The sequence below is a fragment of the Sphingomonas sp. AOB5 genome, assembly GCF_029433115.1.
Classification (GTDB): domain Bacteria; phylum Pseudomonadota; class Alphaproteobacteria; order Sphingomonadales; family Sphingomonadaceae; genus Sphingomonas.
In genome coordinates, this window is sequence record NZ_JARNTV010000012.1 from 1 (window position 1) to 55,523 (window position 55,523).

Annotated in this window: 56 protein-coding genes and 1 pseudogene (1 of these 57 running past the window's edge); 35 read left to right on the forward strand and 22 right to left on the reverse strand. The window is 65.9% G+C overall.

Going from position 1 to position 55,523, the window contains the following annotated elements; all coding sequences use genetic code 11:
* The 3 genes and pseudogenes from P1X14_RS07510 to P1X14_RS07520 form a co-directional block, all read left to right on the forward strand.
* Positions 1 to 105, forward strand: a pseudogene (locus P1X14_RS07510) (M23 family peptidase); the annotation flags it as partial.
* Positions 106 to 109: 4 nt separating this feature from the next.
* Complete coding sequence (locus P1X14_RS07515) at positions 110 to 1,534, forward strand: tetratricopeptide repeat-containing sulfotransferase family protein (RefSeq protein ID WP_277314713.1); 1,425 nt, start codon at positions 110 to 112, stop codon at positions 1,532 to 1,534.
* A gap of 44 nt (positions 1,535 to 1,578) precedes the next feature.
* On the forward strand, positions 1,579 to 3,579 hold the full coding sequence (locus P1X14_RS07520) for a tetratricopeptide repeat-containing sulfotransferase family protein (protein ID WP_277314714.1): 2,001 nt from the start codon (positions 1,579 to 1,581) through the stop codon (positions 3,577 to 3,579).
* 32 nt (positions 3,580 to 3,611) lie between these two features.
* Here the strand turns inward: P1X14_RS07520 and P1X14_RS07525 are convergent, their stop codons facing one another.
* The 4 genes from P1X14_RS07525 to P1X14_RS07540 form a co-directional block, all read right to left on the reverse strand.
* A complete protein-coding gene (locus P1X14_RS07525) occupies positions 3,612 to 3,851 on the reverse strand; it encodes a hypothetical protein (protein ID WP_277314715.1) in 240 nt (79 codons plus the stop codon).
* 66 nt (positions 3,852 to 3,917) lie between these two features.
* Positions 3,918 to 5,438: a putative 2OG-Fe(II) oxygenase gene (locus P1X14_RS07530; RefSeq protein WP_277314716.1), complete on the reverse strand. Its 1,521-nt coding sequence runs from the start codon at positions 5,436 to 5,438 to the stop codon at positions 3,918 to 3,920.
* A complete protein-coding gene (locus P1X14_RS07535) occupies positions 5,435 to 6,628 on the reverse strand; it encodes an aspartyl/asparaginyl beta-hydroxylase domain-containing protein (protein ID WP_277314717.1) in 1,194 nt (397 codons plus the stop codon). The genes P1X14_RS07530 and P1X14_RS07535 overlap by 4 nt, the downstream gene beginning before the upstream one ends.
* Positions 6,629 to 6,700: 72 nt before the next feature.
* Positions 6,701 to 9,682, reverse strand: coding sequence for a TonB-dependent receptor (locus P1X14_RS07540; RefSeq protein ID WP_277314718.1), 2,982 nt, complete (start codon positions 9,680 to 9,682; stop codon positions 6,701 to 6,703).
* 303 nt (positions 9,683 to 9,985) lie between these two features.
* Between P1X14_RS07540 and P1X14_RS07545 the strand changes: the two genes are divergently transcribed.
* Positions 9,986 to 10,459: a hypothetical protein gene (locus tag P1X14_RS07545; RefSeq protein WP_277314719.1), complete on the forward strand. Its 474-nt coding sequence runs from the start codon at positions 9,986 to 9,988 to the stop codon at positions 10,457 to 10,459.
* Positions 10,460 to 10,576: 117 nt separating this feature from the next.
* Here P1X14_RS07545 and P1X14_RS07550 read toward each other — a convergent pair whose 3' ends face one another.
* Both P1X14_RS07550 and clpB read right to left on the reverse strand, forming a co-directional pair.
* Positions 10,577 to 12,394, reverse strand: a complete 1,818-nt coding sequence (locus tag P1X14_RS07550) for a sulfotransferase (protein WP_277314720.1) — start codon at positions 12,392 to 12,394, stop codon at positions 10,577 to 10,579.
* 101 nt (positions 12,395 to 12,495) lie between these two features.
* Complete coding sequence (gene clpB, locus P1X14_RS07555; protein WP_277314721.1) at positions 12,496 to 15,072, reverse strand: ATP-dependent chaperone ClpB; 2,577 nt, start codon at positions 15,070 to 15,072, stop codon at positions 12,496 to 12,498.
* A gap of 264 nt (positions 15,073 to 15,336) precedes the next feature.
* Between clpB and P1X14_RS07560 the strand changes: the two genes are divergently transcribed.
* From P1X14_RS07560 to P1X14_RS07570, 3 genes are all read left to right on the forward strand, one after another.
* On the forward strand, positions 15,337 to 17,643 hold the full coding sequence (locus tag P1X14_RS07560; protein ID WP_277314722.1) for a TonB-dependent receptor: 2,307 nt from the start codon (positions 15,337 to 15,339) through the stop codon (positions 17,641 to 17,643).
* Positions 17,644 to 17,751: 108 nt separating this feature from the next.
* The gene (locus tag P1X14_RS07565; protein WP_277314723.1) at positions 17,752 to 18,306 is read left to right on the forward strand and encodes a hypothetical protein; all 555 of its coding nucleotides are present in this window, start codon (positions 17,752 to 17,754) and stop codon (positions 18,304 to 18,306) included.
* Positions 18,303 to 20,432 carry an acylase gene (locus P1X14_RS07570; protein ID WP_277314724.1) on the forward strand — a complete coding sequence of 710 codons (2,130 nt, stop codon included), beginning with the start codon at positions 18,303 to 18,305 and terminating at the stop codon, positions 20,430 to 20,432. The genes P1X14_RS07565 and P1X14_RS07570 overlap by 4 nt, the downstream gene beginning before the upstream one ends.
* Before the next feature lie 156 nt (positions 20,433 to 20,588).
* Here P1X14_RS07570 and P1X14_RS07575 read toward each other — a convergent pair whose 3' ends face one another.
* Complete coding sequence (locus P1X14_RS07575; protein WP_277314725.1) at positions 20,589 to 22,229, reverse strand: M20/M25/M40 family metallo-hydrolase; 1,641 nt, start codon at positions 22,227 to 22,229, stop codon at positions 20,589 to 20,591.
* 186 nt (positions 22,230 to 22,415) lie between these two features.
* Between P1X14_RS07575 and P1X14_RS07580 the strand changes: the two genes are divergently transcribed.
* Both P1X14_RS07580 and P1X14_RS07585 read left to right on the forward strand, forming a co-directional pair.
* A complete protein-coding gene (locus P1X14_RS07580; protein ID WP_277314726.1) occupies positions 22,416 to 25,295 on the forward strand; it encodes a pitrilysin family protein in 2,880 nt (959 codons plus the stop codon).
* Positions 25,296 to 25,314: 19 nt separating this feature from the next.
* A complete protein-coding gene (locus P1X14_RS07585; protein WP_277314727.1) occupies positions 25,315 to 25,617 on the forward strand; it encodes a hypothetical protein in 303 nt (100 codons plus the stop codon).
* A gap of 91 nt (positions 25,618 to 25,708) precedes the next feature.
* On the opposite strand, the gene P1X14_RS07590 is transcribed toward P1X14_RS07585, so the two are convergent.
* From P1X14_RS07590 to P1X14_RS07610, 5 genes are all read right to left on the reverse strand, one after another.
* The gene (locus tag P1X14_RS07590) at positions 25,709 to 26,776 is read right to left on the reverse strand and encodes a 5-(carboxyamino)imidazole ribonucleotide synthase (RefSeq protein WP_277314728.1); all 1,068 of its coding nucleotides are present in this window, start codon (positions 26,774 to 26,776) and stop codon (positions 25,709 to 25,711) included.
* 9 nt (positions 26,777 to 26,785) lie between these two features.
* Positions 26,786 to 27,268, reverse strand: coding sequence for a 5-(carboxyamino)imidazole ribonucleotide mutase (gene purE / locus P1X14_RS07595; protein WP_277314729.1), 483 nt, complete (start codon positions 27,266 to 27,268; stop codon positions 26,786 to 26,788).
* Between the two features lie 53 nt (positions 27,269 to 27,321).
* Entirely contained in the window at positions 27,322 to 28,008 is a 687-nt protein-coding gene (gpmA, locus tag P1X14_RS07600; RefSeq protein ID WP_277314730.1) for a 2,3-diphosphoglycerate-dependent phosphoglycerate mutase, read from the reverse strand.
* Positions 28,009 to 28,080: 72 nt separating this feature from the next.
* The gene (locus P1X14_RS07605) at positions 28,081 to 28,539 is read right to left on the reverse strand and encodes a GNAT family N-acetyltransferase (protein ID WP_277314731.1); all 459 of its coding nucleotides are present in this window, start codon (positions 28,537 to 28,539) and stop codon (positions 28,081 to 28,083) included.
* Positions 28,540 to 28,698: 159 nt separating this feature from the next.
* Entirely contained in the window at positions 28,699 to 29,157 is a 459-nt protein-coding gene (locus P1X14_RS07610) for a GNAT family N-acetyltransferase (RefSeq protein ID WP_277314732.1), read from the reverse strand.
* A gap of 124 nt (positions 29,158 to 29,281) precedes the next feature.
* Here P1X14_RS07610 and P1X14_RS07615 point away from each other — a divergent pair, with 124 nt between their 5' ends.
* Both P1X14_RS07615 and P1X14_RS07620 read left to right on the forward strand, forming a co-directional pair.
* On the forward strand, positions 29,282 to 29,761 hold the full coding sequence (locus P1X14_RS07615) for a TIR domain-containing protein (protein WP_277314733.1): 480 nt from the start codon (positions 29,282 to 29,284) through the stop codon (positions 29,759 to 29,761).
* Positions 29,758 to 31,680: a leucine-rich repeat domain-containing protein gene (locus P1X14_RS07620; RefSeq protein WP_277314734.1), complete on the forward strand. Its 1,923-nt coding sequence runs from the start codon at positions 29,758 to 29,760 to the stop codon at positions 31,678 to 31,680. The genes P1X14_RS07615 and P1X14_RS07620 overlap by 4 nt, the downstream gene beginning before the upstream one ends.
* Here P1X14_RS07620 and P1X14_RS07625 read toward each other — a convergent pair.
* A complete protein-coding gene (locus P1X14_RS07625; protein ID WP_277314735.1) occupies positions 31,677 to 32,795 on the reverse strand; it encodes a M14-type cytosolic carboxypeptidase in 1,119 nt (372 codons plus the stop codon). The genes P1X14_RS07620 and P1X14_RS07625 overlap by 4 nt on opposite strands.
* The gene (locus P1X14_RS07630; protein WP_277314736.1) at positions 32,792 to 33,400 is read right to left on the reverse strand and encodes a DUF4136 domain-containing protein; all 609 of its coding nucleotides are present in this window, start codon (positions 33,398 to 33,400) and stop codon (positions 32,792 to 32,794) included. The genes P1X14_RS07625 and P1X14_RS07630 overlap by 4 nt, the downstream gene beginning before the upstream one ends.
* Before the next feature lie 154 nt (positions 33,401 to 33,554).
* Here P1X14_RS07630 and ykgO point away from each other — a divergent pair, with 154 nt between their 5' ends.
* Positions 33,555 to 33,680 carry a type B 50S ribosomal protein L36 gene (gene ykgO / locus P1X14_RS07635; RefSeq protein WP_277314737.1) on the forward strand — a complete coding sequence of 42 codons (126 nt, stop codon included), beginning with the start codon at positions 33,555 to 33,557 and terminating at the stop codon, positions 33,678 to 33,680.
* Positions 33,681 to 33,687: 7 nt separating this feature from the next.
* Entirely contained in the window at positions 33,688 to 34,305 is a 618-nt protein-coding gene (locus P1X14_RS07640) for an HAD family phosphatase (protein WP_277314738.1), read from the forward strand.
* A gap of 105 nt (positions 34,306 to 34,410) precedes the next feature.
* On the opposite strand, the gene pyk is transcribed toward P1X14_RS07640, so the two are convergent.
* On the reverse strand, positions 34,411 to 35,883 hold the full coding sequence (pyk, locus tag P1X14_RS07645; RefSeq protein ID WP_277314739.1) for a pyruvate kinase: 1,473 nt from the start codon (positions 35,881 to 35,883) through the stop codon (positions 34,411 to 34,413).
* A gap of 86 nt (positions 35,884 to 35,969) precedes the next feature.
* Here pyk and P1X14_RS07650 point away from each other — a divergent pair, with 86 nt between their 5' ends.
* Complete coding sequence (locus P1X14_RS07650) at positions 35,970 to 36,341, forward strand: DUF1244 domain-containing protein (RefSeq protein WP_277314740.1); 372 nt, start codon at positions 35,970 to 35,972, stop codon at positions 36,339 to 36,341.
* On the opposite strand, the gene P1X14_RS07655 is transcribed toward P1X14_RS07650, so the two are convergent.
* A complete protein-coding gene (locus P1X14_RS07655; RefSeq protein WP_277314741.1) occupies positions 36,338 to 36,691 on the reverse strand; it encodes a hypothetical protein in 354 nt (117 codons plus the stop codon). The two genes, P1X14_RS07650 and P1X14_RS07655, sit on opposite strands and share 4 nt — an antisense overlap.
* Before the next feature lie 129 nt (positions 36,692 to 36,820).
* Between P1X14_RS07655 and P1X14_RS07660 the strand changes: the two genes are divergently transcribed.
* From P1X14_RS07660 to ruvC, 5 genes are all read left to right on the forward strand, one after another.
* A complete protein-coding gene (locus P1X14_RS07660) occupies positions 36,821 to 38,152 on the forward strand; it encodes an amidohydrolase family protein (RefSeq protein WP_277314742.1) in 1,332 nt (443 codons plus the stop codon).
* Between the two features lie 67 nt (positions 38,153 to 38,219).
* Complete coding sequence (locus P1X14_RS07665) at positions 38,220 to 38,459, forward strand: DUF2312 domain-containing protein (RefSeq protein ID WP_169556356.1); 240 nt, start codon at positions 38,220 to 38,222, stop codon at positions 38,457 to 38,459.
* Positions 38,460 to 38,481: 22 nt separating this feature from the next.
* Entirely contained in the window at positions 38,482 to 38,808 is a 327-nt protein-coding gene (locus tag P1X14_RS07670) for a heavy metal-binding domain-containing protein (protein ID WP_277314743.1), read from the forward strand.
* A 19-nt stretch (positions 38,809 to 38,827) separates the two neighbouring features.
* Positions 38,828 to 39,571 carry a YebC/PmpR family DNA-binding transcriptional regulator gene (locus P1X14_RS07675; RefSeq protein WP_277314744.1) on the forward strand — a complete coding sequence of 248 codons (744 nt, stop codon included), beginning with the start codon at positions 38,828 to 38,830 and terminating at the stop codon, positions 39,569 to 39,571.
* Positions 39,572 to 39,680: 109 nt separating this feature from the next.
* Positions 39,681 to 40,169, forward strand: coding sequence for a crossover junction endodeoxyribonuclease RuvC (gene ruvC / locus P1X14_RS07680; protein WP_277314745.1), 489 nt, complete (start codon positions 39,681 to 39,683; stop codon positions 40,167 to 40,169).
* A gap of 4 nt (positions 40,170 to 40,173) precedes the next feature.
* Here the strand turns inward: ruvC and P1X14_RS07685 are convergent, their stop codons facing one another.
* Positions 40,174 to 40,587: a hypothetical protein gene (locus P1X14_RS07685; protein WP_277314746.1), complete on the reverse strand. Its 414-nt coding sequence runs from the start codon at positions 40,585 to 40,587 to the stop codon at positions 40,174 to 40,176.
* Between the two features lie 61 nt (positions 40,588 to 40,648).
* Positions 40,649 to 41,098 (reverse strand): hypothetical protein, encoded by a 450-nt coding sequence (locus P1X14_RS07690; RefSeq protein WP_277314747.1) that lies wholly within the window; start codon positions 41,096 to 41,098, stop codon positions 40,649 to 40,651.
* 94 nt (positions 41,099 to 41,192) lie between these two features.
* On the opposite strand from P1X14_RS07690, the gene ruvA reads away from it, so the two are divergent.
* The 14 genes from ruvA to P1X14_RS07760 all read left to right on the forward strand — a co-directional run bounded on the left by ruvA (position 41,193) and on the right by P1X14_RS07760 (position 49,884).
* On the forward strand, positions 41,193 to 41,789 hold the full coding sequence (gene ruvA / locus P1X14_RS07695) for a Holliday junction branch migration protein RuvA (protein ID WP_277314748.1): 597 nt from the start codon (positions 41,193 to 41,195) through the stop codon (positions 41,787 to 41,789).
* Positions 41,790 to 41,870: 81 nt separating this feature from the next.
* Complete coding sequence (locus tag P1X14_RS07700; RefSeq protein WP_277314749.1) at positions 41,871 to 42,173, forward strand: GIY-YIG nuclease family protein; 303 nt, start codon at positions 41,871 to 41,873, stop codon at positions 42,171 to 42,173.
* A gap of 58 nt (positions 42,174 to 42,231) precedes the next feature.
* Complete coding sequence (gene ruvB / locus P1X14_RS07705; protein WP_277314750.1) at positions 42,232 to 43,254, forward strand: Holliday junction branch migration DNA helicase RuvB; 1,023 nt, start codon at positions 42,232 to 42,234, stop codon at positions 43,252 to 43,254.
* A 55-nt stretch (positions 43,255 to 43,309) separates the two neighbouring features.
* Positions 43,310 to 43,756: a YbgC/FadM family acyl-CoA thioesterase gene (locus P1X14_RS07710; RefSeq protein ID WP_277314751.1), complete on the forward strand. Its 447-nt coding sequence runs from the start codon at positions 43,310 to 43,312 to the stop codon at positions 43,754 to 43,756.
* Positions 43,757 to 43,763: 7 nt separating this feature from the next.
* Positions 43,764 to 44,450: a protein TolQ gene (tolQ, locus tag P1X14_RS07715; protein WP_277314752.1), complete on the forward strand. Its 687-nt coding sequence runs from the start codon at positions 43,764 to 43,766 to the stop codon at positions 44,448 to 44,450.
* Between the two features lie 6 nt (positions 44,451 to 44,456).
* A complete protein-coding gene (tolR, locus tag P1X14_RS07720; protein ID WP_277314753.1) occupies positions 44,457 to 44,981 on the forward strand; it encodes a protein TolR in 525 nt (174 codons plus the stop codon).
* Entirely contained in the window at positions 44,950 to 45,795 is an 846-nt protein-coding gene (locus P1X14_RS07725; protein WP_277314754.1) for a hypothetical protein, read from the forward strand. Before tolR ends, P1X14_RS07725 begins: the two co-directional genes overlap by 32 nt.
* Before the next feature lie 14 nt (positions 45,796 to 45,809).
* Complete coding sequence (gene tolB / locus P1X14_RS07730) at positions 45,810 to 47,186, forward strand: Tol-Pal system beta propeller repeat protein TolB (protein ID WP_277314755.1); 1,377 nt, start codon at positions 45,810 to 45,812, stop codon at positions 47,184 to 47,186.
* Positions 47,187 to 47,256: 70 nt separating this feature from the next.
* Positions 47,257 to 47,763, forward strand: coding sequence for a peptidoglycan-associated lipoprotein Pal (gene pal, locus P1X14_RS07735; protein WP_277314756.1), 507 nt, complete (start codon positions 47,257 to 47,259; stop codon positions 47,761 to 47,763).
* A gap of 141 nt (positions 47,764 to 47,904) precedes the next feature.
* Positions 47,905 to 48,804 (forward strand): SPFH domain-containing protein, encoded by a 900-nt coding sequence (locus P1X14_RS07740; protein WP_277314757.1) that lies wholly within the window; start codon positions 47,905 to 47,907, stop codon positions 48,802 to 48,804.
* A gap of 10 nt (positions 48,805 to 48,814) precedes the next feature.
* Positions 48,815 to 49,030 carry a toxin-antitoxin system HicB family antitoxin gene (locus P1X14_RS07745; RefSeq protein WP_277314758.1) on the forward strand — a complete coding sequence of 72 codons (216 nt, stop codon included), beginning with the start codon at positions 48,815 to 48,817 and terminating at the stop codon, positions 49,028 to 49,030.
* A gap of 1 nt (position 49,031) precedes the next feature.
* A complete protein-coding gene (locus P1X14_RS07750) occupies positions 49,032 to 49,244 on the forward strand; it encodes a PF20097 family protein (RefSeq protein ID WP_277314759.1) in 213 nt (70 codons plus the stop codon).
* A 27-nt stretch (positions 49,245 to 49,271) separates the two neighbouring features.
* Positions 49,272 to 49,520: a hypothetical protein gene (locus P1X14_RS07755; RefSeq protein ID WP_277314760.1), complete on the forward strand. Its 249-nt coding sequence runs from the start codon at positions 49,272 to 49,274 to the stop codon at positions 49,518 to 49,520.
* Between the two features lie 97 nt (positions 49,521 to 49,617).
* On the forward strand, positions 49,618 to 49,884 hold the full coding sequence (locus P1X14_RS07760; RefSeq protein WP_277314761.1) for a hypothetical protein: 267 nt from the start codon (positions 49,618 to 49,620) through the stop codon (positions 49,882 to 49,884).
* Here the strand turns inward: P1X14_RS07760 and P1X14_RS07765 are convergent.
* From P1X14_RS07765 to P1X14_RS07775, 3 genes are all read right to left on the reverse strand, one after another.
* Positions 49,881 to 50,726 carry a S1/P1 nuclease gene (locus P1X14_RS07765; protein ID WP_277314762.1) on the reverse strand — a complete coding sequence of 282 codons (846 nt, stop codon included), beginning with the start codon at positions 50,724 to 50,726 and terminating at the stop codon, positions 49,881 to 49,883. The genes P1X14_RS07760 and P1X14_RS07765 overlap by 4 nt on opposite strands.
* A 71-nt stretch (positions 50,727 to 50,797) precedes the next feature.
* Entirely contained in the window at positions 50,798 to 51,745 is a 948-nt protein-coding gene (locus P1X14_RS07770; protein WP_277314763.1) for an isoaspartyl peptidase/L-asparaginase, read from the reverse strand.
* A 35-nt stretch (positions 51,746 to 51,780) separates the two neighbouring features.
* On the reverse strand, positions 51,781 to 52,956 hold the full coding sequence (locus P1X14_RS07775; RefSeq protein ID WP_277314764.1) for an acyltransferase family protein: 1,176 nt from the start codon (positions 52,954 to 52,956) through the stop codon (positions 51,781 to 51,783).
* A gap of 89 nt (positions 52,957 to 53,045) precedes the next feature.
* On the opposite strand from P1X14_RS07775, the gene P1X14_RS07780 reads away from it, so the two are divergent.
* Positions 53,046 to 53,876: a LytTR family DNA-binding domain-containing protein gene (locus P1X14_RS07780; RefSeq protein WP_277314765.1), complete on the forward strand. Its 831-nt coding sequence runs from the start codon at positions 53,046 to 53,048 to the stop codon at positions 53,874 to 53,876.
* On the opposite strand, the gene P1X14_RS07785 is transcribed toward P1X14_RS07780, so the two are convergent.
* Positions 53,823 to 55,031 carry an acyltransferase family protein gene (locus tag P1X14_RS07785; protein ID WP_277314766.1) on the reverse strand — a complete coding sequence of 403 codons (1,209 nt, stop codon included), beginning with the start codon at positions 55,029 to 55,031 and terminating at the stop codon, positions 53,823 to 53,825. The two genes, P1X14_RS07780 and P1X14_RS07785, sit on opposite strands and share 54 nt — an antisense overlap.
* 127 nt (positions 55,032 to 55,158) lie before the next feature.
* Here P1X14_RS07785 and P1X14_RS07790 point away from each other — a divergent pair, with 127 nt between their 5' ends.
* On the forward strand, positions 55,159 to 55,523 hold the 5' portion of the coding sequence (locus tag P1X14_RS07790) for an EAL domain-containing protein (protein WP_277314767.1). Its footprint extends 922 nt past the window's final position; 365 of the gene's 1,287 nt are visible here — the first part of the coding sequence; it begins with the start codon at positions 55,159 to 55,161; the stop codon falls past the right edge of the window.

The window sequence follows — 55,523 nt, forward strand, 5'->3', positions numbered from 1 at the left end:
GCCACCGGGCGCGCCACCGGCCCGCACCTCCACTGGGGCATGAAGTGGCGCGACGCGCGGATCGATCCGCTGCTGCTCGCAGGGCCCATGCCCGCCGCGGACTGAGCGGATGCAGGACGCGGACGCACTGCTGCGGCGTGCCTCCTCCCTGTTCCGCGCGGGCAGCTATGACGAAGCCGCGCGTGCCTATCGCGACCTGCTCGATGTCCGGCCCGATCTGCCAGACAGCTGGTTCAACCGGGCCATCGCCGAGCGGCGCACACGGCAATTCGACGATGCGCTGGCGTCCTTCGCCCGCGCGTTGACCTTGGGCATCACCGGGCCGGAGGAAGTGCATCTTCAGCGCGCGCTGATCTTCTCGGACGATCTCGGACGCAGCGGCGATGCGCGAGCCGAACTCGAACAGGCGCTGGCGCTCGATCCCGACTATGTCCCGGCTTTGCTCAATCTCGGCAATCTGCACGAGGATCTGGGCGATCGCGACGCTGCATGCGCGGCCTATGCGCGTGCCTGTGCCGCCGATCCGGCGGACGCGCTGGCGCTGGCGCGGCTGATCGGGGCGTCTCAGCCGGGTGCGGACGATCCGCTGCTCGCCCGCGCGCGTGCCGCGATCGCCGATCCGCGCGCGCATGACGAGGATCGCGCCGATCTGGGGTTCGCGCTGGGCGCGGCGCTCGACCGGGTGGGTGCTTATGATGCGGCGTTCGCGGCCTATCGCGAAGCCAATCGCGCGAGCCGTATTATGCTCGCCGCGCAGGGCGTGCGCTATCGCCCCGAAGCAGTCGAAGCGTTCGTCGCGCGGGCGTTGGAGAGCTTTCCCTGGCCTGCGACGGACGAAGATGCCGCGCCGGTCTTCATCTGCGGCATGTTCCGTTCGGGCTCGACGCTGGCAGAGCGAATCCTTGCGCGGCACAGTGGCATATCGGCGGGCGGCGAACTCGATACCTTGCCTGCGCTGATCGGCCGCGCGGCAATCGCCTATCCGGGGCCTGCGCCTTCGGCATCGTTGCTCGCACAGATGGCCGTAGCCTATCTGGCCGAAGCCGAACCGCGCCGCGCGCCCGGCACGCTGCTGACCGACAAGCGGCCCGACAATTTCCTGCATATCGGCCTGATCAAGTCGCTGTTTCCCAAGGCGAAGGTCGTGCACAGCGTGCGCAACCGGATCGACAACATCCTGTCGGTCTGGTACCTCCATGCCGGCGCCGCGATCCCCTATGCGACCGATCTGGCGGAGATCGCGCATTATCACGATCAGCAGGTGCGGCTGATGGCGCACTGGAAATCGCTGTGGCCGGGCGACATTCACGAACTCGATTATGACGCGCTGGTCGCCGATCCGCGTCCGGAGATCGGCAAGCTGCTGGCGTTCCTCGGGCTCGATTGGGAAGACGCCGTGCTGGAGCCGCATCGCGGCGCGGGTGCGGTGCAGACCGCGAGCGTGTGGCAGGTGCGCCAGCCGCTCTACCGCGAGTCCTCGGGGCGCTGGCGCAACTATCGGGCATATCTGAGCAATCTACTTGACGGCGGCTGAGCGGGCGGCTTTCCGGTTGGCATGATGCGAGCGGGCGGGACACGATGAGCAACAGCAACCCGGGCGCGCAGGTGCTCGCGCTGGCCAAGGCGGGCAATCTGGCAGAGGCGATCCGCGTCGGCGAAGCGGCACTGCTGCTGGCCGGTGCGCCCGATCCGGGGCTGACCATGTTCGTCGGCGTGCTGAGCTGCCGCCATGGCGACATGCCGCGCGGCATCGCCCATCTGCGCAGCGCGCTGGCGCTTGCACCGGGCCAGCCTGCAGTCGCCACCGAACTGGCCCGCGCGCTGCTCGCGACCGGTGCATTCGAGGATGCGATGCAAGTCGCCCAGCCGCTGGCGTCGCTCGGCAGCCCGCTGGGCCGCGAGATGCTGCGGATCTGCGCACAGGCGCTGCTGCGCGGGCAGGACCCGGCACAGGCGGAGACTGCGTTCGCCGATCTGACCGGCGCCGATCCGGTCGATTTCGAGGCCTGGCATGGCCTTGGCGTGGCCCGTCTCGCACTGGAACGCGCCGCTGACGCGCTGCCTGCGTTGCAACGTGCAGCCCAGCTTCAGCCCAATGCCGCGACCCACTGGACCGACCTGGCCCGTGTCCATGTGCTGTTGAAGGACGGCCCCGCCGCGGTCGACGCGGCACGCCGTGCAGTTGCGCTGGCGCCGGGCGACACCGCCGCACAGCTCGAACTGGGCCGTGCGCTGCTGGCCGCCGACAATCGCGACGAAGCATTGCCCGCGCTTGCCGCGGCCGGGCAGTCGGTGGGCGACAGACCGGCGATCCTCTGCGAGATCGCCGATCTTCAGTTCGATGCGCGCGCGATGGACGATGCCGAGCGCAGCTATCGCGCCGCGCTGGCGTTGCGGCCCGATCTGGAGCGTGCGTGGCACGGCCTGAGCAAGCTGCTCGAGCGGCTCAACCGCACCACCGAGCTGATGACGCTGGTGATGGATGCGGAGCATGCCGGGATCGCGCCGGACGCGACCGCGCTGTTCCGCGCGCGCGGTCTGCGCAACGAGAAGCGGTATGAGGAGGCGCTCGCCGCCGCCCGGTCGGCGCCGGCCGATGTCGATGCGCCGGAGCGCGCGCAACTGATCGGCGATCTGGCCGACCGGCTCGGCGATACCGATACGGCGTTTGCTGCCTTCTCCGAAGCCAAGGCGCTGCTCGCTGCCAATGCCGAGGCCTGGCACGAACAGGCCAACGAGTATCGCGATCGCTATGCCCGGCTCGACCGGATGCTGACGCCCGAATGGTATGGCCGCTGGCCGCAGCCCGCGCCGCCCGTCACCCGGCGCTCGCCCTTGTTCATCTTCGGCTTCCCGCGTTCGGGTACCACGCTGATCGACACGATGATGAGCGGGCATCCCGACACGGTGGTGCTGGAGGAAGAGCCGGTGATCGATCGCGTCGCAGAAGCGATGGGGCCGATGGAACGGCTGCCCGGGCTGGGCGATGCCGATATCGCCGATCTGCGTGCGCTCTATTTCCGCGAAGTCGCGCGCCATGCCGATGTCGATGGTCGGCTGATCGTCGACAAGAACCCGCTGGGGCTCGGCGCGACGATGCTGCTCCACCGGCTGTTCCCCGACGCGAAGTTCGTCTTTGCCGAGCGGCATCCGTGCGACGTGGTGCTGAGCTGTTTCATCACCAGCTCACAGATGAATGCGAAGATGGCGAGCTTCTTCGATTTCGTCAGCACCGCCGAGCTATATGACCATGTCCTGTCCTTCTGGACGCGGTGCTGCGAAGTGCTGCCGATCGATGTGCAGCAGGTCCGCTACGAGCGGCTGATCGCCGATCCCGAGACCGAGTTGCGCGGGCTTGCCGACTTCGCGGGGCTGGAATGGCATCCGCAGCTGCTCGATCACGAGGCCAATGCCGTGGCGCGATCCTATATCGGCTCGCCCAGCTATGCGCAGGTCGCGCAGCCGATCTACACCCGCGCGCGGGGGCGCTGGCTGCGGTACAGGGAGCATATGGCGCCGGTGCTGCCCATCCTCGCGCCCTGGATCGAGCGGATGGGGTATCAGATCGACGACGAATGAGGCTGACGGAGCGGGTCAGGCCCGCCCGCAGCTCAGTTCTTGGACTGGAAGGTCTGGACGCGCTCGGTGGTCTGGCGCGTGTCGCGGCGCAGATCTTCCCACTGCGACGCGGTAAGGCACACGCGGCGCGAACCGAGACGGCTGCCGATCACGTCCTCGGTCCGGCAGATCATGCGGTTGGGATCGCGGGCGTCCTTGGCGGGCTTGCCGTCCTGCGCGATGGCGGGGGTCGACATGGAAGTAAGCGCGAGACTGATGATCGTGGTGATCATGGTGCATTTTCCCAAAGGTGAAGGGGGCGGCCTTACGGTCTTATGACAGTAAGACTGCCTTGCCGGCTAACCGATGTCAAACGCGATCGTGAGCCGCTCACCCTCGGAAAAGGGGAGGGTGCCGTGCCACAGGGTCGAGGGGAAAAGGACCAGCCTGCCCGGCTTCGGCTCGACCAGCTTCATAGCCTCCAGACCGGTGCCGAGCGAGGCCTGCGGAGCGCCCAGCGTCAGCCATCCTGACCCGTCGCCTTCGCTCGCGCCGCGCATCGAATCGGGCAGGTCGACATAGAAAGCCGAGCTGAGCCAGCCCTCGGTATGGACATGCGGATCGTGGAATCCCTGTCCTTGCAGCCGCACCGACCAGGAGCCGATAAAGCGCGGGTGCCGCGGGATGCGGCCGAGCAGCGGATGGCGCGGATCGGGCGGCGGCAGTTTCGCGATATAGTCGGCCACGGCCCCCTTCAGCGCGGCGCGGATCGTGGCCAGTTCGGGATCGATCCGCGACAGCAACGGCCCGTCGGTCTGGGTGCCGCCGCGCACCGACTGGTCGGCGGGCTGGTGCCGGGCATGGTGCAGCGCGCGCAGCCGTGCTGCCAGCGGTTCGAGCAGGGGCAGATCCTCGCCCAGATCGACCACATGGATCAGCCGCGGATCGTCCAGCCATGCCGCGCGGGGATCGTCCATCAATCGCCATGCGAGCGAGAGATAGGGCCATGCCAGCGGCCGGATCGCGTCGGGCAGGCGATCGGCAAGGGCCGCCACTTCCGCCGCGCGTCCCCGGCGCAACAGGTGGCGCAGCAAATGCACTGCCAGATCGCCGTCGGACCATGGATCGAGCGTCGCGAAGGCGGCATCGGCTGCGTCGAGCTGGCCCCGTTCGGTCGCGAGCATCGCCGTCAGCGCACGCAGGGCCGGCACGTCGCCCAGCACGCGCTGCGCCTGCGCGAGAGCATGTGCCGCTTCGTCGAACAGGCTCGCGCGGAGCAGGACGACGATCTTGAGATGGTGCAGGCGAAGGTCGCCGGGCGCACCCTCCAGCGCTGTATCGATCGTGGCGGTGAAACGCTGGCGCTCACCATCGGCGAACCGCAGGCGGGCGATGGCCGCATGACCCGGAATCCAGCCCGGATGCTGCGCCAGCATCGCGGCGAGCGTTGCGTCGGCGCGCATCACATCGCCGCTGTCGAGCAACGCGGATGCCTCACCCAGAATGACGTCGCCATTATTGGGATCGGCGGCGCGGGCGCGGGCGAACCATTCGATCCCGCCCTGACCGCCCTCCAGCGCCGTACGGGCACGGGCATGGATCAGGCGCGGCTCGTTCGGTGTGATCGCAAGCGCGCGGTCCAGCGCGGCGATCGCCGGGGCCATATCGCCGGTCGCGCGGTGAAGCAGTCCGAGGATGTGCCACAGCTGCGCGTCATTGCCGCGCTGTGCCGCGATCCCGGCGAGCAGCGGAATCGCATCTGCCTCTCGGCGTTCCTGCAGTGCGCGCAAACCGGTGGCCGCGGCCAGATCGGCGCGGGGGGAGGGAGCCTTCAGCGCCGCCAGCATCGCATCGAGGCCGGCCGCCGTCCCTGCCGTCATAGCGGCGCCCCATGCTCCGCTTCATCGGCTTCCATCACCCGGCGCACCGCGGCGCGCTCGCCTGCGTCGAGATCGGGATGCCAGCTGTCGAAGATCAGCACGATCCGGGGCAGGTCGCTCTCGTTGGCGGCTTCATGCTCGATCGTGTCGTCGAACACGAACGGCTCGCCCACCACCCAGCGCCGCTTGGTCGCGCCGACGCGGAACCAGCAATCGGGCGGCACGATCAGCGGCAGGTGGCACACCAGCCGCGTATTCGCGATCCCGGTGTGCGGCGGGATATGGGTATGTGGCTTGAGCAGCGAGAACATCGCATTGGGCGATCGGCCCGCGATTTGCGGCTGGGTGACCTGTGCCAGCGCCGCCATGGTGCGCGGGCAGCGATCGGCATTCTCCGCCACGCGATGCCCGCCGCTCAGCAGATGGAAGGCGGTCCAGTCGAGCGAATGGTTCAGCGCGGTCCATTGCCGCAGCGGCACGTCGTTCGGCTGCTGGATATAGGGCTCGGCGCGCGCCGAGCGGTCCTCGAGCAGGGCGTGCAGCTCTTCCAATATGTCGCCGGCGGCCGCGGCGATCGATGCGAGCCAGGGGAAATCCTCGACTTCGTGGAACTCGCGCTCGCGCAGGCCCGGATAATGATAATGGGTCGGTTCCGAATGATAGTAGCGCGTCTCGCGCAGCGCGTTCGATTTGAACCGGCTCAGCCGCGCGCGGTGACGATTGTCGAGCGAGGGATCGGCATCGATCGCGGCGTCCCACACCGCGTTCGCACGCGCCATCCATGCGCCGCTGACCTGCCGGGCGTGGGCGACCAGCGGCTTCAACCCGCTTTGCAGCTCGCTATCGTCATCGGGAAGCTGTGCCAGCGCACGGGTATAGGCCTTGGCTGCTTCGAGGCGCTGGCCATCGGATTCGAGCAGGCGGGCACGGCTGAGCAGCGCGACCAGATGGAGCGGATCGACCGAGAGCGCGCTGGAAATCGCGGCCTGCGCGCCCGGGGAATCCCCGCCGGCCCGCCGCACGGCCGCCAGCTTCAGCCAGGTGTCGAGCCGTTCAGGAGAAGCCTGCACGACCTGTTCGAGCAGTGCGCGGGCGCCCGCGATATCACCCTGCGACGCAAGCCGGTCTGCGGCTGATTCCAGATCGTCGGATTGGGGTGCGGGTTCGGGATCGGCCATCGGTGAAATCATGCCAAAGTCCCCCGCAAAAGAAAACGGCGGACCTTTCGGCCCGCCGTTCCCTTTCGTTGCTGATCGCTGGGATCAGAAGTCGAGCGTCACGCCGACATACACATAGCGGCCAAGCGAGTCATACACCTGGGCGAACGTGTTGCCGTTCATGACCACGCCAAGGCCGAGACCGTTGGTCGGCGGAGCCTTGTCGAGGATGTTGTTCGCGCCGAGGCGGAACGTGTAATTGTCTCCAACCGACGCGGTGAGCGCCAGATCGAAGTAGTTATAGGCGCTGATCGTCGCGTTACCCGGACGGGTGACGCCGGCCAGATCCGTGTCGGTGCTCGACGTGTCGGCATGGGTCTTCGAGAAGTAACGCCATGCGAGCGACGCGCTCACGCCGAACGGTGCCGTGTAGGTCAGGCGAGCCTTGTGACGCCATTCCGGGGTCGGAATGCCGCACTGCGAGCCATAGAAGCCGACGCAGTCAAAGTCCGGCGGACCGAACGAGTTGACGCGCAGCGAGTCGAGCCAGGTACCGGCGATCGAGAACGCCAGCGAGCCCGAGCCGCCCAGATCGGTCGAGTAGCTCGCGCCGATATCGACACCGCGGGTCGAAAGCTCGCCCGCGTTGACGTTGACGTCGAACACATAACCGCCGCCGGCCAGCGTCGGCGTACCGCGCCACAGGTTGCCTGCTGCGTTACGCTTGATCAGCGAGCAGTAGAACGAGTTGCCGGTGGTCAGGCACTGGTTGAGGATGCTGTCCGAGCCATAGGTCGAGATCTGGTTCTTCAGACGGATGTCGAAGAAGTCGATCGTGGCCTGGAAGCCCTTGAAGAAGGTGGGCGTGAAGACCGCACCGATGGTCAGCGAGTCGGCGATTTCCGGCGTCAGCTGCGCGTTGCCGCCCAGGAAGCCGTTATACTGCGCCGCCGGGTTGGCCGAGACGTTGCCGAACTGGGCCGGCGTCACGCCGGTCAGTGCGCACTGCGCCTGGGTGAAACCATTGACGGTGCCGCCAACAGCCGGACCCGCGCACGGATCGGTCGAGCCGTCGAGGCCGAACGAACGTGCGCCGAACAGCTCGACCGCATTCGGTGCGCGCACCGAGTGGTTGTAGCTGACACGGAACTTCACGTCGCGCGTCGGCGACCACGAACCTTCAACCTTCCAGGTGTCGGTGTCGAACTGGTTCGACGTCTGAACGCCGGTTGCCGGATCGAGACCCGCAACCTTGTAGCTCGAACGACGATAGCCTGCGCCGAGACGGAGGTCCTCGAAGAACGACTTGCCCTGAACCAGCGGCAGCGAGCCTTCGATGAAGCCTTCCTTCACTTCGAACGTGCCGGCCACCGGAGTGGTCGGGCCGCCCTGACCGGCGCCTTCGCCCGACAGGAAGTTCGAGTCGACCTCGAAGTTGATGCCGACGCGACGATATTCCGCGCCGAAGTTCACTGCGAAGCCTTCGGTTGCCCAAGGCAGGGTGGCGCCATAGTTGCCGCCCAGAACCGTGATCGAGGCGTTGACGATCTGCTCGCTGGTCTGACCGCGCGAGAAGAGCGGCAGCTGCAGATAGTTCAGCGATGCCTGGCTCACGCCGCCCGTGGTGAAGATGTTCCACGGAACGCAGGCCGGATCGGTGCCGTCGATGACCGAGCGGCAGGTGGGCACGCCACCCGGGCCCGACACGACGTCGAGCGACTTGGCGATACGCGAGACCGCGAAGTCGTTGCGATAGGTCTGCGCGAAGTTCACGCGGCTATACTGATACGACGCATCGTAGGTGATGCCCGAAGCGATATCGCCACGCGCGCCGAACAGGCCGCGATAGGTGGTGTGCTGCAGGTCGTCCTGACGGCCACCGCCTTCAACGTTACGACGGCCGATATAGACGTTCGCGCGGGTTTCGCCGGCCGGGCCGACAAAGGTGTTGCCGGGAACGCAGAGGGTTGCGATCTGCTGCGCCGACATCAGCGGGTTGTCGCAGTTCAGGCTGTTCGTGTTGAAGAAGTTGCCCGACGGCGCGATCTGCGCGACCGTGCGGTCATCCATGAACATGAACTCGAGATACGGCTTGAACGAGTCGTTGACCTCGTAGTGCGCGAACAGGCCGGCCGTGTAGCGCTCGTCAGGGCGCTGGAAGTAGTTGGTCGGCGCGAAGTTGTAGAGCACCTGGCCGGGGACGAACTGGTTGCCCTGGACGAAATAATAGGTGCCGAACGCGTAGAACGAACCCGGAGCCGACGTGCCCGAACCGCCGCAATTGTACTGGCGACCGAGAAGCGAGGTGTTTGCAGCGGTGTTCGCCGAGAGCGAGCAGGCCGAATAGTCGCGCTTGTCCTGGGTGACCGGGTTGATCTTGCGATAGCCGGCATAGGCGGTGACATGGCCACGGCCGTCGTCGGTGCCAGCGCCGATCACCGCAGTGATGTCGAAGGTGCCGCCGTCGGTGACGCTGCCGTCAGGATAGGGGAAGCCGCGCGCGTCGAGCGCCCGGGTGATGTCGCCGCCAGCGCGGTTGTTGTGGTTGTAGAAGCTGTACTGCGAGTCGATCTTCACACCTTCGAAGTCGGTGTCCATCACGAAGTTGACGACGCCGGTCACGGCGTCGGCGCCGTACACCGACGAAGCGCCGCCGGTCAGCACGTCGACGCGCTTGATCAGCGCGGCGGGGATGATGTTGACGTCAGACAGCGGCGAGCGCGGATCGCCCGGGACGAGACGGCGGCCGTTGATCAGCACCAGGGTGCGCGCGGCGCCCAGATTGCGGAGATCGATGGTCGCGGTGCCGGTCGAGCCGTTCGAGATGCTTCCGCCCTGTCCGGCGAACACCTGCGGCAGCGCGTTGACGAGATCCTCGACGCGCGTCGTGCCCGACTGCTTGACTTCGGCTGCGCCGATCACCGTGACCGGGCTGGTCGATTCCAGGTTCGGCTGCGGGATGCGCGAACCGGTGACGAGGATTTCTTCGCCCTGATCCTCTTGCGGTGCTGCATCCTGCGCGAAAGCGGGCGTGCTGAGCAACGCCAGGCCGACAATGGCCGACGAGGCGAGCAGCTGCTTCCTCATGTTAAAAGTTGTCATGTTTTCGATCCCCTATATTTCAATCGAAATTACACCTGAAACGGTGCAATTTTCGAAGCCTATCAGACGGCTGACACGGTTTTCAATCGCCACTGAGCGAATGCAGCATTGCGTTGAAACTTGTAACAAAATAGCCACACCGTCCGAAGGTTTGCGACCGTGAAGGCAATGACTTAAGTTATTGTTCTACTGCCTGAGAATGATGGTGATGCCATGCAATGTTTCCAGAATGTTTCCGTAAAAATCCTGTTCGTTGCGATGGTTGGCGCAGTCGGCTGTACGCCCGCTTTGGCACAGACCGCGCCGTCGGCAGGATCCGAGCCGGCCGAACTGCGGGCGTTGCTGGAATGCCGCGGCATTACCGACAATGCCGCCCGTCTGGCTTGTTTCGATGCCGCTTCGGCGCGCTTCGATGTTGCACGGCAGCGTGGCGATCTGGCGGTGGTCGATCGCGAGGAGGTCCGCAAGACCCGGCGCGGCCTGTTCGGCTTCCGCTTGCCCGGCATCTCGCTGTTCGGCGGCGACAAGGAAGGCGGGGACGAACTTGCGGAACTCACCGGCAAGGTCGTCTCGGCCCGCCGCGGCAGCGATGGCTGGACGATCACGCTGGAAGGCGGTGCGGTCTGGCAGCAGACCGATGCAGTGATGCTCGGACGCAGCCCGAAGCCGGGATCGACGGTGGTGATCCGGCGCGCGGCGCTGGGCAGCTACAAGATGAACGTCGATGGCGGCCCGGCGATCAAGGTACGCCGGATCGGGTAGCTCTGTTGATTGGCGGCACCAGCCCGCTCCCCCCACCCGACCTCCCATCCAGCATATCCTGTGGGAGGTCGGGTGGGGGAGCGGGCTGGTGCAGAAACGCCGCGCTAGCGGCGCAGCCTACACGCTGAAGCGCGCCAGCGCCGCACGGGCGCGGGCCTCCACGGGCTCGATGATCGGCCAGACGCGCTCGATCTCGGCTTCGTGACGGCGCCATTTGTCGGGATGCGGCGCGGAGACGGTGGTCGGCGAGATCGGCAGCGTCGCGCCGAGTTCGAGATCCCAGTCGAGGTCGAGCTGGCGGCACAGCGACTCGATGGTTTCCTGCGGCGCGGCCAGCAGCGTGTCGTAAGCGACCGCGCAGACCTGTTCGCGCGGCAGCGCCTCGAGATCGTCGAGCAGGATCGAAGTCGTTTCGGCCCATTGCCGCGCGACGATCTCCGCCAGCGGCTTGCCGCGCAACTCCTTCCATCCCGGCACCAGCAGCAGCGACCAGACCGGCCCCGGCCATTGCGGCAGATTGGGATAGGTCAGGAACTTGCCGGTCCCCCAGGCCTCCAGCATGCTCGACAGTGTCTGGCGCGGATCGCGGTACAGATAGAGGAAGCGCGCATCGGGGAAGATCGCATGCATGAACGGCACGCGCAGGCTGTTCTTCGGCGTCTTCTCGATCATCGTCACTGCGCCCGCGGGCGGCTTGCCGTCACGATCGTGCAGGCCCGAATAGAAGCGCGAGGCCAGTTCCTCGGACAGTTCGGGCGTGGCATCCTCGGCCGTCAGCCGGTTCGACGACCAGCTGCGATCGCGCGGATGCAGGCCCGGGATCATCTCGATCAGCCCATGGCTCTCGCCGCCGACCGTGTGCACGCCGGCCGCCTTCGCCAGCGTGAGGAACAGCAGGGTCGATCCGGACCGTGGCGAGCTGACGATGAACAGCGGGCGCTTGAAATGATCCTGGATGCGCTTGGGCTGGATGCGGGCAGGCGCGGCGGGCTGGCCCTGACCCAGCCGGTCGAGCTTCTCGCGGATGTTGAAGATCAGCTCGGCGAGATGACGGCCCAGCGCCTGGGTGTTGCGCAGCCGCATCCGGTCGAGCGGGAATCTGCGGAGTTCGCCTTCGAGATGGGAAAGCAGGCGGTTATACTCGCCGCTGCCCGATGCCTGCGGCCCATAAGCCGACCAGGCGCCGGTCCATCCCCAGACGAACCGGTCGAGCAGCGCCAGCAGCGCGGGAAGTTCGGGATCGGGCTGTGCCAGGGTTTCGATGAAGCCGACATGGTGGCGCAGTTCCCAGGGCGACATCATCGCGACCGGATCGGCTTGTTCGAAAGCGAGCCGCGGCGCCGCCATCTTGGCCTTGTCGGGCGCGGCCAGTCGTGGCGCCTCGTTCTCGCCGCGGCGCGCGCGGGCGATCAGGTCCCACAGCCCGTCGCTGCCGACCGTGTCGATCACCAGATGGGTGCGCTGCTGGTCCCAGTCGTTGCGGACCTGATGGACCGAGAAGGTGTCGAACGCCCAGCATTCGCCCGCGGCCATGTTCACCGTGCGCCCGTTGCAGGTGAAGGCGACCTGTGGGGAGGTGACGATGGGCACATGGATGCGCAGATGCTTGCGCCAGTAGAAATTGGTGTCGATGTGCGGCGGCACGGTTGCGCCCGGCGCCAGCCGCATCAGCCGTCCGCGGCCCCACACCGCGCCGATCTCGGCCATCACCTGCATCATATAGGGGCTGGCGCGCAGGAACTCGGTGGGCGCCATATTGCCCTCGGTCCCTTCCGACGCCGCGCCGTCGGGCGTGACCAGCCGCACCGCTTCGTTGCCGGGCAGGCGGTTGGGATGGGCGACCCAGGCACGGGGCGGCAGCGCGTCCATCTCGGCCTTGAGCGCATCGGCGTCGAAGCGGATCGGCAAGCGCAGCAGCGGTTCGGTCAGGTACATGGTACGAGGTCGCAGCTATTCGAGGCGGGAGAGGTGCAGCGCACGCCGCACCTCTCCTAGATTTCGGCAAGCCACGCAAGTGCGTGGGCCGAAGCCGACCCTCAGACGACGGTCAGCTTCAGCTCGCCATCACCTTCGTCGACCTTCACCGTCGATCCGTCCTTAACCTCGCCGCGCAGGATCCTGTCGGCCAGCTTGTCCTGCAGATGGCGCTGCACCGCCCGCTTCAGCGGACGTGCGCCATAGACCGGATCGTAACCGACCCGGCCCAGCCAGGCGCGGGCGCCGTCGGTCAGCTCGATGCGGATCTTGCGGTCCGCCAGCAGCTTGCCGAGACGGGCGATCTGGATGTCCACGATCGGTGCCATGTGATCCGCCGCCAGCCGGTGGAACAGGATGATCTCGTCCAGCCGGTTGAGGAATTCCGGGCGAAAATGGGCGCGGACGATTTCCATCACCTGCGGCTCGACCTCATCGACCGAATGGCCCTCGCCCAGATTGGTGAGGAACTGCGAGCCGAGGTTCGAGGTGAGGATCACGATCGTATTCGAGAAATCGACCGTGCGGCCCTGACCATCGGTCAGCCGTCCGTCGTCGAGCACCTGCAGCAGCACGTTGAACACGTCGCCATGCGCCTTCTCGACTTCGTCGAACAGCACGACCTGATAGGGCCGCCGCCGCACCGCTTCGGTCAGCACGCCGCCTTCCTCGTAACCGACATAGCCCGGAGGCGCGCCGATCAGCCGGGCGACCGAATGCTTCTCCATGAACTCGCTCATGTCGATGCGGACCATCGCGTTGGGATCGTCGAACAGGAATTCGGCCAGCGCCTTGGTCAGCTCGGTCTTGCCGACGCCGGTCGGCCCCAGGAACAGGAAGCTGCCCAGCGGCCGGTTCGGGTCCTGAAGGCCCGCACGGCTTCGGCGCACGGCAGTCGACACGGCCTTCACCGCGTCGGACTGGCCGATGACGCGCTTGCCGAGCACTTCCTCCATGTTGAGCAGCTTCTCGCGCTCGCCTTCCAGCATCCGTTCCATCGGGATGCCGGTCCAGCGGGCGACGACCGCGGCGATATCGTCGGCGGTCACTTCCTCGCGCAGCATCGCGCCCTTGGCTGAGACCTGCGCCTCTTCCAGTTGCTTGGTGAGGGCAGGGATCGTGCCGTAGTTGAGCTCGGCCATCTTGGCGAGATCGCCCTGACGCTGCGCCTGCTCCAGCTCGATGCGCGCGGCGTCGAGCTGCTCCTTCAGCTTGCTCTCGGCGTTGATCTTGTCCTTCTCGGCCTGCCAACGCGTCGTCAGCTCGCTCGATTGCTGCTCCAGGTTCGCCAACTCGCCCTCGAGGGTCGAGAGCCGGTCCTTCGACGCGGCATCGCTTTCCTTCTTCAGCGATTCCCGCTCGATCTTGAGCTGGATGATGCGGCGATCGAGATTTTCGATCTCCTCAGGCTTGGACTCGACTTCCATGCGGATGCGGCTGGCGGCCTCGTCCATCAGGTCGATCGCCTTGTCGGGCAGGAAGCGATCGGTGATGTAGCGGTTCGACAGGGTCGCCGCCGCCACGATCGCGCCGTCCGCGATCCGCACGCCATGGTGCAGCTCATACTTGTCCTTGATGCCGCGCAGGATCGAGATCGTATCCTCGACCGTGGGTTCGCCGACGAACACCGGCTGGAAGCGGCGCTGGAGTGCGGCGTCCTTCTCGACATACTTGCGATACTCGTCGAGCGTGGTCGCGCCGATGCAATGCAGTTCGCCGCGCGCCAGCGCCGGCTTGAGCAGGTTGCCCGCGTCCATCGCTCCTTCGGTCTTTCCCGCGCCGATCAGCGTGTGCATCTCGTCGATGAAGAGGATGATGTCGCCCTCGGCGGCCTTCACTTCGTCGAGTACGCCCTTCAGGCGCTCCTCGAACTCGCCGCGATATTTCGCACCCGCGATCAGACTGCCCATGTCGAGCGACATGAGCGTGCGGTCCTTGATCCCGTCGGGCACGTCGCCATTGACGATGCGCAGCGCGAGCCCCTCGGCGATGGCGGTCTTGCCGACGCCGGGTTCGCCGATCAGCACGGGATTGTTCTTGGTGCGGCGGGCCAGGATCTGGATGGTGCGGCGGATCTCCTCGTCGCGGCCGATCACCGGGTCGAGCTTGCCCGCGCGGGCGTCCGCGGTCAGGTCGCGTGCGAACTTCTTGAGCGCGTCGTAGCGATCCTCGGCACCGGCCGTGTCGGCGGCGCGGCCGCCGGTGACCTTGTCGATCGCGGCGTTGAGCGCCTGCGGCTTCACGCCTGCGGCGGCGAGCGCCTTGCCCGCGGCGGTGCTCGACAAGGCAATGGCAAGGAGGAGCCGCTGGACGGGCACGAAGCTGTCGCCAGCCTTCTGCGCGACCTGCTCGGCCTGATCCAACACGCGGACCAGATCATTGTCGAGGCCCGGCGTCTGCTGCGCGCCGCCGCCCGACACCGCCGGCACCTTGGCCAGCAGCGCATCGGTTTCGGCCAGCGCCTTCTTCGCATCGCCGCCCGCGGCCGCGATCAGGCCCGATGCCATGCCCTGCTCGTCTTCCAGCAGCGCCTTCAGCAGATGCTCGGGCGAGATCCGCTGATGGCTCATGCGGATGGCGACGGTCTGCGCCGATTGCAGGAAGCCCTTGGCGCGGTCGGTGAATTTCTCGAGGTTCATGTGTGTCCCTGTTCAGTCCTGCATCGCGAGATAGTGTTGCAATATTGCAACACAAGGGCGCCTCCCCAGCTTATTTCGCACATGTAGGCGTGACCGCGCCGGTCCCCAAGTTCCGCATTCCGCTACGGCCCGGCCCTTGTCCGTAACGAGTCACGCGACCGTCTCCAAACCGACATGGCTGCATCGCCATGCTGCAACGCACAACGCCTAGCGGCGGCCCTGACGCGGACAACAGTGTTCGCGCGCTTTCAGGGAAACACGCTCATGCGTAAGGTTGCAGCCTGGCTTCTGGCCGGCACTTCGATGTTCATCGCCGGCACCGCCGCCGCGCAGGATGCCGCGCCGGTCGCCGCTCCGGCCGATGAAGGTAACGAGATCGTCGTCATCGGCCGTGGCGAAACCCGCCAGGTGCAGCAGCTGGGCAGCGAGGATATCGGCGTGCTGGCCGCGGGCACCAGCCCGCTCAAGGCGATCGAGAAGCTGCCGAGCGTCAACTTCCAGTCGGCCGATCCGTTCGGCAATTACGAATGGGCGCAGCGCGTCTCGATCCGCGGCTTCAACCAGAACCAGCTCGGCTTCACGCTCGACGGCATTCCGCTGGGCGATGCGACCTATGGCAACGTCAACGGCCTGCACATCAGCCGCGCGATCACCAGCGAGAATATCGGCGAGGTCCGCGTCTCGCAGGGCGCCGGCTCGATCGGCACCCAGGCGACCAACAATCTGGGCGGCACGCTGGAATTCTTCTCGAGCGAGCCCAAGGCCGAGTTCGGCATCCGCGCCGAAGGCACCTATGGCAGCGAGAGCACCGTGCGCGGCTTTGCGCGGTTGGACACCGGCGATCTGGGCGGCGGCGTCTCGGCCTATGTCTCCTATGTCTATTCGGACATGGACAAGTGGAAGGGCACCGGTTCGCAGCGCACCCAGCAGGTCAATGGCAAGTTCGTCGCCCCGGTCGGCGATGTCCGCATCGTCGGCACGCTGGCCTATTCGGACCGCCGCGAGAACGACTATCAGGACATGTCGCTCGGGATGATCGCCCGCCTCGGCTATGACTGGGACAATATCTCGAACGATTATGCGCTGGCCGTGCGCATTGCCGATATCGGCAACAATCGCGGCGATACCGGCGCGCCGGTGAGCAACCCGGCGGCGGGCACCGTCTATCCCTCGCCGATCGCGACCATCGACGATGCCTATTTCGACGCCGCCGGCCTGCGTCAGGACTGGCTGGCTTCGTTCGGCGTGGAAAGCGCAGCGGGCAGCGATATCCGCTTCGCGGTGAAGGGCTATTATCACGACAATCACGGCCAGGGCCTGTGGTTCACCCCCTATGTCCCGACCCCGGGCGTCAGCGCATCGCCGATCTCGATCCGCACCACCGAATATGACATGGACCGCAAGGGCGTGTTCGCTTCGGTCGGCACGACGTTCGGCTTCAACGACGTGACCGTCGGCGCCTGGTACGAGCGGAACGAATTCCGTCAGGCCCGCCGCTTCTACGGCCTGTTCAGCCGCTCCAACCCCGGCCGCGACAGCCTGCACTTCCAGAGCAATCCGTTCGCGACCCAGTGGGAGTTCGAATACACCACCGACACCTTCCAATATTATGTGCAGGACAAGCTGACGTTCGGCGATCTGACGCTTAACCTCGGCTCGAAGGGCTTCGAGGTCCGCAACAAGGCCAATCCGGTGGTCGCGGCCAGCCTCGCCTCGGGCAAGATCAAGGCGACCGACTGGTTCCAGCCGCATGCCGGCATCGCCTATCAGATCACCCCGAACGCCGAGCTGTTCGGCGGCTTCACCCAGGTGACCCGCGCCTTCACCGCATCGGCCACCACCGGTCCGTTCGCCACGACGCAGGCGGGCTTCAACGCCCTGCTGGGCGGTGCGACCGAGCTGAAGCCGGAATCGTCGGACACGTTCGAACTGGGCGGCCGCTTCCGCGCCGGCCCGTTCACCGGCTCGGCGGCGGGCTATTATGTCAACTTCCGCAACCGCATCCTGGCGGTGACCACCGGCGCAGGCATCGTCGGCAACCCGCCGATCCTGCAGAATGTCGGCGACGTCCGCTCGCTCGGCTTCGAAGCGACCGGCTCGCTGCGCCTGCCGGCCGGCTTCGGGCTGTTCGCCTCGTACAGCTACAATGAATCGACCTATCGCGATAACGTGGTCAACACGGTGATCGTGGGCGGCGTGCCGACCGCGGTGGTGATCCCCACCAAGGACAAGACCGTCGTCGATACCCCGCGTCACCTGCTCAAGGGCGAAGTGAGCTACGCGAACCAGGGCTTCACCGCGCGTCTTGGCGCAAACTACATGAGCAAGCGCTACTTCACCTACACCAACGACCAGTCGGTCGACGGCCGGGTGATCTTCGATGCGACGCTGGGTTATGAATTCGATCTGGGCGGCCGCACGGTGGCGATCCAGGCGAATGCGACCAACCTGCTCGACAAGAAGTACGTCTCGACGATCGGCACGAATGGCTTCGGCAATTCGGGCGACAACCAGACGCTGATGGTCGGCGCGCCGCAGCAGTTCTTCGTGACGCTCAAGATCGGTTACTGATCCCCTATATCGGTTGCCGTACGCGGGAGGGCCGGGGCGAAAGCTCCGGCCCTTTTCGGTTTGGGCGTTGGCCGGGCGGCTGCTAGCCTCGGGCGAAAGGGGAGAGGCATGTCGCTGTTCGGAGCCTTGTTGATGTCGGTGCAGGCTGCGCCCGCCGAGCCGGTGCAGATCGTGCTCAAGCGATCGGACAAGGATTGCGCCGCAATGGTGGATGGTGCCCCCATCGACTGGGCCGATCTCGAGAAGCGGGCCGTGGACTGGGCGCTGACCGGGCGAGGTGCCGAACTCAGTGGAGACGAGAACGCCTCCTACCGCTGTATCGGGGGCCTGATTTTCGTGCTGCAAAAGGCTGGGTTCAGCCAGTATTTCGATGCCGGATTTACGCCGGGCTTCAGGATGCGCTTCTACGCCACGATCAGGCTGTTCGTGTCTGCGAAGTGCGAGATTACGGTCAATGGCGGGATCGTGAGCTTTGCGGAATATGACCGGCTGGCTGCGGAATGGGGCCGCAACCAGGCCGAGATTCATTTCCAGCCCGACCCCAAGAGTGAGTTTGAGTGCGTCGATCGCACATTGGCCGTGCTCAGGCAGCACAATGCGACCAAGCTCGGTTTCATCGGGAACGAGCAAGCCGCAGGTGACCCGGCGGAGGACGGCCAATGAAATGGCTCAGCCGCATCGGCCTGTCGCTGCTCGCGCTGATCTTCGTGGCCGCGTTTGGCCTTGCGACATGGGAGCCGCTGCTGGCGAAGCGCATGGCGCCGCCGCCGGATCATAGATACGATGTCGAGATCGTCCGCGACGATTTCGGGGTGCCGCATATCTTCGGGAAGACCGATCCCGATGTGGCGTACGGCATCGCCTATGCCCATGCCGAGGATGATTTCTCGACGCTGCAGGAAGTGCTGGCGATGACCCGCGGGCGGCTCGGCGCGATCAGCGGGGCTGACGGCGCGAAGACCGACTATGTCGTCGACCTGCTCGGCGCGCGGGCGACGGTGGCGCGCGATTATATGAAGCAGCCGGCGGATGTGCGGGCATTGCTCGATGGCTATGCGGCGGGGCTGAACCGCTACGCCGAGAAGCATCCGCAGGAGGTCCGCCTCGCCAAGCTGTTCCCGGTCAATGGCGAGGATGTCGCGACCGGATTCGTGGTGCGATCGCCCTTCTTCTTCGGGCTGGACGCCTATCTGGGCGCGCTGGGCGGGGACAAGCCGTTGCCCGTCGAAAGCGCGGGAGCACTGGACGCGCCGAACTTCACCCCGCTGGGGGCCGAACCGGGGCAAGCGGGATCGAACGCGTTTCTGGTCGCGCCGAAGCGCTCGGCCGATGGCGCGACGCGGCTCGTGTCCAACTCGCACCAGCCCTGGCGCGGGGCGGCGGCCTGGTATGAGCTGGTGGTGCATTCCAAGAGCGGCTGGAACTTCGCGGGCGCGACCTTCCCCGGTGCGCCCTATCCGCTGCTCGGCCATAACGAGCATCTGGGGTGGACCAACACCGTCAACCGGCCGGACATGGTCGATGTCTACAAGCTCGTGCTGAACGAAACCGGCGACCAGTATCGCTATGACGGCCAGTGGCGGCCGCTGGAGAAACATACCGTCTGGTTGCCGGTGAAATTGTGGGGACCATTTGTGCTGCCGGTGCCGCGCAGCGTCGAGCGGGCGGTGCAGGGGCCGGTGATGCGCAACAAGGGCGGCGCCTTTGCGCTGCGCTATGGCGGCGCGGACCAGCTGCGCATGGTCGAGCAATATTACCGTATCAACCGCGCGCAGGATTTCGATCAGTGGCAGGCGGCGATGGCGATCCAGGGGGTGCCGGGCACCAACTTCCTCTATGCCGACAAGGCCGGGAACATCGCCTATTTCTACAACGCCAGCTTTCCCAACCGGAAGCCGGGCTATGATTATTCGAAGGTGCTGCCGGGGGATACGTCCGCGGCCTATGCGCCGGGAACGGTGCCGTGGAACATGGTGCCGCGGAACGTGAATCCGGGGTCGGGCTTCCTCCAGAATGCCAACAACTCGCCCTATCAGGCGGCGGGCGAGGGGTCTGAGATCCCGGTCCAGCCGCCTCTATTGGGCGTGGAGACCGACACCACCAATCGCGGGACGCGCGCGCTGGAGCTGCTGTCGGCGGACGGATCGATCAGCGACGACGATCTGGTGCGGATCAAGTTCGACAGCGGGGTGAGCCGCACCGGCTATCTCGGGCGCTGGTATGACGAGATCCTCAAGGTCGATCCCAAGGGCGACAAGCTGCTGACCCGCGCGCGCGATCTGCTGGCGGAATGGGACTGGAATTTCGACGGCAAGGGGCCGGCGGATTCACTCGCTTACTCGATCCTGCGCGTGCCCAATCGCTGGCATTACGAGCGTAAGCCAAAGCCCGATCCGCGCGTGGTACTGGCCGAGGCGGCGGGCTATCTGGAGAAGCATTTCGGGCGGCTCGATCTGCCGCTGGGCGAGTTCATCCGGCTGCGGCAGGGCAATGTCGATCTGCCGCTGGACGGCGGCCCGGACTCGCTGCGCGCCGCGACCAGTTACGACGAACTGCCCGACGGCCGCCTCGCGATCCGGCATGGCGACAGCTTCATCATGTTCGTGAGCTGGGACAAGCCGGGCAAGGTCTCGTCGCGGTCGATCCAGCCCTTCGGATCGGCGAGCACGCGGCCGGGATCGAAACATTATACCGATCAGGCGCGGCTGTTCGTCGCGCACAAGTTCAAGCCGGTGTGGTTCGATCCCGCCGGGCTGCGCGGGCATACCGAGAGAAGGTATCGTCCCTGACTCCTTCTCCCATCGGGGGAGAAGGAAGGGGCCCGTTCGCAAAGCGAGTGGGAAGGATGAGGGTCTGTAACGGGCCGTCCCGCACTTAGCCCTCACCCGTCGCCGGACCTGCGGTCCGTCTCTCCCTCTCCCCCGGAGGGGAGAGGGGTTTAGCGCTTACTTCTTCGCCGGAGCCGCTGCCGGCTTCGGCGCAGGCCGCGGTGCACGCGGCTGGCCAGGGGCGTACTGGTCGCCATATTTGTTGCCTTCGTACCAGCGCGGCGCTTCGGGTGCGTTGGCGATCTCGGCCGCGATCAGATAGTTGATCTTGGCGAACTTGGCCCCGGCCTCCCAGTTGAACGGCAGGTTCGTCTGGTCGGTGACCTTGTGGTAATCGGTCGCCAGGAACTTCTGGAAGGCTTCCTTGCCGCCATTGGCCCAGCCGGTGACCAGGAAAACCGACGGCACGCCCGCCTTGACGAAGCTGTAGTGATCCGAGCGGACGAACAGATTCTCCTCGGGCATCGGATCGGGCGACAGGGTCACGCCCATCCGCGCGCCCGCGCGCTCGACGATCGGGCCAAGCGTCGAATGCTCGGCGCCGAACGCCACCACATCGGTGAAGTCGTAGAGCAGGATCGGCATGTCGAGATTGACGTCGGCAACCACCTTGCCACTGCCCACCACCGGATATTTGGCGAGATATTCGGAGCCGAGCAGCCCGTCTTCCTCGGCGGTCAGCGCGACGAACAGGATCGAGCGCTTCGGCCGCTTGCCGCTCTCGGCAAAGGCACGCGCCACCTCGAGCATCGTCGCGACGCCCGCGGCATTGTCCATCGCGCCATTATAAGTCTTGTCCGGCCCGGGCAGGTTGGGGTCGACGCCGTCATGGTCGAGATGCGCCGACAGCACGACATATTCGGCCGACAGGCGCGGATCGGATCCGGGCAGGATGCCGATCACGTTCGGGCTGTTGACGATCTTCACCTTGCTGGTGCGCTCGGTGGTGACCTTGGGCGTCAGCGCGAAGCCCTTGGGCCGCTCGCCCGCAGTCACCGCGGCGAACACCTGCTCGGCGGTCTGCGGCGAACCCGCGAACAGCGCGGCAGCCACGGCGGGATTGGTATAGGCGCCGATCTTGATCCCCGGATCCTCGCCGCCCGGCGCGCCGTTCGGCCCCAGCCAGGTCATCTGCGAGCGCAGGAAATAGCCGCGCGCGCTGGCCCAGGACATGCGCTGGAGATTCTCGGGGCTGACCAGATAGATCACGCCCAGTGCGCCGCGCTTGCCGGCATTGGCGCCCTTGTCCTCGGCGCCGGCCGCTTCGGCGGCGGCACCGGTCAGGCCGCGCGGCGTGCCGAGCAGCACGGCGACGAACTTGTCCTTCACGTCGAGGCCCGCATAATCGTCGTTCAGGCCAAAGCCCGCGAACACGACATTGCCGGTCAGCACCTGCGCGGTGCTGCCATAGCGCGGCGAGGCGCCGATCAGCACATCCTCGCCATTGGCGAATTTCTTGCCGCCCACGGTGATCGATGCGGGCGCCGCCGGATCCAGCGAGAACTCGGCGAGCGGCACCTGCTGGTACCAGCCGCCATTGGTGCCGCCCGGCTTCAGCCCCAGCGCCTCGAAACGAGTCGCGACATAGCGTGCGGCGATATCGAAGCCGCGGGTGCCGGCGTTGCGGCCCTCGAGCAGATCGTCCGCCAGAAATTCGACATGCGCCTTCACTGCCGCTGCCGAGAAGGTCGGTTCTTCCGACTTCGGTGCGGTCTGGGCAAATGCCGGCGTGGCCAGCCCAAGCGAAAGTGCCGTCAAAAACAATGGGATGCGCATGAAAATCTTCCCCCGGAACCAGGATCGAACAGGCAGGCTAGTGCAAAAGGATTTGCACATAAAGATATGTCGCAAGTGATTTGTCCCGGCAACACGGTTTGGGTTGCAGCCGCCTCTCGCGGCGCTATGGTCGCGCCCATCCACCATCCGGTGAAAAGGACCCCCGTCTTGAAATCCTTCCTCCTGTTCGGCGCCGCCACCTGCGCGCTCGCCATCTCCGCTCCCGCCTTCGCGCAGAACGCTGCGGCCCCGGCCGCGCCTGCCCAGGCGGCGGCTCCTGCAGCGAAGCCGGCTCCGGTTTCCGAACTCGCCAAGTCGGTCGACATTCCGTACGAGGAATTCACGCTGTCGAACGGCCTTCGCGTGATCGTCCATACCGATCGCAAGGCCCCGATCGTCGCGGTTTCGACCTGGTACGATGTCGGCGCCAAGCATGAGCCCAAGGGCAAGACCGGCTTCGCCCATCTGTTCGAGCATTTGATGTTCAACGGTTCGGAAAACGCCCCCGGCGACTTCTTCGAGCCGCTGCGTCAGGTCGGCGCGACCGATTTCAACGGCACCACCAGCTTCGATCGCACCAACTATTTCGAGACGGTGCCGACCCCGGCGCTGGAGCGCGCGCTGTTCCTCGAGAGCGACCGCATGGGCTATCTGCTCGGCGCGATCGATCAGGCGGTGCTCGACGAGCAGCGCGGCGTCGTCCAGAACGAAAAGCGCCAGAACGACAACAACCCCTACGGTCTGGCCTTTTACCGCATCGTCGAGAATGTCTTCCCCGAAGGCCATCCCTATGCGCACCTGCCGATCGGTTCGATGGCCGATCTGGATGCGGCCAGCATCGATGACGTGAAGAACTGGTTCAAGTCGCACTATGGCCCGAACAACGCGGTGCTGGTGCTGGCAGGCGATATCGACGTCGCCACCGCGCGTCCGCTGGTCGAGAAATATTTCGGCGGCATTCCGCGCGGCCCCGAGACCCATCTGCCCAACGCGCCGGTCGTGCCGCTGGCGGCACCCAAGACCGAGACGATGAAGGATCGCGTCGCCACCACCCGCGTCTATCGCGTGTGGGCGGTGCCGGGCCTCAACGATCCCGATGCCGTGCCGCTCGACGTGTTCGCCAGCGTGCTCGGCGGGCTTTCCTCGTCGCGGCTCGACAATGCGCTGGTGCGCAAGGAGAAGCTGGCGGTGAATGTCAGCTCGGGCATCCAGTCGCTTTCGCAGGGCGGCATGTTCCTGGTCGTGCTCGATGTCCGCCCGGGCGTCGATCCGGCGGTGGCGGTCAAGCGCCTCGACGAGATCATGGCCGATCTGCTCAAGAACGGCCCGACCGCGGACGAAGTGACCCGCGTCGCCACCAACAACATCTCGGGCCGCATCGCGGGTCTGGAATCGGTCGGCGGCTTCGGCGGAAAGGCCGTGGCGCTGGCTTCGGGCGCGCTCTATTCGAACGATCCGGGCTTCTACAAGAAGCAGCTCAACCGTCTGGCGACCACTACCCCGGCGCAGGTCCGCGCTGCCGCCGGCCGCTGGCTGGGCAAGCCGTCCTATACGCTGACGGTCGAGCCGGGCGCGCGTGAAGGCGCCTATGCCGAAGCCGCGAAGCCCGCGGCCAAGCCGGCCGAGGCCGCAGCGCCCAAGACCGAAGTGTCGATGAACACCCGCGCGGAGAAGCTGCCCGACGTCGGCAATATCGGCGATCTCGACTTCCCGGACGTGCAGCGCGCGAAGCTGTCGAACGGCGTCGAGGTGATCTACGCCCAGCGCAAGGCAGCGCCGATCACCCAGGTGGTGATCAGCTTCGACGCGGGCGTCGTCGCCGATCCGGACGGCAAGCTGGGCCTGCAGTCGCTGGCGCTGTCGGTGATGGACGAAGGCACGACGCACCTCGATTCGATCCAGATCGCGGAAGCCAAGGAGCGCCTCGGCGCGCGCATCGGCACCGGCAATTCGGCCGACCGCACCTATGTGACGCTGTTCACCCCCAGCCCGAACCTTGGCGGCTCGCTCGATCTGCTCGGCGATGTGGTGAAGAACCCGGCTTTCGCTCCGGCCGAGGTCGAGCGCGTGCGCGGCCAGGTGCTGGCGGGCATTCAGCAGGAGCTGACCAGCCCGCAGGGTCTGGCCCAGCGCACCACGCCCAAGGTGCTGTACGGCAACTCGCCCTATGCCAAGCTGGCAGCGGGCAGCGGCGATCCCGAAGCGATCAAGACGCTGACGCGCGAGGATCTGGTCGGCTTCCATCAGGCATGGATCCGTCCGGAAAAGGCCAAGATCTTCGTCGTCTCGGATCGTCCGCTGGCCGAAGTCACCGCGGCGCTCGAAGCGCGCTTCGGCAAGTGGCAGGGCACCGGCACGGCGGGCGTGAAGGCGCTCGACGTGGCACCGACCCAGTCGTCGCCGAAGATCGTCCTGGTCGATCGTCCGCAGTCGCCGCAGTCGCTGATCATCGGGGCGCAGCTCACTCCGCTGGTAAGCACCGCCGATCTGCTCGACGTGCTGACCGCCAACGAAGTGCTCGGCTCGGGCTTCCTGTCGCGCATCAACATGAACCTGCGCGAGAACAAGCACTGGTCGTACGGCGTGCGCGGCGGCTTCAGCCGTTATGAAGGCACGGTGCCGTACATCATCAGCGCGCCGGTCCAGGCCGACAAGACGGGTGCCTCGATCACCGAACTGCGCAACGACGTGCGCAACTTCCTGACGACGCAGGGCATCACTCCGGCCGAGTTCGAACGCACGATCAACGGCGAGACCCGCGAACTGCCCGGTACGTTCGAAACCTCGGGTTCGGTGCTGAGCGCCATGCAGTCGAACGACATGTTCAAGCGTCCGGACAATTATTACGACACCATCGCCGCGCGTTATCGTGCAATGAAGTCGCCGCAGCTCGACGCGGCGGCGCGTGCGGCGATCGATCCAGACAAGTTCGTGTGGATCGTGGTCGGCGATGCGTCAGTGGTGCGGCCGCAGCTCGAAGGGCTGGGCCTGCCGATCGAAGTCGTGCCGTCGCCGGCTCCGGCCGCGCCGGCACCTGCGAAGAAGTAAGAACCAAGGGAGAGACGAAATGGCCAATGTTGACGGAAGCTGGGACACGCTGGTTCGCTCGCCGATGGGCGATCAGAAGGCGACCCTGACCATCGCCAGCGCCGGTGACAGTTTCACCGGCACCTATTCGGGTGCGATGGGCAATGCCGAGATCAAGGAAGGCAAGGTCGATGGTGACAAGCTGACCTGGAAGCTCGACATCACCGTGCCGATGCCGATGACCCTCGACGCCGAAGCCACGGTGGACGGCGATGCGATCACCGGCACCGTCACCGCCGGTGCGTTCGGCGCCTTCCCGCTGACGGGAACGCGCGTGGGCTGAAGCCCAGACGCGACGTGAAACGAAGAGGCCCGCTTCCGATGAGGAGGCGGGCCTTTTTCGTTTCATTCCCCTGAGGAGAGGGCTGGGGTGCTTAGCGCTCCAGCCGGGTCACATGGCCCATCTTGCGGCCCGGGCGGATCTCGTGCTTGCCGTACAGGTGCAGATGCGCGCCCGGTTCGGCGAGATAATCGGCCCAACGGGTCGCATCGTCGCCGATCAGATTTTCCATCTCGACGCGCAGCGCGGTCGGCGCAGTGCTACCCAGCGGCAGGCCGCAGATCGCGCGGATATGGTTTTCGAACTGCGAGGTCTCGGCGCCCTCGATGGTCCAGTGGCCGCTGTTATGGACGCGCGGCGCCATCTCGTTGAACACCGGGCCGTCCGCGGTCGCGAAGAATTCCAGCGCGATCACTCCGACATAGTCGAGCGCCTCGGCCACCCGCCCGGCCAGTGCCGCGGCTTCGGTCCATTGCGATGCGATCTCGGCCGGGGCCGGGATGCTGGAGAGATGCAGGATGCCGCTGCGATGCTGGTTCCAGGGCGGCGGATAGCTGGTCGTGCTGCCGTCCGGCGCGCGGGCGAGGATAATCGAAAACTCATGGCTGAAGGTGACGAAGCCTTCGAGGATCGAAGGCTGACCCTTGACCGCTTCCCACGCCTCGGCAGCCTGAGCGGGATCGTCGATCCGCGCCTGACCCTTGCCGTCATAGCCGAGCGACACCGTCTTCAGGATCGCGGGCGTGCCGATAATCTCCAGCGCCGCAACCAGTTCGTCGAGGCTGTCGACGGTGGCGAAGGGTGCGGTTCGCCCGCCCAGATCGCGCACGAACGCCTTCTCGACATGACGCACCTGCGCCACTTCCAGCGCCTTCAGGCCCGGCCGCACCGGCACCTTGTCCGCGATTGCCGAAAGCGCCGCCAACGGCACATTCTCGAATTCATAGGTCACGACGTCGCAGGCGCGCGCAAAGGCGGCCAGTTCGTCCGCTTCGTGGAAGCCCGCGCGGGTGAAGGCCGAGCTGATATCGTTGGCCGGGCCGCTTTCGGGCGCGAACACATGGATGCGATAGCCGATCTGCGCGGCGGCCACGCCCAGCATCCGGCCGAGCTGGCCGCTGCCGAGGATGCCGATGGTCGCGCCGGGAGGGATCGTCGTCATCCGGTCAACTCACTCGGGATCGGTCGCCACGCCGTCGGTCTGCGCCGCGCGCCACGCCTGAAGCCGCTGCGATAGCGCCTCGTCGCTGGTGGCGAGGATCGCCGCGGCCAGCAGGCCCGCATTTGCCGCGCCCGCTTTGCCGATCGCCAGCGTGCCGACCGGAATGCCCGCGGGCATCTGGACGATCGAATAAAGGCTATCGAGGCCTTTCAGCGCCTTGGATTCGACCGGCACGCCCAGCACCGGCAGGTGCGTCATCGACGCCGCCATGCCCGGCAGATGCGCCGCGCCGCCCGCGCCCGCGATGATGACCTTCAGGCCGCGCTCTGCGGCACCCTGCGCATAATCGTACAGCCGCTGCGGGGTGCGATGCGCGGAAACGACCTTGGTCTCGTGCGCGATGCCCAGGTCCGACAGGCGCTCGGCGGCATGGCGCATCGTCTCCCAATCGGAGGTGCTGCCCATGATGATGCCGACAACCGGGTTGGTCATTCGTCCCGTCCCCTTGGAGGAAGCGCCGTCCCTAGAGGGAGGGCATCCTCAGATCAACGCTCGCTCAGATAATAGCGGTCGGTCGCGGCCAGATTGTCGTCCAGCTCGTAGACGATCGGCTGGCCGGTCGGGATCTCCAGCTCGGTGATCTCGTCGTCGGGAATGTGCGACAGATGCTTGACCAGCGCGCGCAGCGAATTGCCGTGCGCCGAGATCACCACGCGCTTGCCCGCCTTCAGGTCGGGCGCGATGGTCGATTCCCAATAGGGCTGAACGCGCGCGATCGTGTCCTTCAGGCTCTCGGTATTGGGGATTGCGATCCCGGCATAGCGGCGGTCGGCGGCCAGATCGAACTCGCCGCCCGGCTCCAGCACCGGCGGCGGCGTATCGAAAGCACGGCGCCAGATCTTGACCTGCGCATCGCCGTGCAGCGCCGCGGTCTCGGCCTTGTCCAGTCCGGTCAGCCCGCCATAATGCCGCTCGTTCAGCGCCCAGTCCTTGGTGACCGGCAGCCACAGCCGCCCCATTTCCTCCAGCGCCAGGTTGAGCGTCTTGATCGCCCGGGTCTGCAGGCTGGTATAGCATTGGTCGAAGTCGAAGCCCTTTTCCGCGAGCAGGCGCCCGGCGGCCTTGGCTTCCTCGATGCCCTTGTCCGTCAGGTTCACGTCCCACCAGCCGGTGAAGCGATTCTCGAGATTCCATTCGGACTGGCCGTGGCGGATCAGGACGAGCGTGGGCATGCGGGTCTCCTTTTCGCGGCCCTCTTAGCCGTGCGGAGGGAGAGCGCAACCGGAGCGGAACTATCGGGCGTGTTACAGCGGCTTGGTCATGAAACGACTGAGCGGGTGCGCGACATAGTCGCCGAACGGATCGCACCAGGTGAAGCCGAGCTGGCGATAGAGCGCCTGGGCCGGTTCGAACTCGGGCGTTGCGCCGGTTTCCAGACTCAGCCGGCGATAACCGCGCTGCCGCGCCACGCCGAGCATATGCGCCATCAGCGCCGCGCCCGCGCCGCGGCGCAGCTGATCGGGCGCGGTGCGCATCGACTTGATCTCGCCATGAGTGGAATCGAGCTCGCGGATCGCGCTGCAGCCGAGCAGGGCGCCATCGCGCCATGCGCTCCAGAAACTGATATCGGGCCGCTTCAGCCCCGACAGATCCAGCACATGCGCGCCGCCCGGCGTCGGCTTGGCACGGACCTCCTCCAGATGGACGCGCAGCAGGTCGATCACTTGCGGATCGTCCAGGCCCCCGTCACGGATTTCGGTCACGAGGCGCTGGCTCGCGCGCAGGCATGCGGAAGCGTCTGGAAGATCATTATGCGTGCTGCCCCCCGGCAATCGATGCGCAATCGTAACGTGAGTGAATCGAATTTGTCACGCAGGGGTCGCAGATAAATGCTGCGGCGCGGTAAATGCAGGAATTCGCAGCTAGAGTGCGAGCGTCATGAACCGGCTGAACGGATCGTCGGCGGGATAGTCGGCGAACGCACCGCACGGCTCGAACCCGCGCCCGGCATAGAGGCGCAGGGCAGGCTCGAACGCCGGGGTCGATCCGGTTTCGAGGCTCAGCCGCTTATAACCACGCGCCTGCGCGGTGGCGACGATATGATCCAGCATCGCCGCGCCCACGCCCTTGCCCAGATGCGCCTCCGCGGTCCGCATCGACTTGATCTCACCATGCCCGGAATCGATCTGCTTAAGCGCGCCCATGCCGAGCAGTTCCTCACCGTTCCACACGGTCCAGAAGCTGATGTCCGGCGTTTCAAGGCCCGACAAATCGAGGAAGTGACAACTCTCGGCAGGCGAACTGGCGAGCATCCCTGCCGCATGCACTTCGAGCAGCTCTATGGTGCGTGGGTCGCGGAGATGGCCTTCGCGGATCTGCATGGTTCCCCCGGTTGGTTGCCTCCCGTTTCTATCCGGGCGGGGGCATCAGGCAAGGGCGAACGGTTTTGCTTGAAGCCAAGCATTGCGCACCCGATATGAAGTAGAATTGCCAAGATGAGGCGGGATGCAGGGCTTCGTTTCCTATTCGCATGACGACCAGAAGGCTTGCGGCGAGCTTCGCAAGCATCTGCGCCCGCTTGGCGACGCTTTCGGCATCCAGTTTCACAGCGATCATGGCAACCGGATCGGTCAGGACTTCGACGCGAAGATCAGGAAGATGATCGCGGATGCGCAGCTTCACGTGATCCTTTTCAGCACCAACCTGCTCTGGTCCGACTATATCATGGAGACTGAGCTCCCGCTGATCCATGGCAAGAAGCGCGACAAGGGCGATCTGGTGCTCGGCATCGTGCTCGATCATTGCGCCTGGGAACTGGTTGCGGGGTCCTGGGTCGTGGCGCCGCTCGACGACGATCTCCGGCTGCGCCCGATCAAGGGATGGAGGGACCGCAACCTTGGCTTCAGCACGGCGCGTAAGCAGCTTCAGAAATCGATCGAGGACCATTTCGGCGTGCAACCGAAGCTGATCGGAGGTGCGGCATGAACGCCTATGAGCGGCTGACCGACGCAATCGGCAAGCTGCCGGGCCGGGTCACGAAGATGCGCGTGGCCTTGCGGCGGATCAACGACGCGCCCGATTTCGAGCGGCTGCTCGACACGATCGACGAGTTTGCGCGCATCCATGGCAGCGACCCCGATCCCGGACTGGCGACCGAGTTCGCGACATTACGCAGCGATCTGGGTCAGTACCGGATCGATCCCGACGCGTTCGAGGACGAGAATGTCCGCGAACGCTGGGAGGCGCTGGATGGCGCGCGAGGCAATCTGTACCTCGCGATCGACGCGGTGCTGGCGGCGGCGCGCGACCTGAACATGCTGCCGGAAAAGGTGGCGCTGACCCTGCAGGACTCCGAACTGGTCGACCGGCGCCAGGTCGGGCTGCACGCAATCAATGCGCGGCTTAAGGCCATCGAGGACATGCTGCGCGAGCGCATCGTCCCCGAAGGCCAGCCCGGTGAGGGTCGGGCGATCGCCCAGCTGATCCAGGTGAACAACTATGTGAACGTGATGCGGCGCAATCTGACCCTGTTCGGCGTGACGCTGTCGTCCGGCGACCGGATCGACCTCTCCGCACTGGAGCGCGTGGTGGTGCGGATGGGGCGGATGACCCGCGATTTCCATGCGACGGTTACGAGCGCGGTGAGCCGGGCGACGACGGCGTTGCGCAAGGGTGCCGGCATGATGCGGCGGCCGGTTGGGAAGCTGGTGCGTGGCGTGGGGACGATTGCGCAGGCGACACTGCGGGCCGAGGGGCGAGCCGTTGCGCAAACGCCGCCCGCGGATTTCGACATCGATGTTGCGCGAGAGATGGTCCTGCGCGGCGAGGCTCCGCCGGAGCATTGGTGGCCTTGGATTGTGAGTTTGGATTTTCGGTTCAGCATCCTATCCGACTTGCGGCCGCTGACGCGCCTAACTGCCCTGGAAGATCTCAACTTGTCGCACTCTAGGGTAAGCGATGCGTCAGTGCTGTCAGGCTTGGCCGCGCTGAAAAGCCTCAACTTGTCCTACACGGAGGTAAGCGACGCGTCGCCGCTGTCGGGCCTGACTGCGCTGGAGAGTCTCAATCTGTCCTCCACGCGGGTCAGCGACGCGTTGCCGCTGTCGGGCTTGACTGCGCTAGAGAGTCTCCATCTGTCCTACACGGAAGTAAGCGACGCGTCGCCGTTGTCGGGACTGAAGGCACTGAAAAGTCTCAACTTGTCGGACACCCGGGTAAGCGACGCGTCGCCGTTGTCGGGCCTGATTGCGCTGGAAAGTCTCAACCTGTCGGACACTTGGGTAAGCGACGCGTCGCCGCTGTCGGGTCTAACTGCGCTGGAGAGCGTTATCCTATCCGGAACCAAGGTAAGTGACGCATTACCGCTGTCGGAGCTAACTGCGTTAACAAATCTCGAATTGCGACGTACCGGAGTAAGTGATGCGTCGCCACTGTCGCATCTAACCTTGCTCGAAAGTCTCGACCTGGCGAATACCGAAGTAAAAGATGTGTCGCCTTTGTCAGGTTTGAATGAGCTGCGGCATCTCTATCTGTCGCGCACCGGCATAAGCGATGTGTCGCCGTTGGCGGGTCTTATAACGCTACAGTCACTATATCTTATGAATACAGCGTTGAGTGATATCTCGCCTCTTGGGTCACTCATATCATTGGAACATATCGATCTTGATGGAACCGGTGTGGACGACCTGTCTACTCTGGCTGGGCACAGCATGCTCAAACGGATCGATATTGTCGCCACCCCTGTGACAGACCTCTCACCAATCGGGGGTCTCGAATCGCTCGAAGAAATCAATGTCGAATCTGAAGAACGCGTCGCGGAGCTGGCGGTGACCTTTCCTCGTCCGGGTGTCGTCCGGCGCGGTATTTGGCTCAAACCGCAGGAGGAGGACCCCGACGCCTCCTAAATCTCGTCGATCATCCCCGCCAGCGTATCCAGGCACGCCGCCGCGAGCACCTTGCACCGCGCCGGGCTCCACGCGAACTCCGGATCCGCGTTGGGGTCATGGTCCTTGAACGGCATTTCCAAGGTCATCGACACCGCGCCGAAGCGTTCGGCGAGCTGGTTGGTCGACATCGAGAGGTTGGCGGTGCCGGGGGCGGATTTCTCGTAACCCTGCTCGATCTGGAATTCGGGCGTCGCGGCGGCCAGGCGGCGGCCATATTCATAGAATTTCTCGCCGAATGCGTCGGTCCAGCTGGGAATGCCTTCATAGCCGGCAAGGAAGTTGGCCGGGATCGCCTCGTCGCCATGGATGTCCATCGCGAAGGCCACGCCGGTCTCGTCCATCGCATTGCGCACGGCCAGCACTTCGGGGCTGCGCGTTGGCGTGGGCGAATGCCATTCGCGGTTGAGGTTCACGCCGGCCGCATTGGTGCGCAGATGGCCGCGGCGCGATCCGTCCGGGTTCATGTTGGGCACCACGTGCAGCGTCGTCTTTTCGCGCAACAGCTTCGCGGTGGCGTCATCCGGATCGGTCAGCTTCTCCAGCGCGCCCTCGGCCCACCATTCCGCCATCGATTCGCCGGGATGCTGGCGGGCATAGATCCACACCTGCTTCTCGCCGCTGCCCATGGTCAGGCAATCGAGCGGCTGGCCGTCGAGCGTCGTGCCCAGCTGGCGATGCGTCACGCCTGGCTTCAGCGCGATGCGACTGACCAGATCGTGGTGCCGCTCCATCGAATAGGGGGCAAAATAGGCGAACCAGACGAGATCGGTGTCGATCGCCTTGGTGAAGCTCAGCACGCCATCGGCATAAGCCGAATCGGTGACGCGCCACGCCTCGCGGTCCGCGCTCCAACGCGCCTTGTAGCCCGGCCAGCCGAACGCATAGGCCGCCCCGCCCGCATTCAGGATGCGGAAGGTGAGGGTCCGTCCCTTCGCGCCCGAAACGCGGAAGTGGAACCACTGATAGAAATCGGACAGGTGATCGGCGACGATCTCGAGGTCGACGCGATCGCCTTCGATGGCGACGAGGCGGATATTGCCGCTGTCGAAGCCGGCATTGATCTGGATGGTCATTTGACCGTGATAGTGATGCCGGACTCGCCGGGGAAGCCCTTGAACAAAGCCCGGGCCAGACGATCCGCCGTCGCGCGGGGCTGGGTGGCGGGGCTGTTGCCCGCGGTTTCGGTGACGGCGCGGCCTTCCCACACGACGCTCATGTCGCTGCGCCGCTTGAGCTGAACGCGCAGTTCGGTCGCGATCACTTCGTCGGAGCGGCCCTTGCCGACCGGCACGCTCACGCCGCCGCCCAGGCCCACGCCGCCGCGACGCCCGCCGCTATAGCCGCCTGCGCCGAACCCGATCGAAACGGGCGATTCGCGGCGGACATGGCCGCGTGAGGTGCGGGTGTAGGAAAAGGCCGCGACATAGGCCGAAGGCGAGCCCGCGACCGGCGCGAAGCCCAGCCGGGTCAGTTCGGCGCCGATCGCATCGGCATAGACCTTGTCCTCCGGGCTGGCGCCGGCAAAGCCGGTCAGCGGCTCGACCATGATGCTGTCGGCCGCGACCGGATTGCCCAGATGGTATCGCGTGACATCCACCGGGCCGACGCTCGGCCCTGTCATGCAGCCGCTCAGCATCGTCGCCGCGCCCAGCATTGCGATTCCCGTACCCTTCAGCATATCCGCCTCCTTCTGGCCTCCCGGCTGAAACAAGAGTCAGGCCGAGTCGGTTCCGTAACGGATTTACATGGCGCCGCGCCTTGACTTGGCGTGCCTTGGCATCTAGGCGAGCGCCTCTTTTCCGAACATCCAGATATCGAGAAGCGAATCGGTCATGAAGATCGTGAATTCATTGAAGTCGCTCAAGGACCGGCATCGCGAGAACCGCGTGATCCGTCGCCGCGGACGCATCTACGTGATCAACAAGGTCAATCGCCGGTTCAAGGCCCGCCAGGGCTGAATTCCGCGTGAGCACGCCGCATGCCGTCATCTTCGATGTCGGCAACGTGCTCTACCGCTGGGAACCGCGACGACTCTACGAGCGCCTGATCGGAGACGATCTGGCGCTCGACGCGTTTCTGGACAATGTCGTCACGAAAGACTGGCATTTTCAGCATGATGCCGGGCGCCCCTTCGCCGAATGCGCGGCCGAGCTGAGCGCGCAGTATCCGCAACATGCCGATCTGATCGCGCTGTGGGGGCCGGAGTTCAACCAGACACTGCCCGGAATGGTCGAGGGCATGCAGGCGATCGTCGAGCAACTCGATGCGCGCGGCGTACCTTTGTTCGGCATCACCAATTTCTCGGGCGAGTTCTGGCCGCCCTTCAGGGCGCGCGAATCGGCGATCTTCGACCGGTTCCGCGACATCGTCGTCTCGGGCGACGAGAAGCTCGTGAAGCCCGATCCGGCGATCTATGCGCTGGCGCTGAAGCGATTCGGGCTGGAGGCGGGGCAGGCGGTGTTCGTCGACGACGTGCTGGCGAATGTCGAGTCAGCGCGCGCGATGGGTATCCACACGGTGCATTTCACCGATGCGGGGAGCCTGCGGGCTGAGCTGGAGCGGCTGGGGCTGCTCCAGGCCTGATCGCAGTAACCGTGCTCCGGCGAAGGCCGGAGCGGTGGCCGGATCGGCTTCGGCTGCCAAGGCTCCGGCCTTCGCCGGAGCACGGTGCAGCTTGGGCGGCAAAGCTCAACCCGCCGAATCGCTGCCCTTATAGGTCTTCAACTCGTCGCCGAGCAGGCGGACCACGTGCAGCACATTCGTGGATCCCGGCGTCCCGAACGGCACGCCGGCGCATACGATCACCCGGTCGCCTGCCGCCGCGATATGGTGGCGCAGCGCCATGCGCTTGGCCTTGGCGACCATCTCCTCGAACGAGCCGACGTCGCGGGTATGCACCGCATGCACGCCCCAGAGCAGGCCGAGCCGTCGCGCGGTCTCGATCTTGGGGGTCAGCACCATGATCGGCACGTTGGGCCGCTCGCGGGCGATCCGCCGCGCCGTTGAACCCGATGTGGTGAAGCACAGGATCGCCGCGGCGCTGACGGTGTGGGCGATGTTCTTTGCCGCTTCGGCCAGTGCATCGGCGGTGGTCGGATCGGGCCGGGTAACCGTGAAGTGGACGCGGTCGCCATGGGTGGGGTCGCGCTCCACCGCATCGGCGATCGAGTTCATCATCGCCACCGATTCGACCGGCCAGTCGCCCGCGGCGCTTTCGGCCGAGAGCATGATCGCATCGGCGCCGTCATAGACCGCCGTCGCCACGTCGGAGACTTCGGCGCGGGTCGGCGAGGGCGAGGTGATCATCGACTCGAGCATCTGCGTCGCGACGATCACCGGGCGGCCGAGGCGGCGTGCGCTTTCGACGATGCGCTTCTGCAGCGGCGGCACGCTCTGCGGCGGCAGCTCGACGCCCAGATCGCCGCGCGCCACCATCACGCCGTCGCACTGCTCGAGCAGCTCGTCGAGCCGGGCGATGGCCGAGGGCTTCTCGATCTTGGCGAGCAATGCCGCCTTGCCGCCGATCAGGCGGCGCGCTTCCATCAGATCCTCGGGCCGCTGGACGAAGCTGAGTGCGATCCAATCCACGCCCTGCTCGACCGCGAAGGCCAGGTCGCTGCGATCCTTCTCGGTCAGCGCGGCCATCGGCAGCACCATGTCGGGCACGTTCAGGCCCTTGGAATTGGACAGCGGTCCGCCGACCTCGACGATGGTCGTCATCCGGTCGGGCGCATGGCTGATCACGCGCAGCACCAGCTTGCCGTCGTCGAGCAGCAGGCGGGCGCCCACTTCGGCAGCTTCGAAGATCTCGCGATGCGGCAGCTCGACACGGGTCGCGTCGCCCGGAGTGGGATCGCGGTCGAGAATGAATTCATGGCCGGTGACCAGCGTCACCTTGCCCTCGGCAAACTTGCCGACGCGCAGCTTCGGCCCCTGGAGATCGGCCAGGATCGTGGTCGGCCGGCCCAGTTTCTTCTCGAGGCTGCGAATCGCCTGGATCACCGGCACCTTCGACGCCTGATCGCCATGGCTCATGTTCACGCGGAACGCGTCGGCGCCCGCATCGAACAGTCGCTCGATCATTTCGGGCGAATTGCTGGCCGGACCCAGGGTCGCGAGCACGCGGACCTTTCGCGAGCGCGGGCTGATCGCCTTTGTCATCGTTGTCGCATCCTCAAAAACACCGCTCAGCTTGTGCGTGTCCGCCTCTAGCCACATATGAAAATGGATCAACCGCGGAGGCGAAGATGACCACCCTCGAAACGCTCGACGATGCAACCGCCGCGGCGGCCTTCCGCCGGCTGGTGCGCCATCTGCGCCATCGCACCGATGCCGAGAATATCGAGCTGATGGGTCTGGCCGGCTTCTGCCGCAACTGCCTGTCGGACTGGATCGCGGAAGCCGATCCGGCGCTGGGCAAGGACGAGGCGCGCGAGATCGTCTATGGCATGCCCTATGCGCAGTGGAAGGCGTCGTATCAGGGCGAAGCGACGCCTGAGCAGATCGCGCGGATGAACGAAAGCGTTGCGAAGAACCATCGCGAGGCATTGCTCGACGATGCGCTGGACGACAGCTTCCCGGCCAGCGATCCGCCCTCGATGACCGATCCGGGGCGCTAGAGCTGCTCGATCGCCGCTTCGATCGCGCCGTCATTGTTCCAATAGGCGATCCGTGCGTCGTTCGCGAACAGATAGAGCCGGCCTGCGCGCGCGGCGGTGAGCTCGGCGCCATGGCCGATGCGGTGATACTCGCCGCCATCCTTGCCGACCGACGCCACCAGTTCGAACCATTTCGCCGGACGGCAGCGCCGCATGAAGCGGAACGGCGCCATGTGCCAGCGCTCATAGCCGCCCGCATTTGTCTTCTCGAACCAGTCGTCCCATTTGCCGCTGGCGGTGATCCGCAACCGGTCGCCCGGCGCCACGTCGATCCCGGTGTCGTTCCACAGTTCGCGTGCGATGACCTGCATACCCGTTCCCCTTCGCGGAGGGATGATGCGCGGGCCGCACAGGATTGCACGCGCTTTCGATGCGGATTCGGCGCCATCGTTGCGCGGCCCGGCCATGGGTCCTAGGCTGGCGGCAAAAGGGGAAAGAGGATGATCCGCAACCTGATCGCTGCGTTCGCGCTGCTCTTCGCTGCGCCCGTGCTGGCCCAGACCGCGCCGCCCGCGAAGACGACTTATATCCATGCCGGCACGCTGCTCGATCAGCCGGGCAAGCCGCCGCGCGGCAATTCGACGATCATCGTCCGCGACGGCAAGATCGTCGCCGTGCGCGATGGCTTCGTGCCGCCCGAGGATGGCGCGACGGTTGTCGATCTGCGGACCTCGTTCGTGCTGCCCGGCCTGATCGACATGCACGTCCATCTCTTCATGGAAGGCGATCCGGTGAAGGCGCGGATGGAAGCGCTGACCCGTACCGGCAGCGACGAGATGATCATCGGGCAGGAAAATGCCCGGCTCGATCTGGAAGCCGGCTTCACCACGGTGCGCGATCTGGGCAGCGATCCCGAGCCGGTTCGTGCGCTGCGTGATGCGATCGATCGCGGCGCGGTGGCCGGGCCGACCATCGTCAATGCCGGGCGGATGATCTCGGTCTCGGGCGGGCATGGCGACGGCACCAACGGGCTTGCCGAGCCCTGGGCGGAGACCGTGGCCGAGCATCAGATCAATACCTGCAACGGCGCCGACGATTGTCGCCGCGCGGTGCGCCAGCAGATCGGCGGCGGCGCGCTGGTGATCAAGTTCGCGGCGACCGGCGGCGTGCTGTCGAATGTCGCGGGCGGCCTGGGCAAGCAGATGACCGACGACGAGATGAAGGCGATCGTCGAGACCGCGCACAGCTTCGGCCGCCGCGTGGCTGTCCATGCCCATGCCGATGAGGGGATCCGCGCCGCTGTCCTCGCGGGCGCCGACACGATCGATCACGGTACCTTCCTGAGCGACGAGACCATTGCGCTGATGAAGCAGCGCGGCACCTGGCTGGTACCGACCATGCTGGCGCCTGCCACTGCCCTTGCCAATGCCCGCGCAGGCAAGCTGCCCCCGGCGACGGTGCCCAAGGCCGAATCGGCGGCTGCGGCGGCCATCGACAGCCACCGCCGGGCGATCCGCGCGGGCGTACGCATCGCCTTCGGCACCGATACCGGCGTGTCGCGCCACGGCATCAACGCGCAGGAGTTCAAGCTGATGGTCGATGCGGGGATGACGCCGATGGGCGCGATCCGTGCCGCGACCATCGACGCTGCCGACGCGCTGGGCCGGAAGGACCAGATCGGATCGATCGAGCCGGGAAAATGGGCCGACATCATCGCGGTGACCGGCGATCCGCTGACCGACGTGACCCGGCTGGAGCGTGTCGATTTCGTGATGCGCCGCGGGGTTGTCCACAAGCTGGGCGGACATCGGCAGGTGTTTCCGGTGGAGTGAGGTTGAGCCGTCCGGGCCAATCGCCTAGACGGCCATCCTTCCACATAGATTCGAGAGCGGACTTTCCATGAGCGACAATATTTCGGCCGAGCAGCTGCGTCTTTTCATCGAGCGCATCGAGCGGCTGGAGGAAGAGAAGAAGGGCATCGCCGACGACATCAAGGACGTCTATGGCGAAGCCAAGTCGACCGGGTTCGACGTGAAGACGATGCGTTCGATCGTCCGCCTGCGGAAGATGGAAAAGCATCATCGCGACGAGGCCGAGGCGCTGCTCGAAACCTACAAGAACGCGCTCGGCCTGAGCTGAGCCCGAAGCGACGGGAGGCGGCATGATCCTGACCACCACCAGCACGCTCGATGGCCGTCAGGTGACGCGCTATCACGGCATCGTCACCGCCGAGGTAATCCTGGGCGCGAACATCTTCCGCGATCTGTTCGCGGGGATCCGCGACATCGTCGGCGGGCGTTCGGGCAGCTATGAGAAGCCGCTGCGCGATGCGCGCCGCACCGCGCTCGAGGAGCTGTCGGCCGAAGCGCGCGACCTGGGCGCCAACGGGGTGATCGGGATCGATTTCGACTATGAAGTGATCGGCAAGAACGGATCGATGCTGATGGTGTCCGCATCGGGCACCGCGGTGACGGTCAGCGGCGTCTGAACGGGCAAGAGAGTTTCCAATGGCAGGCCATTCCAAATTCAAGAACATCATGCACCGCAAGGGTGCGCAGGATAAGAAGCGTTCGAACCTGTTCTCGAAGCTGAGCCGCGAAATCACCGTGGCGGCGAAGATGGGCATGCCCGATCCGGACATGAACCCGCGCCTGCGCGCCGCGGTCAACGCGGCCAAGGCGCAGTCGATGCCCAAGGACAATATCCAGCGTTCGATCGACAAGGCGACCAAGGGCGACGCGGAGAATTACGAGGAGATCCGCTACGAGGCGTTCGGCCCGGGCGGCGTTTCGTTGATCATCGAGACGCTGACCGACAACCGCAACCGCACCGTGACGAACGTGCGCACCGCGATCTCCAAGAATGGCGGCAATCTCGGCGCGCCGGGTTCGGTCAGCCATGCCTTCGACCGGATGGGCCTGATCAACTATCCGGCCAAGGCGGGTGACGCTGACAAGGTGTTCGAAGCGGCACTGGAAGCCGGTGCCGAGGATGTCTCGTCGAGCGAGGACGGCCACGAAATCTGGACCGCGGTGGGCGACCTGCACGAAGTCGCCAAGGCGCTCGAGCCGGTGCTGGGCGAAGCCGAAGGCGCGAAGCTCGCCTGGCGCCCGCAGACGATGGTCGCGGTCGACGAAGGCGATGCGGGTACTCTGCTCAAGCTGATCGACGTGCTGGACGACGATGACGACGTCCAGACCGTGTGGGGCAATTACGAAGTCTCGGACGAAGTGATGGAGAAGCTGGGTTGATGTGGTTCCCCTCCCGCTTGCGGGAGGGGTTAGGGGAGGGCCTGTCCTTCCCCGTCATCGCCCGTTCTCACGCCCTCCCCCGACCCCTCCCGCAAGCGGGAGGGGGGATTTGATCCTTCTCGGCCTCGATCCCGGGCTCGGTACCACGGGCTGGGGGCTGATCCGTGCCGATGGCAATCGCCTCAGCCATATCGCCAATGGACGGCTGAAGACCGAGACCGCAGCGCCGCTCCCGCGCCGCCTCGCGCATCTCGACGCGCAGCTTGCCGCGCTGATCGCGGACCGCAATCCCGATGCCGCCGCGGTCGAGGAAGTGTTCGTCAATTCCAACCCGCAATCGACGCTGAAGCTGGGTCAGGCGCGCGGCGTGGTGATCTGCGCGGCGGCGCGGGTGGGGATCGATGTCGGCGAATATGCCGCGCGGCTGGTGAAAAAGGCGGTGGTCGGCAACGGCAATGCGGAGAAGGCACAGGTCCACGCGATGGTCGCGCGGCTGCTTCCGGGCGTGAAGATCGACGGCCCCGATGCTGCGGACGCACTGGCCGTCGCGATCTGCCACGCGCATCACATGGCGAGCGCGCGGCGACTGGTGATCTGACGCCCTAGTTGAAGATCTCCGCGGTCTCTTCGGCGTCGAACTTGCCTGTACGCAGCGTCGCGGCACCGCGGATGCCGTTGATCACGACGACCAGCAGAATAGCGTTGATGATGATCCCGCCGATCGAGACCGACATCACGCTGCCGAGAAGGATCAGCAGCAGGATCAGCGCGGTGGCGCTTCCCGAGATCAGCCCCTTGCCCGATCGCATGCGGATGCCCGCGAACAGCGAGACGGAGAGTTGGGTGAGCGAGAGCAGGCCCACCAGCGCAGGAACGCTGCCGTTCTGGATGAAGGGCCAAGTCGTCGCTAGGCTGATCCCGGCCAAGCCCGCTGCGATGAAGCAGGCGAAGCTGCCCGTCTGCGCGGCGCCCAGCGCGCCGTCCTCGGTCGTCAGATCGGTATCCCAAAGTGCCATGCCGCATCCCCCTTTTGCGCGGCACTCAGCCTAGCATCGCTGTCCCCGCCGTCGAGGGGTCTCAGGCGGCCAGCGCGAAGACTGGCCCCTCGCCATCGTCATTGGCGGCCGGCTTGCCGGGGCGCCGGGTCCGGCGCGTGCGAGGTGTGCGGGCGCGGGCAAGCCAGTGCGACAGCGTCGTGCGGACCGCGCGCCATCCCCCGGCCGAAGCCGCGGCGACAAAGGCGATGGCGACATCGACCATCACCGTCAGGTCGATCATCGCCAGCGCGGCGGTCAGCTCGGGCAGCGCCATGCTGTAGATCAGCACGCCTTCGTGCCCGATCACCCACCATGCGGCGAACGCGGTGACGATCAGCACGGTCGCGGCCAGCACGGTCTGGCGGCGGATGCGGGAAAGCGTGGCGGCGGGCTTCGCCACCAGCCAGCGGTGCAGCACGTCGCCCACCGGCGTTCCGCGCGCGGCGGCCAGTGCCGCCCACAATGCGATCATCCCCGCCAGCAACGTCATGCGTCCACCCTCCCTTTCCCTCGAAATGGGAAGGATCGCCGCGATTACCAGAGGAGGGGATGACGGCGGAACAAAAGGGGGTTAAGCCGGTGTCATGATCGCCCATCTTCATGGCAAGCTCGCCGCGACCGGCATGGATCACGCGGTGATCGACGTGAACGGCGTGGGCTATCTGGTCGGCGCCTCGGCGAAGACGCTCGACGCGCTGGGCGCCGTTGGCGAAGCGGTGACGGTGCATACCGAGATGCTGGTCAGCGAGGATTCGATCCGGTTGATGGGCTTTGCCAGCGCCGAGGAGCGCGACTGGTTCAAGCTGCTGACCTCGGTGCAGGGCGTAGGGGCCAAGGTGGCGCTGGCCATCCTCTCGATCTTCGCGCCTGCGGAGCTCCAGACCGCCATCGCCCGCGCGGATTCGGCGATGATCGCCCGCGCCAACGGCGTCGGCCCGAAACTGGCCCAGCGCATCGCTAACGAATTGCGCGACAAGGCCGGCGGCATTGCGACCGGCGGGGTTGGTGCGGCGGCGGCGCCCACGGCTGGCGCAGCGAAGGATGCGGTGTCGGCGCTGCTCAACCTGGGCTTCAAGCCCGCCGAGGCGAGCGGGGCGGTGAGCGCCGCGAACGATGAACTGGGCCCGGGCGCGACGCTGGACGCGCTGGTGCGGCTGGCGCTGCGGAAGGCGGCGAAGTGAGTCCTTTCCTTTTCCGTCATGCTGAACTTGTTTCAGCATCCATCTGTCCGCGCGCATCGTCGGTGAGGGGAGAGGGTGTCGATGGCCAAACAGCCCTGCGTGTACCTGCTCGCGAGCCAGCGGCTGGGTACGATCTATATCGGCGTGACTTCGGATCTGATCGCGCGCCTGTATCAACATCGAACTGGCGCGGTTCCCGGCTTCACCGCGCGATATGCAGTTCATCGCCTCGTTCGCTACGAGTTCTGCGCGACGATGGAAGAAGCGATCGCGCGCGAGAAACAGCTCAAGCGTTGGCACCGGCAATGGAAGATCAATCTGATCGAAAGCGAGAATCCGGAATGGGTGGACCTAGCGGTGGCGCTTGGTCTGGAGCCGCTTTGATGTCGCTGGTTGCGCAATGGATGCTGAAACAAGTTCAGCATGACGGTGGGGTTTGGGCATGACCGACACCGACCGCCTCATCGTCCCCCAGCGCCGTGCCGAGGACATGGACGCCGCGCTGCGCCCCAAGACCCTCGACGAATTCGTCGGGCAGAAGGCCGCGCGCGAGAATCTCCGCGTGTTCGTCGAGGCTGCCAAGTCGCGTGGCGAGGCGCTGGATCATGTTCTCTTCTTTGGCCCACCGGGTCTCGGCAAGACCACGCTGGCGCAGATCATCGCGCGCGAGATGGGCGTCGGGTTCCGCGCCACCTCGGGTCCGGTCATCGCCAAGTCGGGCGATCTCGCGGCGCTGCTGACCAATCTCGAGGATGGCGACGTCCTCTTCATCGACGAGATCCACCGGCTCAATCCGGCAGTCGAGGAAGTGCTCTATCCGGCGATGGAGGATCGTGCGCTGGACCTGATGATCGGCGAGGGGCCGTCGGCGCGCAGCGTCCGCATCGATCTGCCGCGCTTCACGCTGGTCGGCGCCACCACGCGGCAGGGGCTGCTGACGCAACCGCTGCGGGATCGCTTCGGCATCCCGGTGCGGCTCAATTTCTACACGATCGACGAACTGGAACATGTCGTCAGCCGCGCCGCGCGTCTGCTCGATCTGCATGTCGCCGAGGATGGCGCGCGCGAGATCGCGAAACGCTCGCGCGGCACCCCGCGCATCGCCGGCCGCCTGCTGCGCCGCGTCCGCGATTTCGCCAACGTACTCGGTGAGCCGACCGTTCATGCCAAGGTTGCGGATTCGGCGCTGACCCGGCTCGAAGTCGATGCGCTGGGCCTCGATGCGATGGACCGGCGCTATCTGATGATGATCGCCGACATCTATCGCGGTGGGCCGGTGGGCGTGGAGACGCTGGCCGCGGGCCTCAGCGAGCCGCGCGACACGATCGAGGAAGTGATCGAGCCGTACCTGATCCAGATCGGCATGATCGCGCGGACCGCGCGCGGGCGCTGCCTCAACGGCATGGCGTGGAAGCATCTGGGCCTCGATCCGCCCGCAACCGCGCAGGACGGGCTGTTCGACTGAGTTTTACGCCCGTTTGCCTTCCATCCGAAACGATCCGCCGTTAGGGGCAGGTCATATGGACGTTCTGCAAGCCCTAGGCCGCTTCCACGGCCCCGAGCATCATTTTGTCCTGCGTGTCTATTTCGAGGACACCGATCTGACCGGTGTGGTCTATCACGCCAATTATCTGCGGTTCATGGAGCGCGCCCGCTCCGATATGCTGCTGGCTGCCGGGATCGATCAGCGCGCGGTGTTCGAGGCAGGCGAGGGCGCTTACGCAATCGCCACGCTCGCCATCAAATATCGCGTGCCGGCCCGTCTCGGCGACGAACTCACGGTCGTCAGCCACCTGAAGCGTTTGCGCGCCGCTTCGGTGGATATTCATCAACGAGTCATGCGTAGGGATACCATAGTGGCCGAGGCAGAGGTCGAGGCGGCGTTCGTCTCCCCGACCGGGCGGCCGCGGCGTCAGCCGTCCGATTGGATGGCGGCATTCGCGCCACTGGTGGGCAAGGGGAATTGAGCCGGACATGGATTTTCTGAACAACGCCGACCCGATGTCGCTTACCGGCCTGATCCTGCAGGCCCATTGGATCGTGAAGGTCGTGATGGCCGGACTGTTCCTGGCCAGCCTGTGGAGCTGGGCGATCATCGTCAGCTTCGGCTTCAAGATCGCCAGCGTCCGCAAGGCCATCGAGAAGTTCGACGGCGAGTATCGCGAGGCCGACGATATCGACGAGTTCCACCGCCGCGTGGCGGGCCGGGACCAGCCGATCGCGCGCGTCTTCTCGGCGGGCGTCACCGAATGGCGCCGCTCGACCTCGGGCAAGGCGATCGACCGCGAAGGCACGCGTGAGCGTCTCGCGACCGCAATGGGTGCGACCATCGCCAACGAGATCGACCGGCTGGCGGACCGGCTGAACTTCCTCGCCACCGTCGGCGCGGTCGCGCCGTTCGTCGGCCTGTTCGGCACTGTGGTCGGCATCATGAACAGCTTCATCGGCATCGCGGGCGCGGAAAGCTCGTCGATCGCGGTGGTGGCGCCGGGCATCGCCGAGGCGCTGTTCGCCACCGCCATCGGTCTGGGCGCGGCGATCCCGTCGGTCATCGCCTACAATGCGTTCAGCCACCGCATCAATCGCGTCGAGCAGCGGCTGAACCGCTTCGCCGACGGGTTCCACGCGACGCTCAGCCGCCGGCTCGAGCTGGAAGCGTAAGCCGCGATGGGGATGCACCTTCCCTCGAAGCGCGGCCGCGGCCGGCGCTCGCCGATGGCGGAAATCAACGTCACGCCGCTGGTCGACGTGATGCTGGTGCTGCTGATCATCTTCATGGTCACCGCGCCGCTGCTCAACGCCGGCGTTCCGGTGAACCTGCCGGAGAGCAAGGCCAAGGCGCTGGAGCAGGATGCCAAGCCGGTGCAGATCACCGTCGAGGCCACCGGCCAGGTCTATATCGATTCGGTGCCGGTCGCGGATGCGATGCTGGGTAGCGAGCTCGAGCGGCTGGCCAAGCAGCCCAACGAGGACGGCAAGCCGCCGCTGATCTTCCTGCGTGCCGATCAGGCGCTCGATTACGGCAAGGTGATGCGCGTGATGGGCGAGCTGAACCGCGCCGGGCTGAACCGCGTGTCGCTGGTCACCAATTCGAGCAGCTCGAAGAAGGCGGATGCGTCTGCGTCGAAGGACGCCAATGCGGGCGCCCCGAAGGCCGCCGGTGCCGACGCGCCCAAGGACGCCAAGAAGTGATGCGGAGGGTGACCTGATCCGCGGTTCGGAATGGGGCGGCCTCGCGGTCGCGATCGTCGGTCATGTCGGTCTGGCGGCGCTATTGCTGTTCTTCGCTGCTTCGAGCGAGGATGAAAGCAAGCCGCGCAACGATCCGATTCAAGTGTCGCTGACCGATGAGGTCGGGCTGGTCAGCGCCGCGCCCGATCCCAGTCCCGAACCGCCTGCGCCCAAGGCGGGCGACGAAGTCGTGCAGCCCGACGATAGCGAGATCGCACCGCCCGAGGACAAGCCCGAACCGGCCAAGCCTGCGCCGGAAAAGCCCAAGCCCGCGCCCGCACCCGATCCGCGCGAACGCTCGCGCCCGGACCGTCCGTCGACCAATTCGTCGAGCAACAGCCAGCGCCAGAACAACCGCCGCAACACGCGCGGTCTGGAAGGCCTCGATATCTCGGGTCCGGCCGAGGAGAAGACCGACGGTAAGGGCAGCAAGGCCCAGGCGACGATGACCGGCCCGGCGCTGCAGAACATCACCTCGGCGGTACTCCGTCAGGTCCAGCCCTGCGCGGACCGGCAGAATATCCCCGCGGCCGAAGCCGAATCGATCATCGCGATCGTCCAGCTGCGGCTGAAGCCCACCGGCGCGCTGGAGAGCATCCGCATCCTGCGTCATGAAGGCGTCAACGATGCGAACCAGCGCTACGTCACCCGCGTCGACGATGCGGTGGAGGCGATCTTCAAGGGCTGTACCCCGCTCCGCGGCCTTCCGCCGGAGCTTTATGATGTAAAGGACGGCTGGAACCGGCTGACCTTCCGATACCAGTTGACCCGATAAGTGTGGAGATGACGATGCGAAAGCTCATGATAATCGGCGCGGCGTTCTTCGCCCTGTCCGGTGCGGCCCATGCGCAGGCGCAGACGCCGCCGGTCGCCACCCCGACGCCCACGCCGGGCGACGACGAAGGCCCGATCATCGATCTGCGCGGCGGCCAGCGCAGCGAGCTGCCGATCATCATCCCGGTGATGCCGACCAACGCATCGGTCTCCACCCCCGCGGGCAGCACCGACGATCTCGGCCGCCAGCTGGCCAAGGTGATCGACGACGATCTGCGCAACACCGGCATCTTCAAGACGGTGGGGCCGACCGCGGCGCGCCCGATCGCCTATTCGGAAGTCAATTCGCCCAATTACGACAGCTGGAGCGCGTACGCTTCGCAGGCGCTGGTGCAGGGCTATGTCCGCGCCAATGGCAACGGCACGCTGACTGTGGGCTGCTATGTCTATGACGTGGCGTCGCAGCGCGAACTGATCCGCGAAGGCTTTGTCGTGTCGCCCGGCGAGTGGCGCCGCGCGGGGCACAAATGCGCCGACGCCATCTATTCGCGCCTCACCGGCGACGGCCCCTATTTCGACAGCCAGGTCGTCTATGTTGCCGAGCGCGGCCCCAAGAACCGCCGCATCAAGCAGCTGGCGATCATGGATCAGGACGGCGCCAATCACCGATTCCTGACCAATGGCCAGACGATCGTGCTGACGCCGCGCTTCTCGCCGGACCAGAGCCGCATCGTCTATATGAGCTATGAGCAGCGCAAGCCGGCGATCTACATCTACACGATGGGCACGCGGCGCTCGCACCTCGTCGCGTCGAACGTGAACCTAAACTTCGCGCCGCGCTTCTCGCCGGACGGGCGCTGGGTGCTGTTCTCGATGGCGGTGAACGGCAATGTCGACCTTTACCGCGTCAGTTCGGCCGGGGGCGGCACGCCGCAGCGGCTGACCAATGCGCCGGGCATCGATACCGGCGGCAGCTATTCGCCGGATGGCAGCAAGATCGTGTTCGAGAGCGATCGCGGCGGGCGCCAGCAGCTCTACATCATGAATGCCGACGGCTCGAACCAGAACCGGATCAGCTTCGGCGGCGGCACCTATGGCACCCCGGCCTGGTCGCCGCGCGGCGACCTGATCGCCTTCACCCGGATGGGTGGCGGCGCGTTCCGCATCGGCGTGATGAGCCCGAACGGGCAGGGCGAAAAGCTGCTGACCAACAGCTGGGGCGACGAAGGCCCGAGCTGGGCGCCGAACGGACGCGTGCTGATGTTCTTCCGCTCCGCACAGGGTTCGGGACGTCCCGATCTGTGGTCGGTCGACGTCAATGCGGGCCATTCGCGGCGGATTCCGACCCCGATTGACGGATCCGATCCCAGTTGGGGACCGATTCGCCCCTGAAACGTTGTAGCAATCATGCTATACCCACCGAAGACGGGCTTCTGACCATATAGCCAAAGAGGAGACGAAAATGGCCAAGATCCTGACCAGCGCGGTGCTGGGCGTCGCGCTGATCGCGACTTCAGCATGCACCAAGAAGCCGCCGGTGACGGCGGTACCGCCCAGCGAGGAAGGCCCGGTCGTCGATAATGGCGGCAATGGCGACGATATTGCGGGACCGCTCAACGATCGCTTCAAGCGCGAAGTTGCCAGCGACACCGTGCATTTCGGGCTCGACCAGTATGACCTGGATCCCGAGGCGCGTTCGATCCTCGACAGCCAGGCACGCTGGCTGGTGGCCAATCCGCAGGCACGCGTGACCCTCGAGGGTCATTGCGACGAGCGTGGCACCCGCGAGTATAACCTCGCGCTGGGCGATCGCCGTGCGAACGCTGCGAAGAACTATCTTGCCGCGCGCGGCGTCTCGCCGAGCCGGATCACCACGATCAGCTATGGCAAGGAACGCCCGATCGCGCTCGGCTCGGACGAGCAGAGCTGGGCGGCGAACCGCCGTGCGGTGACCATCGTCGTCAACTGATCCCTTTGGTCAGAACAACTGGAAGGCCGCCGGAGCACCCGCTCCGGCGGCCTTTTCGTTTCTGCATTCCTCCCCCTGCGATTCCGCTTGACCCGCGCCCGGAACGATATAAATACGATATCATAATTACGGGAGGTTATGATGACGGATATCCAGGGCGGCGCACCTGCGCTCAGGCAGAGCAGCGAAAGTTCCGCCAGCACCACCAGCGGTTACGGCATGCTCGCCGTGATGCTGATCGCGCTGGCCGCGATCCCCTTTTCGGCGGTCTATGTCGGGGAACAGGACTGGGCGCCCTGGGTGATGATCCCGGCGATCCTGGTGCTCACCTTCGTCTCGGTCGGCTTCTATCTGCTGCAGCCCAACCAGGCGGTCGTGATCACCCTGTTCGGCGACTATAAGGGCACCGATCGCACCACCGGCCTGCGCTGGACCTGGCCGTGGATGATCAAGAAGAAGCTGTCGGTGCGCGCCAACAACATCATTTCCGAGCGGATCAAGGTCAACGATCTGCGCGGCAATCCGATCGAGATGGCGGCGCAGGTGGTGTGGCGCGTGACGGACTCGGCGCAGGCGCTGTTCGACGTCGACGATTACAAGGCGTTCGTGAACGTCCAGATCGAGGCTGCGGTCCGCACCATCGGCTCGCGCTATCCCTATGACGATTTCGAGCATCAGGAAGTGACGCTGCGCGGCAATCACGATCAGGTCGGCGGCGAGCTTCGCCTCGAACTGATCGAGCGGCTGAAGGTGGCGGGCATCACCGTCGACGAATGCGGCTTCACCCATCTGGCCTATGCGCAGGAAATCGCCGGGGCGATGCTTCGCCGCCAGCAGGCGCAAGCCGTGGTCGCGGCGCGCCAGACGCTTGTCGAAGGCGCGGTCGGCATGGTCGAGATGGCGCTGTCGATGCTCAGCGAGAAGAATGTGGTCGAGCTCGACGACGAGCGCCGCGCGGCGATGGTCTCGAACCTGATGGTGGTGCTGTGCGGCGAGCGCGACACCCAGCCGATCGTCAACGCCGGGTCGCTCTACCAGTAAGGCGGGACAGGTGTCGGCTCCCCCCAAAAAGGCGTTTCCGCTCCGCCTCGATCCCGCGCTCTACGCGGCGATCGAGCGGTCGGCGGCGACCGATCTGCGCAGCGTCAACGCCCAGGTCGAATGCCTGCTGCGCGAGGCGCTGGGCAAGCGCGGCGTGAAGCTGAGCGACCCGGTGCGCGCCAAGCGCGGACGGCCGCCCAAGGACGCCGCATCGAAGGAGGAATGAGATGCGTTCGAATGCATGCCCCAAATGCCAGGGATCGATGACCCAGGGCTTCGTGCTCGCCGAAACGCAGGGGATGAAGACGGTCAGCAGCTGGGTCGAAGGCTCGCCGGTCAAGGGCTGGTTCGGGGTGAAGCTGGGCAAGCGGGTGACGCACGAGATCCAGAGCTGGCGCTGCACCCGCTGCGGCTATCTCGAAAATTACGCGAAGGGCTGAAGCCGACCGCGGAAAGGGGGAACAGCGATGAATGAGGATGCATGGTTCGTCCGCCGCGGCAGGGGATGGCTGATCTCGATCCGCCCGCGCCGCTGGCAGGGCTGGCTGATCACCGCGCTCTATGCCGGGATCGTGCTGCTGCTCGCCAATGTGGTCAAGTCCGCGCCCAGGGCGCTGCTCTGGGTCTGGCCAGTGGTGATTGCCGCGTTGACGCTGGTCTTCGTCGTCACCGCCTATCGCCTGTCGGAACCCGAGAAACCGGAAGGAGGAAAGTGATGATGTTCATGACGGTCCATGCGAAGCCCGAGCGCGTGAAGCTGCTGGCGGCGATTGCGGTCGCGATGATCGGGATCGGCGCCGGGGTGATGTTCCTGTGAGCGTGCGCGAGATGCGCGAATGGTATCGCGCGCGGCCCGGCTACTGGTTCCGGCCCAAACGCTATGGCTGGGGCGCGACCCCGGTGACGTGGCAGGGCTGGGCAGCGACGTTCGCGCTGATCGCGTCGGCGGTGCTGATCGGCAGCTATGCGCAGGGGCTGGGCATGATCCGTTTCGCCCTGCTGGTGCCGCTGGTCCTCGGCTTCCTCCTGCTGTGCCGGGCGAAGACCGATGGCGAGTGGCGCTGGCGCTGGGGCGGCTAGCCCAGCGTCTCGTCCAGCAACCGGGCAAGGCGCAGGCCACCGCGGATCACTTGTAGCCGCGAAGGCTCGACCAGCTTCTCGATCGTGGCGTCGTCCAGCCTCACGCGCTGCGGGATCGGGCCGCACGGATCGCCGCCCAGAGCGCTCGCATAGGTGACGTCGCGGGCGATGGCCCAGCTTTCGCGGCTCCAGTCCTCCACCGTCCCGCCATTGATCGCGGCGCGCTCGGCGGGCGTGTAGAGGCGGATCAGCGAAGGCGGGGTCGAGATGGCGCGCTCGGCCAGCCAGCCGTCCCAGATGCTGTGCAGGTTCAGCCGCTCTGGCGCGTAGAGGCCGTATGCGGCGCGGACGCGGTTGCCGCCCAGATCGTCATGATCCCCGGCATGCAGCGGCATGTGCACATCGCCGACGAAATGGATCAGGAAGGCCAGCGCCTGAATGCGTTCGCGCAACGGCACCTTGGGGTCCTTGAGCAGCTTCACGTCGCGATCGATCTGCGCCGACACGCAATTGCCGTCGCGGCACGCGCTCTTCAGGTCGAACGGCTTGCAGACATTGACGTTCTGATAGTGCCACGAACTCGCATAGCTGAAGCGCGCGCCCAGCTTCTTGATGCAGTCCGCCCATACGCTGGCTTCCTCGACAGTACGCGCCGGGCATTCGGGCGTGTCGAGCATCGACGAGCGCGCGAGCATCCGCGCGATCTCGGCCCGCGTCTCGGGCGTCACATTGCGATAGGCGATCTGCGCGACCGTCTCGTGCCCATATTCCCAATAGGCGAAGGCCGGGGTGGGGAGCAGGGCGACAAGTGCTGCGAACAGCGGGAGAAGGGCGCGAATCATGCGATTCCCGCTACTCTCCTCTTCTGCGCCGCGAAAGCCGCGACGCGTTTCCGTTGCGTTTCAGCGGCGGCTCACTGCTCGCCGTAGAACTCGACCACGCGCTCGCCATTGGACGAGGCCTTGCCGCGGTACATGCCGGGCGTGTTGAAGCTCCACGCCATCTCGCCGGTCGGGCCGGTGACGATCACGCCGCCGGTGCCGCCCAGCTCGCGGGTCTCGGCCATCACCGTGTCGGCCGCCTGCTTCAGCGTCTCGCCCTTGAAGCGGACGCGTGCGCAGATCTCGTGTGCCACGCCTTCGCGGATGAAATATTCGCCGGCGCCGGTGGCCGAGACCGCACAGGCGCGATTGTCGGCATAGGTGCCGGCGCCGATGATCGGGGAGTCGCCGATCCGGCCCCAGCGTTTGCCGGTCAGCCCGCCGGTCGAAGTGGCGGCGGCGACATTGCCCTGACTGTCCATCGCGACCGCGCCGACCGTGCCGTACTTCAAATCGACATCGAACCAGTTCGCCTGGCGCGCCTTGAGTTCGTCGAGCTGGCGGCGGCGCTCGGGCGTGCCGAACCAGCTATTCTCGACCTGCTCCAGCCCCTGTTCGCGCGCAAACTGGTCCGCGCCTGCGCCGCTCAGCATGACGTGGGGGCTATGCTCCATCACCGCGCGGGCGAGCGCTACGGGATGCCTCGTGGTGGTCGAACCCGCGATCGATCCGGCGGCGCGGGTGCGGCCGTCCATGATCGAGCTGTCCAGCTCGTTGATCCCGTCCCAGGTGAACACCGCGCCGCGTCCGGCGTTGAAATGCGGATCGTCTTCCAGAACCTGAACCGCCGCCTGCACCGCGTCGAGCGCGCTGCCGCCATTGGCCAGCACCTTGCTGCCCGCCTCCAGCGCAGCCTCGAGTCCCGTGCGGACCCCGGCTTCCTGTTCGGGCGTAACCCGGCTCTTCTCGATGATCCCGGCGCCGCCATGGATCACCAGGGTCCATTTGGGGCGCTCCTGCGCATTTGCGGGGGACGTCATCAGCAAGGCTCCGAGCAGAAACAGGAAGAGGCGCATCACGGCACTCCCATGGGTTGCGCGGCTGCCTTAGCAGATCGCTTGCTCCGTGCCAGCCGCAGCCCGATCAGCGGACGAAGTAACGGGACTTCGCGGCCAGTCAGATAGAATGCCCAGCATCCCGCAACGGTTGCGGCGACGAGGATTGCGAACTCCACGCCCGGCGACAGCGCGAAGGGCAGCAGCCACCATCCCGCCAGCACGATGATCGACTGATGGATGATGTAGAAGGGGAACACCGCCTCGGTCAGCATCGGCCGCCATTCATGGTCGCGGTTCCAGTAGCGGTCGGCGATCCCGATCAGCGCCACCACCGTGCACCAGCCCTGCACCAGCCGCGCGCCGCGGAACAGGATCGCCAATTCGATGGGCGCGCGGCTATTGCCCGGCCATGCGATCTCGATCCCCGCGACGACGGCATAGGCAGCCAGCGCGATGACCGCCGCGACCTTCCACCAGCAGCGGATCGCACCCCATGTCCCCGGCGCGTCGCGCAGGAAGAAGCCGAAGACGAATGCCGGGAAATACATGCGGTGCGCGACCATGTCGTCGACCAGCGCATGGGTCTCCTTCGCGTCGGTTCCGCTGATTGCCATGTGCACGCCCAGCCAGGCGATCGGCACGATCAGCAGTCCCGGCCCGCTCAGCAGATCGTCGATGAAGCGCGCGAAGCTTTCCTGCGCGCGCGCCGGGGTCAGCGCCAGGATCGCCACCGCCAGCATCGTATAGACCCACAGATAGACGACGAACCACAGATGCTGCCACGTCGGCACGACGATCCCGTAGATCGCGGCGAAGCGGAAATAGTCGGTCGTCCAGAAATGCGTATAGCCATGGGTATAGCCATGCTTGAACATCAGTTCGATCCAGGGCTGGACCGGGATCAGGAAGATCATCGCGAACACGAGCGGGACCAGCAGCCGTGCCGCGCGCGAGACGATGAATGCCCGCACGCTCTCCCGCCCGAACAGCGCCGCGCTGGCATAGCCCGCGACGACGAACAGCAAGGGCAGCCGCCACGCATTCGCCGCCAGCATCGGCACCGCCACCCAGTCGAGCGGCTGTGCGGTCTTCACGTGCCAGTCCCATGGCACGAAGAACATGCCGATATGATAGAGGATCAGCAGCGCGAACGCGCCGATCCGCAGCCAGTCCATCCCGTAATGCCGGTCCATCCGATCGCTCCCATTGCCGATTGCGGCGATGGCTAGCGGGCGGCCCGCGCTGCCTCTATCGAAGAGGGAGGAGCGGCGGCGGGCGCGGGATGGCGGAACGGGCGGCAGGGACGAATGGCGGGCGAGGCGGGGCGAGCGACGATGCGCTGCGCCGCCGGCACCTGCTGTGGCTGATCGCCGCAGGCATTGCCTTCATCGCGATCCAGTCGGTCGCCAATGTCGAATCGACGATCGAGGACATGGCCAAGCTGGGCGTGGCCGAGACGCGTGTGCATGTATGGACCTGGCAGTTGACCAGCGTCGCGGTTTGGCTCGCGCTGATCCCGATGCTGTGGTGGTTGACGGCGCGGCTGCGGCCGCCGCGCTGTTCCTGGGGCATGGCTGTGCTGTTCCACGCGCTCGCGACGGTGCCGGTCTCGCTGGCGCATGTGCTGGCGATGGTGGCGCTACGCAAGCTGATCTACGCGGCGGGCGGCGAGAGCTATGCGTTCGACGACTGGCCGATGGGGTTGCTCTACGAATATCGCAAGGACGTCGCGACTTATGCGATGGGACTGGCGTTTGTCGGCTTCGGTCAATGGCTATTGTCCCGCCCCTTGCCCGAGCTGCGCGTCGATGCGGTGCTGGAAGTGCCCGATGGCAGCATCACGCACCGGGTGCCGGTGGACGAGATCGATTGGGCGGCATCGGCCGGCAATTATGTCGAGATCGCCTGGGGCCCGCGGACCCTACTGCATCGCTGCACGCTGGCGGCGTTGCAAGACCAGTTGGGACCCGGCTTTGCGCGCATCCATCGGGGCCGCCTCGTCCGCCGCGCCGCGGTCCGCGCGGTCGAGACCGACCGCAGTGGTGACTTCTCCGTGACCCTAGCGAGCGGGACCCAGCTGCGCGGCAGTCGCAGGTTTCGAGAGGGGCTTTGACGACAGGCCGATGAACGGCCGCAGCCACGATATGTCGCGCCCGATCAGGTAGAAGGCGAGGCAGGCTGCCGCGGTGCCGCTCAGCAGCAGCACGAACTCGGCGCCTGCGCTCAGGTTCAGCGGCAGGCTGTACCAAGCGAGCAGCACGATCACCGGATGATGGATCAGGTAGAAGGGGAACACCGCCTCGGCCAAAGTCGCGCGCCACGGATGGTCGCGGTTCCACCAGGTCTGGGCGATATGGAACAGCGGCAGGATCATGCCCCATCCCATCGCGATCCGCGCCGCCCGGTCGATCGCCATCGCGCCATGCCCGATCGGCGTCGCGCCGGGATAGGTCAGCTCCATGGTGACGTCGATCGCTCCGGCAATGGCGGCCAGCAGCAGCGCCGGCTTCCACACCCGCGCGATCGCCGGCCATAGCGACGGCGCCCCGCCCAGCACGAAACCCGCGATAAAGATCGGCAGGAACTGCGCATGCCCGGACCAGTCGCGCAGCAGTCCCTGCCGCTCGGGCACGACGAACAGCAAGGCCAGCTTCAGCCCGACCAGCACCAGCATTGGTGCCCACAGGATGCGATAGCCCTGGCCGAGCCAGGCCGCGGCGGCATCGAACGCACGCATGACCAGCGCGCCGCGCCACGCCAGCGCCGCGGCCAGCAGGAAGGTATAGGCCGCCAGATAGGCGACGAACCACAGATGCTCCCAGCTGGGAAACTCGCGGCCGTAATATTCGCCCCAGCGCCAATAGTCGCTGGTCCAGAAGTGGAGGTACGAGCCGGTGTAGCCGCCCTCCATCACCAGCACCCACATCTCCAGCGGCACCAGCACGGCCATGCCGAAGCCGAGCGGTATCAGCAGGCGCTTGACCCGTGATCGCGCGAACGGCCCCGCGCCGCCCGACTTCACGAACAAGGCGCGCGAGGCATAGCCCGAGACCGCGAACAGCAAGGGCAGCCGCCACGGCGTCACCAGCGCCATCGGTACGATCAGTTCGGGAAAGCGATAGGCGGTGTGGATCACCCACTGCCACGGCGCGAAGGCCATGCCGATATGGTAGAAGATCAGCAGGGCGAACGCGGCAATGCGCAGCCAGTCCAACCCGTAATGGCGCTGGCTTGTCGGGGTCGCGGAACTGGCGGCGATATTGCCCATCGTTTCGCCATAGCGCGCTCACGTAAGGGAAGCGTTACGGCCCCGATTTAGGTAGATTCCCCTAGCTTCATCCTTTCGCAACTGCTTTCCGCCCAGACCGGTGCGGAGTTGCGGGGAGGAAATTCGCATGAGCGCCAGTCCATTAGCCGAATTTCTGAGCACGGCCGACGTCGCCAGCGGACCGCAGGGCCGCTCCCAGATCGATGCGATCCTCGAAGCGGTGCGGCTCCATCTCGGCATGGAGATCGCCTACACCTCGCGTTACGTCGGCGATGAGCGCGAGTTCACCCATATCAGTTCCGACCTCCAGCTCCCCGCCGCGCCCGGCGACCGCGAACCGCTGGAACAGAGCTTCTGCTATTATGTCCTTCAGGGCCGCCTGCCCGAGCTGATCCACGACGCGCGCCAATATGAGCTCGCCGCTTCGGTGCCGATCGTCAACGCACTGCCGGTCGGCGCGCATCTGAACGTTCCGCTGCGCTACAAGGACGG

Excerpts from the sequence above, each read along its gene's own strand:
- P1X14_RS07690 (WP_277314747.1), bottom strand. The coding sequence starts at position 41,098 with ATGACGTTGCTGGCGGGGATGATCGCATTGTGGGCGGCACTGGCCGCC.
- P1X14_RS07740 (WP_277314757.1), top strand. The coding sequence starts at position 47,905 with ATGACGGATATCCAGGGCGGCGCACCTGCGCTCAGGCAGAGCAGCGAA.
- tolB (WP_277314755.1), top strand. The coding sequence starts at position 45,810 with ATGCGAAAGCTCATGATAATCGGCGCGGCGTTCTTCGCCCTGTCCGGT.
- ykgO (WP_277314737.1), top strand. The coding sequence starts at position 33,555 with ATGAAGATCGTGAATTCATTGAAGTCGCTCAAGGACCGGCATCGCGAG.
- P1X14_RS07615 (WP_277314733.1), top strand. The coding sequence starts at position 29,282 with ATGCAGGGCTTCGTTTCCTATTCGCATGACGACCAGAAGGCTTGCGGC.
- P1X14_RS07685 (WP_277314746.1), bottom strand. The coding sequence starts at position 40,587 with ATGGCACTTTGGGATACCGATCTGACGACCGAGGACGGCGCGCTGGGC.
- pal (WP_277314756.1), top strand. The coding sequence starts at position 47,257 with ATGGCCAAGATCCTGACCAGCGCGGTGCTGGGCGTCGCGCTGATCGCG.
- P1X14_RS07530 (WP_277314716.1), bottom strand. The coding sequence starts at position 5,438 with ATGACGGCAGGGACGGCGGCCGGCCTCGATGCGATGCTGGCGGCGCTG.
- P1X14_RS07775 (WP_277314764.1), bottom strand. The coding sequence starts at position 52,956 with ATGGACCGGCATTACGGGATGGACTGGCTGCGGATCGGCGCGTTCGCG.
- P1X14_RS07560 (WP_277314722.1), top strand. The coding sequence starts at position 15,337 with ATGCGTAAGGTTGCAGCCTGGCTTCTGGCCGGCACTTCGATGTTCATC.
- P1X14_RS07515 (WP_277314713.1), top strand. The coding sequence starts at position 110 with ATGCAGGACGCGGACGCACTGCTGCGGCGTGCCTCCTCCCTGTTCCGC.
- P1X14_RS07520 (WP_277314714.1), top strand. The coding sequence starts at position 1,579 with ATGAGCAACAGCAACCCGGGCGCGCAGGTGCTCGCGCTGGCCAAGGCG.
- pyk (WP_277314739.1), bottom strand. The coding sequence starts at position 35,883 with ATGACAAAGGCGATCAGCCCGCGCTCGCGAAAGGTCCGCGTGCTCGCG.
- P1X14_RS07755 (WP_277314760.1), top strand. The coding sequence starts at position 49,272 with ATGAATGAGGATGCATGGTTCGTCCGCCGCGGCAGGGGATGGCTGATC.
- P1X14_RS07565 (WP_277314723.1), top strand. The coding sequence starts at position 17,752 with ATGTCGCTGTTCGGAGCCTTGTTGATGTCGGTGCAGGCTGCGCCCGCC.
- P1X14_RS07620 (WP_277314734.1), top strand. The coding sequence starts at position 29,758 with ATGAACGCCTATGAGCGGCTGACCGACGCAATCGGCAAGCTGCCGGGC.
- P1X14_RS07710 (WP_277314751.1), top strand. The coding sequence starts at position 43,310 with ATGGACGTTCTGCAAGCCCTAGGCCGCTTCCACGGCCCCGAGCATCAT.
- P1X14_RS07540 (WP_277314718.1), bottom strand. The coding sequence starts at position 9,682 with ATGAGGAAGCAGCTGCTCGCCTCGTCGGCCATTGTCGGCCTGGCGTTG.
- P1X14_RS07655 (WP_277314741.1), bottom strand. The coding sequence starts at position 36,691 with ATGCAGGTCATCGCACGCGAACTGTGGAACGACACCGGGATCGACGTG.
- P1X14_RS07780 (WP_277314765.1), top strand. The coding sequence starts at position 53,046 with ATGGCGGAACGGGCGGCAGGGACGAATGGCGGGCGAGGCGGGGCGAGC.
- clpB (WP_277314721.1), bottom strand. The coding sequence starts at position 15,072 with ATGAACCTCGAGAAATTCACCGACCGCGCCAAGGGCTTCCTGCAATCG.
- P1X14_RS07665 (WP_169556356.1), top strand. The coding sequence starts at position 38,220 with ATGAGCGACAATATTTCGGCCGAGCAGCTGCGTCTTTTCATCGAGCGC.
- ruvB (WP_277314750.1), top strand. The coding sequence starts at position 42,232 with ATGACCGACACCGACCGCCTCATCGTCCCCCAGCGCCGTGCCGAGGAC.
- P1X14_RS07570 (WP_277314724.1), top strand. The coding sequence starts at position 18,303 with ATGAAATGGCTCAGCCGCATCGGCCTGTCGCTGCTCGCGCTGATCTTC.
- P1X14_RS07700 (WP_277314749.1), top strand. The coding sequence starts at position 41,871 with ATGGCCAAACAGCCCTGCGTGTACCTGCTCGCGAGCCAGCGGCTGGGT.
- P1X14_RS07675 (WP_277314744.1), top strand. The coding sequence starts at position 38,828 with ATGGCAGGCCATTCCAAATTCAAGAACATCATGCACCGCAAGGGTGCG.
- P1X14_RS07585 (WP_277314727.1), top strand. The coding sequence starts at position 25,315 with ATGGCCAATGTTGACGGAAGCTGGGACACGCTGGTTCGCTCGCCGATG.
- tolR (WP_277314753.1), top strand. The coding sequence starts at position 44,457 with ATGGGGATGCACCTTCCCTCGAAGCGCGGCCGCGGCCGGCGCTCGCCG.
- ruvA (WP_277314748.1), top strand. The coding sequence starts at position 41,193 with ATGATCGCCCATCTTCATGGCAAGCTCGCCGCGACCGGCATGGATCAC.
- P1X14_RS07550 (WP_277314720.1), bottom strand. The coding sequence starts at position 12,394 with ATGTACCTGACCGAACCGCTGCTGCGCTTGCCGATCCGCTTCGACGCC.
- P1X14_RS07630 (WP_277314736.1), bottom strand. The coding sequence starts at position 33,400 with ATGCTGAAGGGTACGGGAATCGCAATGCTGGGCGCGGCGACGATGCTG.
- P1X14_RS07670 (WP_277314743.1), top strand. The coding sequence starts at position 38,482 with ATGATCCTGACCACCACCAGCACGCTCGATGGCCGTCAGGTGACGCGC.
- P1X14_RS07590 (WP_277314728.1), bottom strand. The coding sequence starts at position 26,776 with ATGACGACGATCCCTCCCGGCGCGACCATCGGCATCCTCGGCAGCGGC.
- P1X14_RS07610 (WP_277314732.1), bottom strand. The coding sequence starts at position 29,157 with ATGCAGATCCGCGAAGGCCATCTCCGCGACCCACGCACCATAGAGCTG.
- gpmA (WP_277314730.1), bottom strand. The coding sequence starts at position 28,008 with ATGCCCACGCTCGTCCTGATCCGCCACGGCCAGTCCGAATGGAATCTC.
- tolQ (WP_277314752.1), top strand. The coding sequence starts at position 43,764 with ATGGATTTTCTGAACAACGCCGACCCGATGTCGCTTACCGGCCTGATC.
- P1X14_RS07625 (WP_277314735.1), bottom strand. The coding sequence starts at position 32,795 with ATGACCATCCAGATCAATGCCGGCTTCGACAGCGGCAATATCCGCCTC.
- P1X14_RS07785 (WP_277314766.1), bottom strand. The coding sequence starts at position 55,031 with ATGGGCAATATCGCCGCCAGTTCCGCGACCCCGACAAGCCAGCGCCAT.
- P1X14_RS07535 (WP_277314717.1), bottom strand. The coding sequence starts at position 6,628 with ATGATTTCACCGATGGCCGATCCCGAACCCGCACCCCAATCCGACGAT.
- P1X14_RS07650 (WP_277314740.1), top strand. The coding sequence starts at position 35,970 with ATGACCACCCTCGAAACGCTCGACGATGCAACCGCCGCGGCGGCCTTC.
- P1X14_RS07660 (WP_277314742.1), top strand. The coding sequence starts at position 36,821 with ATGATCCGCAACCTGATCGCTGCGTTCGCGCTGCTCTTCGCTGCGCCC.
- P1X14_RS07525 (WP_277314715.1), bottom strand. The coding sequence starts at position 3,851 with ATGATCACCACGATCATCAGTCTCGCGCTTACTTCCATGTCGACCCCC.
- P1X14_RS07765 (WP_277314762.1), bottom strand. The coding sequence starts at position 50,726 with ATGATTCGCGCCCTTCTCCCGCTGTTCGCAGCACTTGTCGCCCTGCTC.
- P1X14_RS07750 (WP_277314759.1), top strand. The coding sequence starts at position 49,032 with ATGCGTTCGAATGCATGCCCCAAATGCCAGGGATCGATGACCCAGGGC.
- P1X14_RS07770 (WP_277314763.1), bottom strand. The coding sequence starts at position 51,745 with ATGACGTCCCCCGCAAATGCGCAGGAGCGCCCCAAATGGACCCTGGTG.
- purE (WP_277314729.1), bottom strand. The coding sequence starts at position 27,268 with ATGACCAACCCGGTTGTCGGCATCATCATGGGCAGCACCTCCGATTGG.